General features: G+C 70.5%; 39 protein-coding genes, 1 pseudogene and 1 riboswitch (2 of these 41 cut by a window edge). Of the genes and pseudogenes, 19 read left to right on the plus strand and 21 right to left on the minus strand.

Annotated features, from left to right (window positions below):
• Together PFX91_RS18655 and PFX91_RS18660 are read right to left on the minus strand one after the other, a co-directional pair.
• A protein-coding gene (locus PFX91_RS18655) for a substrate-binding domain-containing protein (RefSeq protein ID WP_285733612.1) crosses the window boundary here: on the minus strand, nt 1–1,135 show its 5' portion. It extends 626 nt beyond the left edge of the window; the window shows 1,135 of its 1,761 coding nt (coding positions 1–1,135); it begins with the start codon at nt 1,133–1,135; the stop codon falls past the left edge of the window.
• A 430-nt stretch (nt 1,136–1,565) separates the two neighbouring features.
• On the minus strand, nt 1,566–3,302 hold the full coding sequence (locus PFX91_RS18660; RefSeq protein ID WP_285733687.1) for a substrate-binding domain-containing protein: 1,737 nt from the start codon (nt 3,300–3,302) through the stop codon (nt 1,566–1,568).
• A 392-nt stretch (nt 3,303–3,694) separates the two neighbouring features.
• On the opposite strand from PFX91_RS18660, the gene PFX91_RS18665 reads away from it, so the two are divergent.
• From PFX91_RS18665 to PFX91_RS18685, 5 genes are all read left to right on the plus strand, one after another.
• A complete protein-coding gene (locus PFX91_RS18665; protein ID WP_285733613.1) occupies nt 3,695–4,297 on the plus strand; it encodes a hypothetical protein in 603 nt (200 codons plus the stop codon).
• 21 nt (nt 4,298–4,318) lie between these two features.
• On the plus strand, nt 4,319–5,137 hold the full coding sequence (locus PFX91_RS18670; protein ID WP_285733615.1) for a TrmH family RNA methyltransferase: 819 nt from the start codon (nt 4,319–4,321) through the stop codon (nt 5,135–5,137).
• Between the two features lie 109 nt (nt 5,138–5,246).
• Nucleotides 5,247–6,173 (plus strand): 2-hydroxyacid dehydrogenase, encoded by a 927-nt coding sequence (locus tag PFX91_RS18675; protein WP_285733617.1) that lies wholly within the window; start codon nt 5,247–5,249, stop codon nt 6,171–6,173.
• Between the two features lie 108 nt (nt 6,174–6,281).
• Nucleotides 6,282–7,961, plus strand: a complete 1,680-nt coding sequence (locus tag PFX91_RS18680) for a bifunctional 3'-5' exonuclease/DNA polymerase (protein ID WP_285733619.1) — start codon at nt 6,282–6,284, stop codon at nt 7,959–7,961.
• A gap of 155 nt (nt 7,962–8,116) precedes the next feature.
• Nucleotides 8,117–9,301, plus strand: coding sequence for a C40 family peptidase (locus PFX91_RS18685; RefSeq protein ID WP_285733622.1), 1,185 nt, complete (start codon nt 8,117–8,119; stop codon nt 9,299–9,301).
• Between the two features lie 553 nt (nt 9,302–9,854).
• Here the strand turns inward: PFX91_RS18685 and PFX91_RS18690 are convergent.
• Nucleotides 9,855–11,651 (minus strand): gamma-glutamyltransferase family protein, encoded by a 1,797-nt coding sequence (locus tag PFX91_RS18690; protein ID WP_285733624.1) that lies wholly within the window; start codon nt 11,649–11,651, stop codon nt 9,855–9,857.
• A gap of 397 nt (nt 11,652–12,048) precedes the next feature.
• Entirely contained in the window at nt 12,049–13,512 is a 1,464-nt protein-coding gene (locus PFX91_RS18695) for a hypothetical protein (protein ID WP_285733626.1), read from the minus strand.
• Nucleotides 13,513–13,765: 253 nt separating this feature from the next.
• Between PFX91_RS18695 and PFX91_RS18700 the strand changes: the two genes are divergently transcribed.
• Both PFX91_RS18700 and PFX91_RS23280 read left to right on the plus strand, forming a co-directional pair.
• Complete coding sequence (locus tag PFX91_RS18700) at nt 13,766–14,731, plus strand: glycerophosphodiester phosphodiesterase (protein ID WP_285733628.1); 966 nt, start codon at nt 13,766–13,768, stop codon at nt 14,729–14,731.
• Nucleotides 14,732–14,943: 212 nt separating this feature from the next.
• Nucleotides 14,944–15,239 (plus strand): annotated as a pseudogene (locus tag PFX91_RS23280) (alanine racemase); the annotation flags it as partial.
• Nucleotides 15,240–15,274: 35 nt separating this feature from the next.
• Here the strand turns inward: PFX91_RS23280 and PFX91_RS18710 are convergent.
• Nucleotides 15,275–16,864, minus strand: coding sequence for a beta-N-acetylhexosaminidase (locus PFX91_RS18710; RefSeq protein ID WP_285733630.1), 1,590 nt, complete (start codon nt 16,862–16,864; stop codon nt 15,275–15,277).
• A 389-nt stretch (nt 16,865–17,253) separates the two neighbouring features.
• On the opposite strand from PFX91_RS18710, the gene PFX91_RS18715 reads away from it, so the two are divergent.
• The gene (locus PFX91_RS18715) at nt 17,254–17,583 is read left to right on the plus strand and encodes a hypothetical protein (RefSeq protein WP_285733633.1); all 330 of its coding nucleotides are present in this window, start codon (nt 17,254–17,256) and stop codon (nt 17,581–17,583) included.
• Nucleotides 17,584–17,784: 201 nt separating this feature from the next.
• On the opposite strand, the gene PFX91_RS18720 is transcribed toward PFX91_RS18715, so the two are convergent.
• The gene (locus tag PFX91_RS18720; protein WP_285733635.1) at nt 17,785–18,723 is read right to left on the minus strand and encodes a LysR family transcriptional regulator; all 939 of its coding nucleotides are present in this window, start codon (nt 18,721–18,723) and stop codon (nt 17,785–17,787) included.
• Nucleotides 18,724–18,849: 126 nt separating this feature from the next.
• Between PFX91_RS18720 and PFX91_RS18725 the strand changes: the two genes are divergently transcribed.
• A complete protein-coding gene (locus tag PFX91_RS18725) occupies nt 18,850–20,178 on the plus strand; it encodes a pyridoxal phosphate-dependent aminotransferase (protein WP_285733637.1) in 1,329 nt (442 codons plus the stop codon).
• A gap of 144 nt (nt 20,179–20,322) precedes the next feature.
• Here PFX91_RS18725 and PFX91_RS18730 read toward each other — a convergent pair whose 3' ends face one another.
• Complete coding sequence (locus tag PFX91_RS18730; protein WP_285733639.1) at nt 20,323–21,453, minus strand: glycosyltransferase family 4 protein; 1,131 nt, start codon at nt 21,451–21,453, stop codon at nt 20,323–20,325.
• Nucleotides 21,454–21,706: 253 nt separating this feature from the next.
• Here PFX91_RS18730 and PFX91_RS18735 point away from each other — a divergent pair, with 253 nt between their 5' ends.
• Together PFX91_RS18735 and PFX91_RS18740 are read left to right on the plus strand one after the other, a co-directional pair.
• Nucleotides 21,707–21,958 carry a DUF6457 domain-containing protein gene (locus PFX91_RS18735; protein ID WP_285733641.1) on the plus strand — a complete coding sequence of 84 codons (252 nt, stop codon included), beginning with the start codon at nt 21,707–21,709 and terminating at the stop codon, nt 21,956–21,958.
• Between the two features lie 209 nt (nt 21,959–22,167).
• Nucleotides 22,168–23,586: an alanine/glycine:cation symporter family protein gene (locus PFX91_RS18740; RefSeq protein ID WP_285733643.1), complete on the plus strand. Its 1,419-nt coding sequence runs from the start codon at nt 22,168–22,170 to the stop codon at nt 23,584–23,586.
• Between the two features lie 110 nt (nt 23,587–23,696).
• Here PFX91_RS18740 and thiD read toward each other — a convergent pair whose 3' ends face one another.
• From thiD to PFX91_RS18755, 3 genes are all read right to left on the minus strand, one after another.
• Nucleotides 23,697–24,500 carry a bifunctional hydroxymethylpyrimidine kinase/phosphomethylpyrimidine kinase gene (thiD, locus tag PFX91_RS18745; protein WP_285733645.1) on the minus strand — a complete coding sequence of 268 codons (804 nt, stop codon included), beginning with the start codon at nt 24,498–24,500 and terminating at the stop codon, nt 23,697–23,699.
• Nucleotides 24,489–24,587: riboswitch (TPP riboswitch) on the minus strand. It overlaps the preceding gene by 12 nt.
• Before the next feature lie 163 nt (nt 24,588–24,750).
• Entirely contained in the window at nt 24,751–25,680 is a 930-nt protein-coding gene (locus PFX91_RS18750) for a DUF368 domain-containing protein (RefSeq protein WP_285733647.1), read from the minus strand.
• Nucleotides 25,681–26,081: 401 nt separating this feature from the next.
• On the minus strand, nt 26,082–27,767 hold the full coding sequence (locus tag PFX91_RS18755) for an acyl-CoA synthetase (protein WP_285733649.1): 1,686 nt from the start codon (nt 27,765–27,767) through the stop codon (nt 26,082–26,084).
• A gap of 361 nt (nt 27,768–28,128) precedes the next feature.
• Here PFX91_RS18755 and rocD point away from each other — a divergent pair, with 361 nt between their 5' ends.
• Nucleotides 28,129–29,403 carry an ornithine--oxo-acid transaminase gene (gene rocD, locus PFX91_RS18760; protein WP_285733651.1) on the plus strand — a complete coding sequence of 425 codons (1,275 nt, stop codon included), beginning with the start codon at nt 28,129–28,131 and terminating at the stop codon, nt 29,401–29,403.
• Nucleotides 29,404–29,472: 69 nt separating this feature from the next.
• On the opposite strand, the gene PFX91_RS18765 is transcribed toward rocD, so the two are convergent.
• Both PFX91_RS18765 and PFX91_RS18770 read right to left on the minus strand, forming a co-directional pair.
• Nucleotides 29,473–30,858: an SGNH/GDSL hydrolase family protein gene (locus tag PFX91_RS18765; protein WP_285733653.1), complete on the minus strand. Its 1,386-nt coding sequence runs from the start codon at nt 30,856–30,858 to the stop codon at nt 29,473–29,475.
• A 352-nt stretch (nt 30,859–31,210) separates the two neighbouring features.
• On the minus strand, nt 31,211–31,825 hold the full coding sequence (locus PFX91_RS18770; RefSeq protein WP_285733655.1) for a superoxide dismutase: 615 nt from the start codon (nt 31,823–31,825) through the stop codon (nt 31,211–31,213).
• Between the two features lie 1,119 nt (nt 31,826–32,944).
• Between PFX91_RS18770 and PFX91_RS18775 the strand changes: the two genes are divergently transcribed.
• The 5 genes from PFX91_RS18775 (at nt 32,945) to PFX91_RS18795 (ending at nt 41,660) form a co-directional block, all read left to right on the plus strand.
• Nucleotides 32,945–33,991, plus strand: a complete 1,047-nt coding sequence (locus PFX91_RS18775) for a class I SAM-dependent methyltransferase (protein WP_285733657.1) — start codon at nt 32,945–32,947, stop codon at nt 33,989–33,991.
• A gap of 47 nt (nt 33,992–34,038) precedes the next feature.
• Nucleotides 34,039–36,057 (plus strand): glycosyltransferase family 2 protein, encoded by a 2,019-nt coding sequence (locus PFX91_RS18780; protein ID WP_285733658.1) that lies wholly within the window; start codon nt 34,039–34,041, stop codon nt 36,055–36,057.
• 11 nt (nt 36,058–36,068) lie between these two features.
• Nucleotides 36,069–37,709, plus strand: a complete 1,641-nt coding sequence (locus tag PFX91_RS18785; RefSeq protein WP_285733660.1) for a glycosyltransferase family 2 protein — start codon at nt 36,069–36,071, stop codon at nt 37,707–37,709.
• A 229-nt stretch (nt 37,710–37,938) separates the two neighbouring features.
• On the plus strand, nt 37,939–39,993 hold the full coding sequence (locus tag PFX91_RS18790) for a glycosyltransferase family 2 protein (RefSeq protein ID WP_285733662.1): 2,055 nt from the start codon (nt 37,939–37,941) through the stop codon (nt 39,991–39,993).
• Complete coding sequence (locus PFX91_RS18795) at nt 39,990–41,660, plus strand: glycosyltransferase (RefSeq protein ID WP_502888335.1); 1,671 nt, start codon at nt 39,990–39,992, stop codon at nt 41,658–41,660. Before PFX91_RS18790 ends, PFX91_RS18795 begins: the two co-directional genes overlap by 4 nt.
• 111 nt (nt 41,661–41,771) lie before the next feature.
• Here PFX91_RS18795 and PFX91_RS18800 read toward each other — a convergent pair whose 3' ends face one another.
• The 4 genes from PFX91_RS18800 to PFX91_RS18815 all read right to left on the minus strand — a co-directional run bounded on the left by PFX91_RS18800 (nt 41,772) and on the right by PFX91_RS18815 (nt 46,199).
• Nucleotides 41,772–42,230, minus strand: coding sequence for a MaoC family dehydratase (locus PFX91_RS18800; protein ID WP_285733663.1), 459 nt, complete (start codon nt 42,228–42,230; stop codon nt 41,772–41,774).
• Nucleotides 42,231–42,402: 172 nt separating this feature from the next.
• Nucleotides 42,403–43,557: an enolase C-terminal domain-like protein gene (locus PFX91_RS18805; protein WP_285733665.1), complete on the minus strand. Its 1,155-nt coding sequence runs from the start codon at nt 43,555–43,557 to the stop codon at nt 42,403–42,405.
• 144 nt (nt 43,558–43,701) lie between these two features.
• Entirely contained in the window at nt 43,702–44,823 is a 1,122-nt protein-coding gene (gene ald / locus PFX91_RS18810; protein WP_285733667.1) for an alanine dehydrogenase, read from the minus strand.
• Between the two features lie 158 nt (nt 44,824–44,981).
• The gene (locus tag PFX91_RS18815) at nt 44,982–46,199 is read right to left on the minus strand and encodes an amidohydrolase family protein (RefSeq protein WP_285733668.1); all 1,218 of its coding nucleotides are present in this window, start codon (nt 46,197–46,199) and stop codon (nt 44,982–44,984) included.
• Between the two features lie 509 nt (nt 46,200–46,708).
• Between PFX91_RS18815 and PFX91_RS18820 the strand changes: the two genes are divergently transcribed.
• Nucleotides 46,709–48,937, plus strand: coding sequence for a bifunctional copper resistance protein CopD/cytochrome c oxidase assembly protein (locus tag PFX91_RS18820; RefSeq protein WP_285733670.1), 2,229 nt, complete (start codon nt 46,709–46,711; stop codon nt 48,935–48,937).
• A gap of 549 nt (nt 48,938–49,486) precedes the next feature.
• Here PFX91_RS18820 and PFX91_RS18825 read toward each other — a convergent pair.
• The 5 genes from PFX91_RS18825 to PFX91_RS18845 all read right to left on the minus strand — a co-directional run bounded on the left by PFX91_RS18825 (nt 49,487) and on the right by PFX91_RS18845 (nt 55,817).
• Complete coding sequence (locus PFX91_RS18825; protein ID WP_285733672.1) at nt 49,487–49,915, minus strand: hypothetical protein; 429 nt, start codon at nt 49,913–49,915, stop codon at nt 49,487–49,489.
• 65 nt (nt 49,916–49,980) lie between these two features.
• Nucleotides 49,981–52,989: an AAA family ATPase gene (locus tag PFX91_RS18830; RefSeq protein ID WP_285733674.1), complete on the minus strand. Its 3,009-nt coding sequence runs from the start codon at nt 52,987–52,989 to the stop codon at nt 49,981–49,983.
• Entirely contained in the window at nt 52,989–54,134 is a 1,146-nt protein-coding gene (locus tag PFX91_RS18835; RefSeq protein WP_285733676.1) for an exonuclease SbcCD subunit D, read from the minus strand. The genes PFX91_RS18830 and PFX91_RS18835 overlap by 1 nt, the downstream gene beginning before the upstream one ends.
• Nucleotides 54,135–54,211: 77 nt before the next feature.
• Nucleotides 54,212–54,871 carry an O-methyltransferase gene (locus tag PFX91_RS18840; RefSeq protein ID WP_285733677.1) on the minus strand — a complete coding sequence of 220 codons (660 nt, stop codon included), beginning with the start codon at nt 54,869–54,871 and terminating at the stop codon, nt 54,212–54,214.
• Nucleotides 54,872–55,103: 232 nt separating this feature from the next.
• On the minus strand, nt 55,104–55,817 hold the full coding sequence (locus PFX91_RS18845; protein WP_285733679.1) for a metal-dependent hydrolase: 714 nt from the start codon (nt 55,815–55,817) through the stop codon (nt 55,104–55,106).
• Between the two features lie 203 nt (nt 55,818–56,020).
• On the opposite strand from PFX91_RS18845, the gene PFX91_RS18850 reads away from it, so the two are divergent.
• Nucleotides 56,021–57,671, plus strand: the 5' portion of a protein-coding gene (locus PFX91_RS18850) for an ABC transporter substrate-binding protein (RefSeq protein ID WP_285733681.1). The gene runs 185 nt beyond the window's last position; only the first 1,651 of its 1,836 coding nucleotides appear in the window; it begins with the start codon at nt 56,021–56,023; its stop codon lies off the right edge, out of view.

The following is a 57,671-nucleotide window of genomic DNA, read 5'->3' on the forward strand; positions in this document are numbered from 1 at the left end:
TCAGTACCCGGGAGTCCATCTTGAGCTGGTTCCAGGAACGGATCAGGTCACCGGCCATACCCTCGGACGGGTTGGGGAGTTCGGCCGGAGGTTCCTCGGAGAAGCCGGTCTCCTTGGTGAGCACGGAGGTGTCGATCTCCCCCTCGGGGCCGCGGAAGCCCTGTGCCAGGAGGTGCTCGCGGGCGTCGTCGCCGCGCACCGCCGCACGGAACTCCTCTGCGGCGCGGGTGATGTCGCTCTCCTCGCTGCGCACGATGTAGGGGTAGTCGAGGTAGTAGGTGCCGCCCTCCAGGTAGCCGGCCCGGGCGGTGGAGTCCCCGTGCGCGGCGTTGTAGCGCCACACGGCCTGCTCCGACATCACCATCGTCGGAGGGGCCTCGGCGGTGCCGCCGCTGAAGGCCAGGAAGGCCGACTCCTCGTCGGCGGACGCGCCCTGGTGCAGGGTCTGGAGGGCGGCGGTCATGTGCGCGTTGAAGGTGTCGGTGTCGGGGGTGGCCTCCTCCAGGGCCCCGTGCAGCAGGTAGAGCGTGCCCAGGCCGGTGGAGCTACGCGCGGGGTCGACCACGCGGACGGTGCGGTCCGTCTCGTCGGTCGGCGCGCCGGTGGGGATGACGTCCGTCCAGGTGGCGGGCTCCTCTCCGTCCTCGGCGAACTCGGCGAGTTCGGCCAGGACCAGGGGCGAACGGGCCACGGAGGTTCCGGTCTCGGTGATGACGGCGTCGCCGGCCTGGCTCTGCACCAGGCGCGGCCACACCGAGGAGTCGGGGATCCACACGTCGGAGTCGGTGTCGCCCATGGTGGCGCCCGCTCCGGTGATGCCGAACGCGACGTTGGCGGAGTCGACCTGGCGCACCTGTACGTGCACGCAGCGCCCGTCCACCTGGTGTTCCTCGGTGTTGAAGTCGGCGGCGACGTCGTCCAGGGCCGGGACCAGTTCCGGGCTGGCCGCGACGTCCAGTGTGATGGCCGAGCCTCGGCAGCCGTCGGACTGGCCGAACACGTACACGCCCGCCACGGCGAGGCCGAGCACGATCACCAGGGCCGCGGCCAGGGCGGCGAAGGCGCCGCCGCGGCCGCGCCGGCGCCGGGATCGGCGAGAGGGTTCTTCTGCGTATCTTCCGCGGTGACGTCCCACAGCTTTCCTCACGGGGTGGTGTACGGAACGAATGTCGTACGGGGGGATGTGTCGGTACGGGGCGAGCGGTACGGGAGGGTACGCGCCACCGGTGCGGTGAACGGGACCGCACGTGTCCTCGTGGTGGGAACGGTACTCAACGGTTCAGGTCGGGGGGATTTCCCCCGAAACGACCATGGGGTGGTGGAGCCGAAGAGGCCCCCGAGCAAACCTGAGTACAGTGCCGATTACCTCGGGAAATTCTCTTGATTCTACCCGTGCCTCCCGAGGGGAAGCGGTCGGGCCGAAACCTGATTCCGATATCCGATCGAGACCCTCTCCGTGGTGGCCCCTCCCCCGGTACGGACCAGCGGGGGAGCCGGTGGTCCGGTTCCGTCCCTTCTTCGGTGGGCGGCCTTTCCGGGAACACCGCTTCCGAGGAGAGAGGTGTTCAGTTGTCGCAGTCGGGCACGCACAGCCGCCGTGAGATGGAGCTGAGGAAGATGTCGCCGATCTCGTCCGGGTCCTCGGTGACGAACAACGACCCGCTGGTGGCCGCCGCGATCTGGCGCAGTTCCTCCGTCTCGGCCTGGGCTCCGAAGGCGATGATGAAGGTACTGACCGGACGTCGGGGGTCGAAGCGGTCCTGTAGCGCCGCGACCAGCTCCTCGTGGGAGATGTCGCTGGACCCCTCGTCCTGCCCGGCGGTCAGCAGGATGACGCTGTTGATCTTGTCCTCGTGGTAGTTGTCCTGCACCTGGTCGTAGGCGGCCAGGATGTTGTCGTACAGACGCGATTCGCCGCCCTGGACCGCGATCTCCTCGGCCACCTCGATGAGCTCCTGGCGGCGGGTGCCCTCACCGCTTCGGTCCGCCGTGCCCAACTGGTGCATGTCCGCGGCCTCGTCGCGACCGTTCCGTCCGTACTCATCCGACATCAGCCACAGGCCCATGTCGGTCTCGTCGGGGAACAGTGACAGGCCCAGGAGTGCCGCCTGCCGGGCGATCTCCAACCGGGTCGGCCCCCCGTCCAGGTCCTCGGCCATGCCGGCGGAGGTGTCGGCGAGCACCAGGGTGCGGCTGGGCATCGACAACCGGTTCCAGTCGGTGACCGACGCCAACAGGGCGTCCCCCGTCAGGTCCTCGTGGGTGGGCGGCTCCTCGGCGATCAGGCCGGGCTGCTGCGCCAGCTTCCGCGACGCGGTGCCGTCCGGCTCGCGAAAGCCCAGCTCGCGCAGGCGCGAACGATAGGTGTCCTGCCGCAGCACCTCGTACAGGTCGGCGGCGGCCGAGCGCAGCGCGGAGGACTCCGTGGTGGTGACGTAGGGGTAGTCCATACCGACGGTGCCCTCGATCGGGTAGTGGGCCTCCAACTGCGGCGCGGACGGGGCGCGGTCGGCGTTGTAGGACACCACCGCCTGCTCGGGCACCACGATCACCGGATCGACGCGCTCCTCGGCGGTCCGCGAACCGGTGTAGAAGGTGCCGAGGTCGATCTCCCCGAACGCGCTGTCGAGCTGCACGTCGCGTACGAAGTCGGTCATGGCGGTGTCGGCGTCGTCGCCGCTGCCGAGGTGACGGCGGACGGCGTGCATGACGGTCATGCCGTCCGCGCCGCGGTTGGGGTCGACCATGACCAGGGGGCGCTGGGGGTCGCGCTCGCCGGGCAGGACGAGGGTCCAGGGGGTGTCGTCGGGATCCGGCATGCCCTCGGTGCCCTCCGGTGCGGCCAGGACCACCGGGGAACTGGCCAACGAGGGCGGATCGGTCTCGATGACGTGCGTGCCGCCCTCCGACACGCGGGTCAGCTCGACCCAGGCCGAGGACTCGGGCACCCACACGTGCGGTGCGATGGTGGAGTCCCCGGCGCGGCCTCCGACCAGGGCCGTCATGATGCGGTGTGGAGCGATCTCGTCCACCTGCGCGTACACGCACTCGCCGCCGTAGACGGGGCGGTCGGAGTTGAACTCGTCGGCGGCCTCGCGCAACACCGGTGCGATGCTCTGGGTCGCCGACACGCGCAGGTAGCGCGTGTCATCGCATCCGAACATGTTCAGACCGAACGGGACCGCGATCGCGACGACGGCGATGAGAGCGACGACCATCGCGGTGACCCCCAGCGGCGACCTGAACACCCTGCGGGCGATCTCGGTCTTCGGCGAGGCGAGTCGGTGGCGTCCACTGGGCACGGGCACTCCGGGGATGTAGCTGTGGGCGGTCTCCGGCCGGTGGTCGTCCGGAAGCCGGTGGTGCGGGGCGGCCACGGGGCCGGGATCCCACACCGGAGGTGGGGAAGGCGAACCGTCACACGTCCTGGGGCGTCACATGGGTGTGCGGAGTGTGAGAGGCCGATGCGGACGAGGTTCCCTCCCAGGACCTTACTCGTTGGTAATGCGCGAGTGGAAGGGGCCGGCGGCGTCCCGGGACGACCGCGACGGCCACGACGAGGTGATCGCTTTGTTACGGTGCACACCGAGGAGCGGCCGAGGCTTCTCGCTAGGCTGTTGCTCCCCACGCCCACTCCTGTCTCACAGTCCCCTGTGGGCGTCCCCTGACACCGACCCCCGAGGGTTTTGCTGGCATGTCCCCATCACATAGAGAGCATCGGAGCCGAGGTACCGTCGGCACGGTCCTGCTGGCCGGCGCCTGCTGCGCCGGTGCGGTCGCCTACGGGGTGATCGTGGGCCCGTCGATGATGCCGCCGCAGGAGGTGCGTACCACCACGGCGATGATCACGCAGGTGGGTCCGGACGTGGAGGAGACCGAAGAGGAGGCGGTGGAGGCGGGACCGGTCGGTTCCCTACGGGTCCACGTGAGCGACCGTGACCGCGCCTGGGTGCAGACGATCACGTGCACCGGGGACCTGGAGGAGGACCACGAGGTCTGCGCCGAGGTGGCCAGGGCGTCCGAGGAGTTCCACGGCGACGCCGACGAACGGTCCGACGACGGGGTGACGGACGCCGAGAGCGTCGAACCGGAGGCCGCGGCCTCCCCTGGTGGGGAGCACCTCTTCACCGAGGTGCGTGAGGGGACCGTGTGCACCGACAAGCTGTACGGTCCCCAGGAGGCCGTCATCGTGGGCACCTGGGAGGGGCAGGAGATCGACACCACCGTCACCCGCAAGGGCTCCTGCGAGGAGGCGCGCTGGCAACGCCTGCGCCCCCTCACCGACAGGATCGGCTGAGGCGGGAGATAATCGTCCTCCATGGACGTCATCAAGGTCAGTGATCCCGGGGATCCCCGCCTGGCCGACTACACCCGCCTGCGCGACGTGAACCTGCGCCGCCACCTGGAGGTCGAGCACGGCCTGTTCATGGCCGAGGGCGACAAGGTGATCCGCAGGGCCGTCGCGGCGGGTTTCTCGCCCCGCAGTTTCCTGCTCACCGAGCGCCGGGCCGAAGCGCTCGACGACGTGGTCCGCGCCTGTGACGCGCCCCTGTACGTGGTCGGTGAGGACACCGCCCGCAGACTCGTCGGCTTCGACCTGCACCGTGGCGCGCTGGCCGCCTTCCACCGCCGCGCCCTGCCCCCGCTCGACGACGTCCTGGCTAAGGCGCGCACCATCGTCGTCCTGGAGGACCTGGTGGACCACACCAACGTGGGCGCCGTCTTCCGCAGCGCCGCCGGCCTGGGCGTGGACGCGATCGTGCTCGCGCCGCGCTGCGCCGACCCCCTCTATCGGCGGGCGGTCAAGGTGTCCATGGGGGCGGTCTTCACCCTGCCCCACACGCGTATGGACGACTGGTACGGAGGTCTGGACGTCCTGCGCGAGGCCGGGTTCCACCTCCTGGCGCTCACCCCCGGGGAGGGCTCCCTGCCTTTGGCCGAGGCCATGGCCGCCCTCGGCCCCCACGACCGGGTCGGTCTTCTTCTGGGCACCGAGGGCGAGGGGCTGTCCTCCCGTTGGTTGACCGGCGCCACCGCCCGGGTGCACATCCCCATGGCCGACCGTGACGTGGACTCCCTCAACGTCACCGCCGCCGCGGCCATCGCCTGCTACGAGTTGGCCCGTGCCGGGCGGTGAGACCGTTCGGCCACGGAACCGACCGTGGGACCGGCCGGGGACACCACGGGTGTGATGGGCTGGACGCACGACGGACCACGAGGGCGACGGAAGAAGAAGGAGGAGGCGGATGGGCGGCCGAATACTGCTGCAGTGGGAACAGAACAGGGACAACGCCCCGGACCCCCTGACGGTGGACCTCTACACCGGGGGACCGGCCCCCGACGAGGGGCTGGAGGAGGTGGTCTTCTACCAGGTGCCCTACACCCCCTCCACACAGGACGTCGACGCACGGCTCGACATGATCGCCCGCATGCCGTCGCTGCGGGTCGTCCAGTTGCTGTCCGCCGGATACGAGCACGTGCTGCCGCTGCTGCCCGACCACGTGACGCTGTGCAACGGGCGGGGACTGCACGACGCCGGCACCGCCGAGCACGCCCTGGCCCTCATCCTGGCCTCCCAGCGGGAGCTGCCCCGGTGGGCGCTGGCACAGAAGGAGGACCGTTGGGAACCGGTCGTACTGCGTTCTCTCGCCGACCGCCGGGTCATGATCATCGGCCACGGCAGCATCGGCCGGGCGATCGAACGCCGGCTGCTGCCCTTCGAGACCGAGATCGTGCGCGTGGCCAGTCGTGCCCGGCCCGGCGTGCACGGAATCGATGAACTGCACGGGCTGCTGCCCGGCACCGACGTCGTCGTACTGGTCACCCCGCTCACCGAGACCACGCGCGGACTGTTCGGCGCCGCGGAGCTGGCGTTGCTGCCCGACGACGCGCTCGTGGTGAACGTGGGACGTGGAGCGGTCCTGGACACCGAGGCCCTGCTGGCGGAGAGGGGCCGGGTCCGGGCGGCCCTCGACGTCACCGACCCCGAACCCCCGCCCGCGGGCCATCCCTTGTGGAGGGCGCCGGGGGTGTTCCTCACCCCGCACGTGGCGGGCGGATCGGCCTCCTTCTACCCGAGGGCCAAGGCCTTCATGGACGCCCAGCTCGCCCGGTGGGCCGCGGGGGAGGACCTGGCCAACGTGGTCCGACGAGGCGCCCACCGGGACCGATAGGCGTCCGCCCACCGCCCGGTCGCGGTGGAACCCCTGCCGTCCGAGACCGGCGCCGGTGAGGGAGGAGTCGGTGCGCGGATCGTCGGTGGCGAAGGACAGACTGGGAGCATGCGCATAGCGGTGGTCGCCGACGGAGAGGGCGGGGGCTGGCTCCAGGAACCGGCCGAGCTCACCGGATCGGTCCGTCGCGTCGGCGATCTCGCCGCGGCCGTCCGCGAGGCGGAGCGGAGCGCGGACGAGCCGCCCCGATGGGTCTGGTCGGCCTGTGAGGACGTCTACCCCGACCTCGTCCGCGCCGGAACCCGGGTCCGACGCTGCCACGACGTCGCCCTGACCGAGGCGCTCCTGCTCGGGTACGAGGCTCGGCACGGCGAGGCCACCTCCCTGGGAGCGGCCTGGGCCCGCCTGCACGGACGTCCCGTTCCCGACGATCCGGTCCGTCCCCTCGGCGGGGGCACCACCGTCCAGCCGGCCCTCTTCGAGGCCGACCGCTCCACCCTGCCCCCGGGCGCCGACCGTCTCGCCGCCCTGGTCGAGGTCCACGCCGACCAGATGCGCCGTATCGCCCGGCTTCCCGAGTCCGGGCGCATGCGACTGCTCACGGCGGTGGAGTCGGCGGGCGGACTCGCGGCGGTGGAGATGAGCCACGACGGTCTACCCTGGCGACCCGACGTCCACGACCGGATCCTCACCGGACTCCTGGGGGCCCGTCCTCCGTCCGGTCAGCGCCCGCCCGTGCTCGCCGACCTGGCCGCCCGCATCGGCGAGGCCGTCGGGCGTGAGGTCAACCCCGACTCCCCCGCGCAGGTCCTCAAGGCGATGGCCTGGATCGGGCACCCCGTGGAGTCCACCCGTTCCTGGGTCCTGGAGAAGGTCGATCACCCTGTCGTACCGCTGCTCCTGAGGTACAAGGAACTCGCGCGACTGCACTCGGCCAACGGGTGGGCCTGGTCGGACACCTGGGTGCGCACACGCCGGGGACCCGACGGCCGGGTCCTGGGCCGGTTCCACCCCGACTACGTGGTCGGCGGGGTCGTCTCCGGGCGTTGGGCCACCCGGGGCGGCGGCGCCCTACAGATCCCCAGGTCGGTGCGCGGGGCCGTGCGGTCCGATCCCGGATGGGTCCTGGTCCGGGCCGACGCCGGGCAGCTCGAACCCCGGGTGCTCGCCGCGGTCTCCGGGGACGACGCCCTGGCCGCGGCCGCGGCGGAGGAGGACCTGTACGCACGCCTGGCCGCGCACGTGGGCGGAGATCGCGAGCGTGCCAAGATCGGCATGCTCTCGGCCATGTACGGGCAGACCTCCGGTGACGCCGCGCCCCTGTTGGCCACCATGCGCCGTCTCTATCCGCGTGCGCTGGAGTACGTGGACTCGGCCGCGCGCACGGGGGAGAACGGCGGGATCGTGCGTTCCTGGCTGGGGCGGACCTCGCCCGTCCCCCGGGGGTGGCAGGCCTCGCTCCAGGGCCCCGAGGGGGAGCGCCGTCGCCGTGCCCAGGGGCGCTTCACCCGCAACTTCGTCGTCCAGGCCACGGCGGCCGAGTGGGCCCTGGTCCTGCTCGCCGCGCTGCGTCGGCGCCTGCCCGTGATGCCGGAGGGGGCCGGGATCGTCTTCTTCGTGCACGACGAGGTCGTCCTGCACGTGCCCGCCGACCTCGCGGAGGAGACCGTGAACGCGGTCATCGAGGCGGAGGCCCAGGCCCGCTCCACCCTTTTCGCGGGCACACCGGTCCGTTTCCCCCTGTCCCCGGTCGTCACCCAGAACTACGCTCTGCTCACCAACGGTTGAATGACCGCAAGGTGGACGTCTGGTATCGGACGGCGTGGACTTCTTGCAAACTCGTCCGGGTACGCCCATTCTTGGACGCGGACAAGTCATCGAAAAGCCGTGCGTCGCAGGGGTTCTCCGCCCCCAAGACGGCTCGCAGAAAGGTGCGACCCCCCGTGAGGAGCCGTTTGAGAACGTGTGCGGGCACCACGGCGGCCTTCGCGGTCGCCTTCACCGCCTTCGGAGCCGCCCCCGCCTGGGCCGAGCCGGTGGTGGACGACCGCCCCCCCATCAGCGAGCAGCTCGCCCAGGACTCTCCCAGCGGCATCGACCCCCGACAGGGGGAGCGGGCACAGGAGGAGGCGGGCGGGACCCCCGATGTCTCCGACACCTCCCGGCTGCGACGCGACGCCTACGTCGCCCCCTTCCGTGAGGCCCGCAGCATCGAGTACTTCGCCGTCGCGCCCGCCACGCTGCCGGCCGAGGCCGTCTCGGCCGTCCGTGCGATCGACGGGGTGCGGACCGTCCTGAGCGTCGACGCCGCCCGCGTGGAGATCGACGGAGAACCGGTCTCCGTACTCGGAGTGACCCCCTCCAGCTTCCGTAACCACGCCCCCGGGCCCTCCGCCGAGTCCGACGAGATCTGGCAGGGGGTGGCCGAGGGCCACATCGCCCTGTCCAACGACGTCGGCACCGAGCGGGGCCTGGAGGTGGGCGGTGAGGTGAGCGTGGCCGGAGGCCGCGGTGAGATCCCCCTGGAGGTGTGGACGCACGCCACCTCCGGCATCGCCGGGATCGACGCCCTGGTCTCGCGGGCGCGTGCCGCCGAGCTCGGTATGCCCAGGGGCAACGCCCTGGTGGTCTCGGCCCCCGACGCCGACCTGTGGGAACTGCACGAGGCCCTGGTCGAGGCGCTGGGGGAGGAGGTCTCCCTCCAACTCGTCGCGGACGCGCCCGAGCCCCTGGTCAGCGGGGAGGCCGTCCCCCCGTCCGTCATCGAACAGGTCATCGCCAACGCCGAGAGTCAGCTGGGGGTCCCCTACGTGTGGGGCGGCACCACGCCGGGGGTCGGGTTCGACTGCTCGGGGCTGCTCCAGTGGGCCTTCCGAGAGGCGGGCGTGTCCATCCCCCGGGTGACCCACGACCAGTGGAACGCGGGGGAGCGTGTGGACTTCGACGACATCGAACGCGGCGACCTGCTGTTCTGGCGTTCCGACCCCACCGCGCCCGACTACATCTCGCACGTGGCCATCTACCTGGGCGAGGGGATGATGCTGGAGGCGCCGCGCACCGGACTGAACGTGCACGTCACCCCCGTGCGGACCAGGAACTACGCGGGAGCCGTGCGGGTCAACACCTGAGTCCGTCTTCCGCGCGCCCATACCGTGTCACCCGTCCCCGGCACCGAACGGTGTCGGGGACGGTGCGCGTCAGAGGGTCACCCGCTCTGTATGGACACAAAAAGATTGTGCCCGTTCTTTTTGAGCGCGAGCCTTTTCGGGGTTGAGGAACAGTACGCGGACAAAGGGAACGAAGTCGCTGGAGTGGCTTTCGAGAAACGAGGGTGGGCCATGGTGTCACCGGCGTGGTGACACCATGGCCCACCCGTTTCTCCTTGTCCGAACAACCCAGCCGGGAGGGGAAGGCAGGCCTCGGTTAGGAGGGGGGAGCAGGGCCGCTACTGAGGGAGGGGGAGACAGTGCACACCCTGCTGTGATGGTATGAAGTTTGACGGAGAGCGCTCAAGGGCTTTCCCGCTGTGCCGTCGCACAGGGTCTACATAAGCAGTGCCAGGGCGATTTTGCAAGAGGAAGGGACGGGACGAACAACGCCCTCATTCCGTCCCTCCCTTTCTTCCTGACCAATACGGGACCGTGTTCCGTTCCGTTTCTTCTTCCCGCCGACCGGATGTGGTCAGCGTCCCGCCGCATATCCCTGGGAGCCCCGGGCGTCGGCGGCGGCGCGGAGCTCGCCCGAATCGGGGTCGCGGGCCACGGCGGCGAGACGCCCCAGGGTCCAGTCTCCGACCACCTCGACCTTGTGCCCACGGCGGCGCAGTTCCCCGATGACCGCCTCACCCAGGCGCGGTTCCACGACGAGGCCGCCGGGCACCGTCTCGCGGGGGTGGAAGGAGGAGGGGAAGGCGTTGGTGTGGAACATCGGGGTGTCCAGGGCCTCCTGGAGGTTCTCCACCCCGTTGAGGATCCGCAGGAGAGCGGTGAAGGTCCACTGGTCCTGCTGGTCTCCTCCCGGGGTACCGATGGCCAGGACCGCCTGACCGTCCTCGCGGGTGACCAGGGTGGGGGACAACGTGGTGCGGGGACGCTTGCGGGGCGCCAGTGCGTTGGGGGAGGACGGATCGAGCCAGAACATCTGGCCCCGGGTGCCCAGAGGGAAACCGAGCGCCGGGATGACCGGGGAACTGCTGAGCCAGCCGCCGCTGGGAGTGGCCGAGACCATGTTGCCGTGAGCGTCCACCACGTCCACGTGGCAGGTGTCCCCGCGCGGCTCGGCGGCCTCGGTGGTGGTGCGCACCGTGGGTTCGCCGGTGGTGCGGTCCTCGGGGGTCTGGCCGGGTACGTACAGCGGGGGTTCGAAGGGGAGGCGGGTGCCGATCCGTCCGGGCCTTTGTTCCAGGCAGGCACGGGTGTCGTCGACCAGGCCGGCCCGGTCGGCGGCGTAGTCGGAGCTGAGCAGCTCCTTGAGGGGGACGTCGACGAAGTCGGGGTCGCCGTACCAGGCCTCACGGTCGGCGAAGGCCAGCTTGGCCGCCTCGGTCACCCGGTGCACGAAGTCGGCGCTGACCCCCTCCCGGACGTCGTGACCGGTGCCCAACGCCTCGGCCAGACGCAACTGCTGGAGCATGACGGGGCCCTGACCCCACGGGCCGGTCTTGTGCACCGTGTGGGCGCCGTGGGAGACGCTGACCGGTTCCTCGTAGGAGGCGCTCCACTCGGCCATGTCCTGGGGGGTGAGCAGGGCTTGCTGGGGTTCTCCCGTGGCGCTGGGGACGGGGCGGGACAGGAACTCTCCGACGGCCTCGGCGACGAAACCCTGCGACCATGCCCGGCGCGCGGCCTCGATCTGTGCCTCGCGGTCGCCTCCGACGCTCTCGGCCTCGGCGACGATGCGTCGGTAGGCGGCGGCCAAGGCGGGATTGCGCAGCCGGGACCCCGGCGCGGGCGCGGCGCGGTGGGGGAGGTAGACGGCGGCGGATCCGGTCCAGTGCTGGGAGAAGACGGGGGCGAGGGACTCGACCGCGGCGGCGATGCGGTCCAGGACGGGGTAACCGCGCTCGGCCAACCCGATGGCGTGGTCGAGCACCTCGCGGACGGTCATGGTGCCGTGATCGCGCAGGAGCAGCATCCAGGCGTCGAAGGATCCGGGGACGGTGGCGGCGAGCACACCGCTGCCCGGGACACGGTCCATCCCCCCGTAGGCCTCGATGGTCGCGGCGGCGGGTGAGACGCCCTGACCGCACAGGACACGGGGTGCGCCCCCCGCGGCCTGGAAGATGACGGGCACCTCTCCACCGGGACCGTTGAGGTGGGGTTCGACCACCTGAAGGGTGAAGCCCGCGCCGACGGCGGCGTCGAAGGCGTTGCCACCGCGTTCGAGCAGGGACATGCCGGTGGCGCTGGCCAGCCAGTGGGTGGAGGCGACCATGCCGAAATCGCCGCTGAGTTGGGGACGGGTGGTGAAACCGGACATCAGGCGGGTCCTCCTCGGGGGTGGGGCGGCGGGGATCGCCAACGCGGTCGGGGCCCGTGCGTCCCGGGTGGGGGCGTGGCGACCGGGGTGGGTGGCGGTGCGCTCGGGGCCGTGGACCTGAGGCGACGGTACAACATGGGCTGTTCCGGGGGGCGGCCCGTGTTCGGTTCCATGAGGTGGGGGCTTCCACAGAGCAGACCCGGGGCCGGTGTTCGTGCCCGGCCCCGGGTCGCGGTGACGACGGGGAACGTCGGTCGTGTACGCGGTGTACCGCCTGCCCGCCCTCCCCGCCCTTCTCAGAGGGCTCGGCGTCGCGAACCTCGGATCACTCGTCGCCCGTCCTGGGGCGCTCCCCGAAGTCGGGATCCTCCGGCGCCCTCACGGGACTTGGGGACTCTCACGGGCTCTTCGCGCCCGTCTCGGTCCCGGCGTCCTGGCCGGTGTCGATTCCAGGCGTGGCCGGCAGACTCCACGGCAGGAACTCCATCAGCTGTTGCCACTCCTGGGCCCCGACCGGCTCCATGGCCGGGTCGGTGGTCTCACCCCTCAGCGTGCGCGCCACGTTCTCCTCGTGCTCGGCCCTGTGCTGGGCGTTGACCTCCCCCACGAGTTCGGCGATCAGCCAGGCCAGACCGGAGAGGATCCTCTCCACGTCGGCGCGCTCCAGGCCCAGGTCCTGGGCACAGCCGTCGACGGCGTTGGTCTTGTCGCGTTCGTCGCCGTGGTACCAGAGCGTGGCCAGCAGACGGTCGCGTTCGGTGGCGGTGAGCCGTTCCTTGGACAGGGCTCGTTCGACGAGCTCCTTCTCGGCGGGGGTCAGCGTGGTGTCGCCCAGGTTCGTCTCGTTCTTCCTGATGTTCACGGACCGGTCGATGAGGCATTCCTTGACCTGCTGGGTCGTGGGACTCTCCTGCTGCCGTCCGTCCACGTCCTCCCCGGTGCCGGAGGTCTCCGCCTCCGCCGGTTCCTGCGTCACCGCGCCCTCGTCCGTGGTCCCCTCCGGGGCGTTCCCCTCGCCCTCCGGCGCGGGTTCCCCGCCCTTGGGAGCGGGGGCCTCATCCTCGGTCGGGGCGGTCCCCTGCTCCTGCCCGGTGGTGGTCTCGGAGGAGACGGGGGTCTCCTGCGGTGCCTCGGGAACAGCGGGGCCGGGCGTCTCCGACCCCTCCTCCGCGGAGGGGCGCGGGTCCCCGGGCCGCCCGACGGGGACGAACTCCGCGGTCTCGGCGGACTCCTCCCCGCCGGCCTCGGCGGGGGCCTCCTGGCCTTGTCCGGTCTCAGGGACCTGTTCGGCCTCGGGGAGCTGCTCGGGTCCGGACTCCAGCGCGGTCAGGGACTCCGCCATCCTGACCAGCTCACCGCTGCTCCACCGGTCCGGCTGTAGGTGCATGGACACGGCCACACCCGGCTCCTCCACCCAGAAGAGATCACCGGTCTCGGGGGACAGGTAGGCCTCCTGTGGCAGGGCCTCTCCCTGGACCAACCGCTGCAACGTCGCCTCGGGCAGATGGCTGTAGCGGCTCGAGCGCAGGTCGTCGAGCTGCTGGAGGCGTGTGGAGCGCAGCACGGCGACCCGGCCGAACAGCTGGTCCGGGCCCTGGACCCAGGACAATTGTGACTGTCTGTTACCCATACGGTCCGTGATGGAGGAGGCGCTGACCCCGTAGTCCTCCAGTCCCTCGGGCAGGTACCCGATCTCGTAGCCGTCGAGGCTGTACGAGGAGGTGCCCTGGTCGATGACCGGCCAGGACGGAACCGGCGTGCCCTTCTCCTCGGCCGCCGCTGCGGGGAGCCCGACCAGTCCCGAGGACACGATTGCGGCGGCACCGAACAGCGCGACCCACCTCTTGTGGTGCTTGCGCATGAGACTTCCTTCCCATCGACTACTCATAGTGATGGTTCCAGGCTCTGCGTAATTATCCAGAGGCCACGGGGTCAAAAACAGTACATGAAGTAGCCAAATGGATGCATTAAGTGAGAATTCTGTCGAACTCGTGGAACCACCACCAGATGATGGGCGCCGGTCCACCGGCGGCTCCGCGCTTAGTAACCACATGGACACCAAGCGCACTCAATCTGGAGGAAGTTGCCCAGTTCACGCGCACTTGGGAGGTCCGGTGCCACGCTTTGGGATCGTCGTCGCAGCCGTATCGTTCGTCGTCGCCGTCAGTACGAGTACCGCTTCCGCAGCACAGGTTCCCGAGCAGTCGGAGCCCAAGAGGGGTGTGTCCGTATCCGTCGAGTACGCCTTCTCCGAACGACCCCTGATCGCGGTCGCCCACCGGGGGGCCTCCGGACACGCACCTGAGAACACCCTGGCCTCCCTGGACGCCGCGGGCAGGCTCGGGGCCGAGACCGTCGAGTTCGACGTCCAGCGCACGTCGGACGACGTCCTCGTCCTCATGCACGACACCACGCTGGAGCGCACCACCGATGTGGTGAAGGTCTTCCCCGACCGCGGTTCCTACCGCGTGGCGGACTTCACCATGGCCGAGATCCGACGACTGGACGCGGGTTCGTGGTTCGACCCCGCCTTCGAGGGTGAGACCGTCCCCACCTTCGAGGAAGCGCTCGACCGGCTGGAGGAGTTGGACCTCAACCTGTTCCTGGAGATCAAGGAACCCAAGCTCTACCCGGGGATCGAGGAGGAGATCGCCGCGGAACTGAGCGGACGCGACAGGTGGCTGGAGACCGCCTCCCCCCACCGGCCCGACCGCCTCGTCGTGCAGAGCTTCGACTGGGAGGTGGTGCGCCGGTCCAAGGAGCTGCTGCCGTCCGTGCCCCACGCACTGCTCGGAAGGGTCCCCGAGAGCCAGATCTCCAACCACGCCTGGGCGCAGATGATCAACCCCAACCACACCACGATCGACAAGGCCTACGTCAAGCGCGTCCAGGACGCGGGGCTGACGATCATGCCCTACACCATCAACGACCGCTCCCGCATGGACACCGTCCTCGGCTGGGGGGTCGACGGGTTCATCACCGACTTCCCCGACGTCGGCCAGCAGGCCATCGCCGCCCGCCGGGTGGAGTCACGGCCCTCGGTCCGGATCGTCAAGCCTCCCCTGTCCCTGTTCGGCTGACCGGCCGGCCCGCATCGCCGAGGACCACCGAGTGGCGGCGTGGCCCCGCCCCGGGCGGGCCTGGCCGCCGGGCCGTGCCGGTGGAACGATCGGACCGACCCACACCGAGGTCCCGCTCCGGTCGGACGGCGCCGCCGTCCGACCGGAGCGGCGGCAGACCGCCGCGGGTGATGGTCGAACGGGGCGTGCCCGGAGGGCGCACCGGCTGCCGTACCCGCGAGGAGGTGCTCGCGGTGGCCCGCGCCGCCGCCGACCACGACCAGGGTTCACCGATCCCGCGCCCGCTGCGCCGCGTGGACGGCGGCACGGTGCCGGCGTACGGCCTGGAGGTGACCGGCCTCAACGACCACCACGCCTACCTGAGCGTCCCGCCGGGGCCGGAGGTCCGCCCCGGCGATCTGGTCTCCTTCGGGATCTCCCACCCCTGCACGGCCTTCGCCGCCGGCGGATCATCCCGGTGGCGGACGACGGGGACACCGGGGTCGACGTGGTGGCCACCTACATCTGAAGCCCGGTCGGGGACGGGGAGGGAGGCGACGGACCTCAGCCCCAGCCCACCACGCCGGGTCGGGTCTGCCAGGGACGCGGGCCGTCCAGGGGCCGGTACTCCACCCCGGCCGCGTCGAGGCGTTCCAGGTGCCTTCTCAGACGCGGTTCGAACTCGGCGTAGTCGCGCTCGCCCGTGGACCACACCTGCTCGGCGAAGGCCGACAGTCGCGGGAACACCATGTAGTCCAGTCGGCGTGGGGTGTCGATGTGCTCGGTCCACACGTTCACCTGGGCGCCCAGGACGTGTGCGGCCTCCTCCTCGGTCAGGGCGGCGGGCACCGGCTCGGCGAGGTAGACGTCCTCGGTCCGCAGCAGCGTGCCCACCTTGACCGGCTCGTGCTCGGAATCGGACTGCTTGTAGTCCAGGTAGGAGGTACGGGTGGGGCTCATGACCACGTCGTGTCCGGCGCGTGCGGCGGCGATACCGCCCTCCTCTCCCCGCCACGACATCACGGTGACCCCGGGGGCCGGTCCTCCCTCCAGGATCTCGTCCCAACCCACCAGACGGCGTCCTCGCGCGGTCAGGTGGTCGTTGAGTCGACGGACGAACCAGCTTTGCAGCTCGTCCTCGTCGGCCAGCCCCTCCTCCTCGATCCGCCTCTGGGCGGACTCGCTCTTCTTCCACTGGGCCGTGGGACACTCGTCTCCGCCCACGTGGATGTAGGCGCTGGGGAACAGTTCCATCAGCTCGTCGAAGACGTTGCGGTAGAACTCCAGGACCTCGTCGGTCACCGCGAGCACGTCCTCGAAGATGCCCCACCGTGTGCCCACCGGGATCCGGCCGCTCTCGCCCAGTTCGGGGTAGGCGTGGATGGCCGCCTGGGAGTGTCCGGGCACGTCGATCTCGGGGACGACCGTCACGTGTCGTGCCTTGGCGTAGGAGACGATCTCGCGGATGTCGTCCTGGGTGTAGAAGCCGCCGTGCGGACGGCCGTCGAACACCGGCGGCCTGCTGGACCCCAGTTGGCTCTCGGTCCTCCAGGAGGCGTCCTCGGTCAGCCTGGGATAGCGGCGGATCTCCACGCGCCATCCCTGGTCGTCGGTCAGGTGCAGGTGGAGCACGTTGAGTTTGTGCATGGCCAGCAGGTCGATGAACCGCAGGATCTCGCGTTTGGGCTGGAAGTGACGGGCCACGTCCAGCATCACCCCGCGCCAGGCGAAGCGCGGAGCGTCGGTGACGCTCACCGAGGGGAGGGTCCATGCGCCGTTCCCCAGCGGCGCGTCGCGATAGGCGTCGGCGGGCAGGAGTTGACGCAGGGTCTGGGCCCCGTAGAACACCCCCGCCGGATCGTTGCCGACGATGATGGCGCCCTCGTCGTCCACGATCAGCCTGTAGCCCTCGTCGCCCAGACCGGCCCCGGCGTCGACGCTCAGGCGGATCCGGGCGTCGGCCTCGTCCCCGGTGGCCAGGGGGAGTCCGGTCGCCGCCCCGAGTTCACGTTGGAGCCACATGAGGGTGCCCCGGGCTGCGGGATCGGAGGAGACCCTGGTCGCGGCGGTGAGGGTCAGCCCGCCGGTGGAGCCTCCGTCCGCCGTGACGGGGCGGGGGACGAGGGAGTGGGAGGAGGGGGAGTCATGAGGCACGAGGAAGCGCTCCTATCCGGTCTAGACCAGTCCTGTCCATAGTGTCATGAGCCGCTCTTGAGTCACACCCCCGGGGAGGAAGATCCCTGCTCGCGGCCTCGGTGACCGTTCGCGCCCCCGCTCCGGAGAGGGGCCGATCCGCTGCCGTGGTCTTCACGGAACGAGGTGGAGGCCCTGCCGGAAGGAGACGCGCCGGACCGGCGGGGCGCGGGAGCGGCGGTCGTCCGGGCGCCCGCGGAGGGCGTGTTCGGGACCGAGGCGACACGGAGACATGGTGTTCGTTATGTCTGGAATGAGATGCCTGTGGGCATCTCCTACTCGTTGCCACTTTCCGTATTTTTTGCGTAGCGTCCTGTGATCTTGTCCTTATGCGGGAAACACAAGATGTTGTGTGGTTCGAAGGAATAAGTGCACAGTCCGGCCGAGGCCGGATCGCCCGGGGTGGCAACGCGCCCGAGGACCTCACCGATCGGCTGGTCAGCGCCGAACGCGAGGCGGGGTTCCATGAGCGCGACATGTCGGTGTTCGAACGCGAACGCATCGACCTGGAGTATCGGGTGAACCGGATGGAAGCCGAACTGGAGGCACTGCGCAAAAGAAGACTGGAAGCCTACGCGCGATGGTGGAACGCCCGCGACGACCGGGACCGGGCACTCCACGTCTGTCGCAGACTGCGCCGCCGGATCGACCGGACACGTCGCAAGACGGGTCGGGAGTGAGCAGTGTACGACGGACCGCCACGACCGAACTCCCCGTTCCATGTTCGGCCCGGACCTCGGTCCGGGCCGAACGTGTTCCGCCCCGGCCGTGGCGTGGGACGCCGCGACGGCCCCGATCCTCCTGGTGAAGGCCACCCGGATCACCGGATCTCGGGCGAAGGTCCCGCACGTGACGGCGCCCCCGAGGACCTTCCTCCACGCTCAGGACCCGATGCTCTGGGCGATCTCCTCACTCACCTGCTGTGACGCGTCGCGCAGGGCGGCCAGGGTCACCTTGATCGCCGGACGGCGCACGGAACTCGGGCGCACCACCGCGTACACGTGCCGCTTGGGCGCGGAGGAGGGAAGCCTGCGGTACACCAGCCCGGCCGGCCCGCCCACCATCGCCAACGCCGGAACGGCGGCGATACCGATTCCGCGCGAGACCAGGCTCAGGATCGTCCCCAGCCCCTCGAACTCCCATGCGGCCGAGGGCAGTCCGCCCACCTCGGCCAGGAGCCGGTCCGTGGCGTAGCGCGAGCGTTCGCTCTCAGGGGCCACGATCCACGATTCGTTCAGCAGGTCCTCCAGCACCACCGAGACCGCGGGGTCGGCCAGCGGGTGCTCCTGAGGCACCGCCAACACCATCGGATCGTGCATCAGGTGGATGTGTCGCAGGGCGCTGTCGGCCCCGCGCCCCGGATGCTGTCCCGACCAGTCGTCCACCAGCGCGATGTCCACCTCCCGGGAGCGCACCTTCTGGGTTCCCGTGGACAGCAGGGTCTGACGCAGCAGCAGTTGCATCCCGTCGTGGCGGCGCAGCGGGGGGACGAGCAGCGGGGCGAACGCCACCGCGGCGGTCGGAAAGGCCGTGACGGTGACCACTCCCAGGGCCCGGTCGGACTGCTCGGCGAGGACCGACTCGGTGGCCTCCACCAGTGCCAGGAGTTCCTCGGCGTGGATCACCAACAACCGTCCGGTGTCGGTCAGTTCGGCGCCCCGGGCGGAACGGTCCAGGAGCGCGACGCCCGTCTCCTTCTCCAACGTGGTCAGCTGTTGCGAGATCGCCGAGGGGGTGTAACCCAGGGCGTGGGCGGTGGCCGCGATCGTGCCCCGGACACTGAACTCGCGGAGGATCTGGAGACGTCGAAGGTCAATCATAAGAACATCTTAAGCTCAGCATCGAAAAGAGTCGCTTGTACTGATGCCTGCCTGTGGGCAGTGTTGTGGATGACAAGCCGTGACCAGCGGCCACGCTTTCCACGACAAACCGGAGATGAGTCATCCATGACCGTCACTGTGTCCGCGACCCTCGCCGTCAACGAAGCGCTCGCCGAGAAACGACGCCAGGGAGTCCGCGTGCTCCCCCTGGGTTTCGGTGAGGCCGGACTTCCGGTCCACCCGGTCATGCGTGACCGCCTCACCGCCGGAAACGGTGCCAACGCCTACGGCCCCGTCGCCGGGTCCGTGGCACTCCGCGAAGCCGCGGCCGGGTACTGGGAACGCCGCGGGCTACCGACCGACCCCGACACGGTCATAGCCGGCCCCGGCAGCAAGCCGTTGTTGTACAGCCTTCTGCTGGAGATCGGCGGCGACACCGCGATCGCCGCGCCCAGTTGGGTCAGCTACGCCGCGCAGAGCCGCCTGGTGGGTCAGAACCCGGTCATGGTGCCCACAGCCACCGGGCAGGGCGGAGTACCCCAACCGGACCTGCTGCACGCGGCGGTCGTGGCGGCCCGTGAACAGGGGCGCACGGTCAACGCCGTCATCGTCACCCTGCCCGACAACCCCACGGGCACCGTGGCCGGAGCGGAGACCGTCCGCCGCCTGTGCGAGGTGGCCCGGGAACTCGACCTGGTGATCATCTCCGACGAGATCTACCGCGACCTCGTCCACCCCGTGGGGCCCGAGGGAGAGCCCACGCGGGTGCACAGCCCGGCCGAGTACGCGCCCGAGCGCACCATCATCTCCACCGGTCTGAGCAAGAACCTGGCCCTGGGCGGATGGCGCATCGGCGTGATGCGCCTGCCGGACTCCGAGATCGGCAGGCGTCTGCGCGGCGGGCTGCTCGGTGTGGCCAGTGAGATCTGGTCGAGTCCGGCCGCGCCCGTCCAGGAGGCCGCCGCGCACGCCTTCACCGAACCCGACGAGCTCCTGGACCACATCGACCGCAGTCGGCGCCTGCACGGCATCGTCGCCGGTGCGGTCGCCGAGGTCTTCCTCCGCGCCGGCGCGACCGTCGCTCCGCCCGGCGCGGCGTTCTACCTCTACCCCGACTTCGAGCCGGCCCGCGAACGGCTGGCCGCCCGGTACGGGGTGACCACCGGTCCGGAACTGACCGGGCTGCTGCTGGAACGCTTCGGCATGGGCGTGCTTCCCGCCGCCGAGTTCGGGGAGAGCGTCGACACCCTGCGCATGCGGGTCGCCACCAGCCTGCTCTACGGAGACACCGAGGAGCGTCGCTACGCCGCGTTGGCCGCCACCGACCCACTGAAGTTGCCGTGGATCCGCGCCCACCTGGACCGCCTCGACGAGGTCCTGGGCGAACTGCTCGCCGAGTCGCCCAAGACCGTGCTCACGCAGCCCCGGGTCTCGGCCCCACAGACGGTGGGTTAGGTCGTTTCCCGGGTGCACGGGCATCCGGGAACACTTCCTGATCCCCCTGGCGTCCATCCCGCTTAAGGGGGCGGGGCGGACGCGCCTTCGGCCTCCCCCGGCCGCTCCTTCCGGGGGAGGCCGAACCCTTCGCGCCGACCGGCCTCAGAGCAGGCGTGCGGCGCGGTCCGCCTCGCGGGCGGCCAGGTCCCGACTCGGGGTGATCACCGCTCGGTAGTGCTCCAGCAGCTGTTCACCCACCGCCTCCCACGTGCGGTGCTCCACCGACGGACGCGCCCGCTCCGCCATCCGTCGACGAACGTCGCCGTTGTGGGCGAGCCGACCCACCGCCACCCGCAGTTCACGGACGGACTCCGGTGCGTACAGTAGACCGTTGTCTTCGGGCATCACCAGGTCCAGGGGACCGCCCGAGGCCGGAGCCACCACCGGCACCCCCGAGGCCAGCGCCTCCTGGACGGTCTGACAGAACGTCTCGTCGGCGCCGGTGTGCACGAACACGTCCATGGACGCGTACACGCGGGACAGGTCCCGACCGCCGAGCTCGCCGGTGAACACCGCGTCGGGCAGCCGCCGTCGCAGTCGGGCCCGCTCGGGCCCATCGCCCACCACCACCAGTCTGATGCCGCGCAGCCTCGCCACGTGGGCGAGCAGCTCCACCCGTTTGTCCCGGGAGAGCCTGCCGACGTAACCCACGATCCTCTCCCCGTGCGGCGCCAGTCTGCGGCGTAGCCCCTCGTCACGGTGGTCGGGGTGGAAACGGAGGGTGTCCACCCCGCGTCGCCACAGGTACAACCGGGGGAAGTCCCGCGAGGACAACGTCTCCATGGTGGCCGAGGAGGGCACCAACGTGCGGTCCACCGCGGAGTGGACACGGCGCAGCAACGACCAGAGGGCCTCCCCACCGGGGAGCCGGTAGCGTCCGGCGAATCCCGGCAGATCGGTCTGGAAGACGGCCACGGTCGGCAGCGCCCACCTACGGGCGACCTCCACGGCCGCCGAACCGAGCAGCGCGGGCGAGGCCAGGTGCACCACGTCGGGGGAGAAGGCGCGGATCGCCGCGGTCATCGTGCGCAGGGCGGGCAGCCCCACGGCGAAGTCACGGTAGAAGGGCAGGGGCAGGGACGGTAGACGGACCACGGGGAAACCGGAATGGGAAGGGGTACCGGTGCCGGGGGCCAGGACCAGGGCCTGGTGCCCCTGGGAGGCCAACAGGTCGGCGGTCCGGCACACGGAGTTGGTCACTCCGTTGACCTGCGGAAGGAAGGATTCAGTCACGATGGCCACGCGAAGTGGCCCGCCTGTGTTCTTCGGGGACATGCGAGTGGCTCCAAAGCCGGGGGATGACCGTCTCCGACGTTAGGCTCCTGGAGTGAACCGCGGTGTGGGCGTGGGGAAACCGTGCGGAAAGAGCGGGTACGAGCCCGCCGAGCGGGCGGTGACGGAGCCCGTGCGCCCGTGCGTCCGCCGAGCGACCTTCCGGTGGACGCGAGCGCCGCGTCATCGTTCTGTCATGACAAGGAGTCCTGCGGTGACCCTCACGGAATGGGCCGAAATGGTCCAGGGAGAACTGGAACTGACCGGCATGGAGCCGCTCCGGAAAGAGGACGTCGACCGGGTCCTGGACCTGGCCAGGGACGCGGCCCATTCGGTGGCCCGGCCCGCGGCCCCTTTGACCACCTACCTCCTGGGCATCGCGGTGGGGAAGGGGACGGATCCCTCCGAGGCGGCCGAACTCCTGAGCAGGCTCGCCCTGGCCCAACGAGACGAGGAAGGCGTCTGAGGCCGCGCCCGCGTCAAAGAATTCGCACGAGTTCCTGAAGAAACCGGCATGTGGAATATGTGTGACGTGTTCGTTATGCGACGGTGCGATTCTTTGCCGATACCGCGAGGGTCTCGGCAACGCCGACACGACAGCGGGGACACCGGACCTCCCCGTACCGAACCGCCGGCGGACCCGCCCCCACACACTCACCGATAGGGAGATCCTCCATGGACCAACTCCTCGACATGGCGGACATCGTCAGCGGCATCATCTGGGGGCCCTTCGTCCTCATCCCGCTGCTGTTCGGTGTCGGCGTGTTCCTCACGATCCGCCTGCGCCTGCTCCAACTCGTCCGCCTGCCCCACGGGCTGTGGCTCGCGTTCGTCCGACGCAAGGAGGACGCCTCCGTCCAGGGCGACATCTCCCACTACCAGGCACTGAGCACGGCCTTGGCCGCCACCGTCGGTGTCGGCAACATCGCCGGCGCCGCCTTGGCGATCGGTATCGGAGGCCCCGGCGCGCTGTTCTGGATGTGGGTCATCGCCCTCTTCGGCATGGCCACCAAGTACAGCGAGGCCCTCCTGGGCGTGAAGTTCCGTCGCACCGACGCCAAGGGCGAGCAGAGCGGCGGGCCCATGTACTACCTCAAGTACGGCATCAAGGGCGGCCTGGGCACCACCCTGGGTGTGGCCTTCGCGGTCTTCGGTGCCATCGCGGCCTTCGGAATCGGCAACGGTACCCAGGCCAACACGGTCTCCCAACAGGTCACCAGCATCACGCCGCTGGAGCCGTGGATGGTGGGTCTGGTCCTGATGATCGTCGCCGGGGCCGTCATCCTCGGTGGCATCAAGAGCATCGGCCGTGTCGCCTCCGGCCTGGTGCCCATCATGATCATCGGCTACGTCGGCATCTCCCTCATCATCCTCGCGGCCAACTGGGCCTCGCTCCTGCCCGCCTTCCAGCTCGTCTTCACCGACGCCTTCACCGGCACCTCCGCGGCGGGCGGCTTCGCGGGCGCGGGCATCCTGCTCGCCATCCAGATGGGCTTCGCCCGCGGCATCTTCTCCAACGAGTCCGGCCTGGGCACGGGCGGTATCGCCGCCGCGGCCGCCAAGACCAAGCAGCCGGTGCGTCAGGCCATGGTGTCGATGACCCAGACCTTCATCGACACCATCATCGTGGTCACCATGACCTGCATGGTCATCATCACCACCGGTGTCTGGCAGGCGGAGGACAACGAGGACGGGTCGCTGTTGACCAGCCAGGCGATGAGCGAGGGCCTGTCGGGGATCAGCCCGGCCCTGGCTCCGGTCGGCGTCTACGTGGTGGCCCTCTCGGTCTCGGTGTTCGCCTTCACCACCCTGCTCGGCTGGGCCTACTACGGAGAGCGCTGCGTGGAGTTCCTGGGCGGACGTGGACTGGTCCTGCCCTACCGGCTGGTGTTCATCGTCGTCATCTTCATCGGCTCGGTGGCCAGCCTGGACTCGGTGTGGCTGTTCAGCGACATCGCCAACGGTCTGATGGCCCTGCCCAACCTCCTGGGACTGCTCCTGCTGTCCCCGGTGGTGGTGGCCGAGACCAAGAAGTTCTTCGGGTACGCGAACTGGAAGGACCCGGACGCGGTCATGGAGGACGTCCGGCGGTGACCGCGGGGAGCTCCCCGCACGCGTTCGGCCACGCACCGGACATCCGAAGAGGGGGCCGGTCCGATACGGACCGGTCCCCTTCCCCATGTCCGTGGAGACGGAGCACGCGCCTACCACCACGCGTGGAAGTGGTGGACCGGTCCCTGACCGCTTCCCGCGTCGATGTCGCCGGCTCGTCGGATGGCCTTGGTCAGATACTCCTTGGCGTCCGCGACGGCCGTGGCCATGTCCGGGCGCTGCGGCAGCAGGGCCGCGATGGCAGAAGACAGGGTGCATCCGGTGCCGTGCGTGTTGAGGGTGTGCACCCGCGGGGCGCCGAACTCGACCGGATCGGCGTTCCGGGAGACCAGGACGTCGACGCTCTCCTCGCCGTCCAGGTGGCCGCCCTTGAGCAGGACGTGCCGTGGGCCCAACTCCAGCAGGCGCACGGCCTGGGCGCGCATCTCCTCCAGACTGGTGGCCTCGGGCTCCTCCAGGAGATCGGCGGCCTCGGGCAGGTTCGGGGTGACCAGGTCCGCGCGCGGCAGAAGCTTGCCGCGCAGTGCCTCCACGGCGGAGGAGGCCAGGAGACGGTCACCGCTCTTGGCCACCATCACCGGATCGACCACCACGTTCGGCAGGCGATGGTGGTCGATCGCCTCGGTCACCGCCGCGGTGACCTCCGGGGTGCCGAGCATGCCGATCTTGACCGCGTGGACGGTGGCGTCGGTGAAGAGGGTGTCCATCTGGTGGGTGACGAACTCCGCCGGGATCGTGTGGACCCCGGTGACACCGCGTGTGGACTGGGCGGTCAGGGCGGTGACCACGGTCATCCCGAAGGTCCCGTGTGCGGAGAAGGCCTTGAGGTCGGCCTGGATCCCCGCGCCTCCGCTGGGATCGCTGCCCGCGATGGACACGATGTTGTACGCGCTCACTGGCGTCCCTTCGCTAGCGCTAACTAGAGCAGGTTCGACGGGTGTGCTCTCAGCCGGGAACGGTGTCCGGCACCCCGCGCCGCGGGGCCGCGGTGGCGGCCCCGCCTCTTATACGGTCGTGGTCCTCGCCGATGAGGGTACCTTGCGACTCGGGCCCACCCGCGAGGCGGATGGGCCCTGAGAAGGACTGGTGGAGCGAGAGGGATCCCGAGGGTCCGGGGGCACGCACCCTCCACGACATCCTCGGGTCTCACACGTGCGTGGGCACCTGGGGGCGTTCGTTCTCCTCCATCCGGGCCTTCTTGCGGTGCTCCCACACCATGGCCGCCACCACGACGACGAAGCCGAACACCGCGAACCCGACGGTCAGGGGGACGTCGGTGGGGGCCAGGACGACGCGGTCCTCGGTCTGCCATGGCCACAGGGCGCGCAGCGAACCGGCCATGAGGCCGGTGAGCACGACCAGGGTGATGTGGTGGAAGTTCTCCAGCAGGTACTGCAAGACCTTCACGAACAGGGCCAGGCCCGTGATCATGCCCAGGGCGAACACCGACAGGTAGGCGATGTCCATGTCTCCCACAGCGCCGATCGTGGGCTCGTACAGGCCCAGGACCAGCAGGATGAACGATCCCGAAAGGCCGGGCAGGACCAAGGCACAGATCGCCACGGCCGCGGCGAAGAAGACGACCACGGGATGCGCGGGCAGGTTGGCGCCCGGCAGGCCGGTGAGGAGGAAGGCGCCCACGGCGAACACCAGGGCGAGCAGGTAGTGCCAGGCCCGCCACTTCCGGCCCGAGCCGCTGTAGGGGATCCACAGGCACGCCAGGACCAGGCCGAAGAACAGCGCGTAGGCGTACTGGACGTAGGTCTCCACCAAGGGCGCGAGCAGGACGGCGGCCAACCCCAGGCACACCACCATGCCGATCAACGCGGGGATCAGCACGCTCCAGTCCACCTGACGGAACTGTTCCTGTGCCCGGGCCTTGCCACGTCCGCGCGGGACGTCGGTGACGTAGCGCTTGATGCCGCTGACCATGTGGCCCGCACCACCGATGAGCTTGTCGTAGAGGCCGACGATCAGGGCGACCGTGCCACCGCTGATACCGGGCAGGGCCTCGGTCGCGCCCACGGCGCCACCGCGTACCGCGTTGAAGATGTAGCTGCCTACTGATTTGGGCATCTGGGTTGCTGGGCGCCCTCCGGGGGCCGGCCCCGGAGTGGGGCGCCTTCCTCCGTCCTAGTGGTGCCACCGCACGCGCACCGTGTGCACGGGTGGGAGGTGGGTCAAGGGGTTGCGCAAGCGCTCCAAGGTTCCGACCGGAGACGCGACAGGTGCCTTCGGCGCGGACCGGGGCAGGGCCGTCCAGAGAGGAGAGGAGACCGGGGGCTTGGAACCAGGCGACGCCATTCTAGCCTTGACGCGATGGACGAAGGTATGTCTCGAAGGTGATGGACCCGATTTTCGGTTGATCATGCTTGAACGGAATTCCTGCCCGAAACAAGGGGGCGCCCACGTCGGGAGGGGCGCCGCGAAATCGTAGGCCCATCGCCGGTGGCGAAGACACCGCACGCTCGCGTTCCTCAGAGCGCGAGCGGGTCCGGCAGGCCCTCTTCGGACCTGTCCACCTTCCGGCTCGCGACCGACTTCGCCCACCGGTAGTCCTGCTTGCCCACCGCGGTGCGCCGCACCCGGTCCACGAAGTGCACGGTCCGCGGCACCTTGAACCCCGCCAGTCTCACGCGGCAGTACGCACGCAACTCCGGAGCCTCCAAGCGGGCGTTCGGGGCCAGGGAGACCAGCGCGGTCACCCGCTGTCCCAGTCGCTCGTCGGGAGCGGGCACCACGATGGCGTCCTCCACCGCGGGGTGCGCCTTGATCACGGCCTCCACCTCCTCGGGGTAGACCTTCTCCCCGGCGGTGTTGATGACCGCGTTGCCCCGGCCCAGCAGAACGGTCGAGCCGTCCGCGGCCCGGAGGCCGAAGTCGCCCGACAACGCCCACCGGCGTCCCTCGCCGTCGGTGGGGAAGGTGCGGGTGGTCGCGATGGGGTCGTTGTAGTAGCCCAGCGGAATACGTCCGGTACGCGCGATCCGCCCCACCTCGGGAGAGCCCGGAGGCAGCCGGCGCAGGGAGTCGTCGAGCACCGCGATGCTGCCGCCCATGGTGAAGCTGCGGTTCTCGGCGGACCCCGCCAGAGTCTCCTCTGGAGGGGCGGAGCCCTGTTCACCGCCGGTCGCCGAGCCGCACACGCCCGTCTCCGAGCCTCCGTAGGAGTCGGCCAGCGACACGTCCTCGCGCCAGGCGCGCCAGAGCGCGCGCACCGCCGGGGTGAGCGGCGTGCCGCCGGAGAACACCGACGTCAGCCGAGGACACGACCCCGGTTCGGTGAGCAGGTGACGGGCCAGCGGACGGGCCATGGCGTCGCCCACCAGCTGTAGCACGTGCACCTCCTCCCGGTGCGCGAGTTCCAGCACCCGGTCGGGGCGGAAACTACGGTCGGTGTACAGCACCAGCTGCCTGCCGCACAGCAGCATGCTCAGGGCGTTCCACTGCCCGGCGGCGTGCATCAGCGGCCCCAGGACGAGCATGCGCTGGGGGGAGAGGCGCGTGGCGCGTTCGGCCACCTCGTCGAGGGTGCGGGCACGGGGAGCACCGGGGGAGCGGCGCTCCAGGGCGGCACGGAAGACGTCGGCCTGTCGCCACAGCACGCCCTTGGGGTAGCCCGTGGTACCGCCGGTGTAGAGCAGGTAGTGGTCGTCGCCGTCGGTCGACGGCAACGGCGTGTCCCCGGAGGCCGAGGCCAGTGCGCGCTCGTAGTCGACCCCCACGGCCTCGCGAGCGGAACCGTCCTCCACGAGGATCACGTGCCGCAGCCTCGGCAGATCGGGGCGGATCGCGGTGACCTTCCCGGCCAGGGAGTCCTCCGCGATGAGTGCGACGGCGTGGGAGTCGGCGAGGACGTGCCGCAGCTCGCCGGCGACGTAGCGATAGTTGACGTTGACCGGAACCGCCCCCGCGAACAGGATGCCCAGGAAGGACTCCAGCCACTCGGCGCGGTTGAAGGACAGGATCGCGACGTGCTCACCGTGCCGCACGCCCGCCTCTCGCAGGTGGCGGGCCAGGCGCAGGGAGCGCTCGCGCAGTGCGCGGTAGGTGAGACGGCGGGGCCCCGCGACCAGGGCGGCCCGGTCCGGTACGGCGTCGGTGACGGCTGCGAACAACCGGGAAAGGGAGAAGGGGGCGTCCTGAGACGCGGAGATGGACACGCCTGACCTCCCTGGCACGATCGATGGACCGTCCACGGCTTCGTCGCTCGCGGCGGCCGGGTGGCTGTTGGTGTGACGCTACCTCTCGGGTGGAGGCCAGGCCGCAACCAGGGCTGTGGAGCGCATCACCAGGTGTGTTATTCCAGGTCACGCCAGGCGTTCCGGTCCCGTTCAGGGGGTGTGCGGGGTGCTCGTCGCACGGGGGTTTCGGGCCTGTGCCAAGAGCTGTGATTCCTCTCACCCCTTGTGGGCTGACCGGATCATCTGCTCAACTCTTGGGACTTCCCGCCGGAGGGCGCTACCCGGTCCGCCGGTGGGTATCACTTGTCTGACATCGGTCAATGGTGATCGGAGCGGCTAGATGGGCAACACCCAGAACCTGGAACAGCGGGACCCGGCCGGAGACCCCGGCGCGGGGGAACTCTCCAGCACGGACCACATCGCGCTCGCGCAGGCGCGTTCGGCGCACAACTACTCCCCCCTTCCCGTCGTGATCGCCGAGGGCCGTGGCGCCTGGGTGACCGACGTCGAGGGCAAACGGTACCTGGACTGTCTGGCCGGATACTCGGCCATGAACTTCGGCCACCACAACCCCGAACTGCTCGCGGCGGCGCATCGGCAGATCGACCGGGTGACGCTGACCAGCCGCGCCTTCTACAACGACCAGTTCGGTCCGTGGGTGAGCGCCCTGGCCGACATGGTCGGCAAGGAGAAGGTACTGCCGATGAACACCGGCGCCGAGGCGGTGGAGACCGGCATCAAGGTGGCGCGCAAGTGGGCCTACGAGGTCAAGGGGGTGCCCGAGGACAGGGCGACCATCGTGGTGGCCGGGAGCAACTTCCACGGACGTACCACCACCATCATCTCCTTCTCCTCCGACCCTGAGGCGAGGACGGGTTTCGGGCCCTACACACCGGGCTTCCGATCGGTGCCCTACGGGGACGCGGAGGCCCTTGAGGCGGCCATCGACGAGACCACCGCGGCGGTCCTCATCGAACCGGTGCAGGGCGAGGCGGGCGTGATCGTGCCGCCGCAGGACTACCTGCCGCGTGTCAGGGAGATCTGCGACCGCGAGAGGGTGCTGTTCATCGCCGACGAGGTGCAGGCCGGTCTGGGCCGCACCGGTACCATCCGAGCCTGTGAGCACAGTGGGGTGACCCCCGACGCCTACCTGTTCGGCAAGGCACTGGGCGGCGGCATCCTGCCGGTGTCGGCCATGGTCGCGGACGAGGACGTGCTCGGCGTGATCCGACCCGGCCAGCACGGCAGTACCTTCGGTGGCAACCCGCTGGCGGGCGCGGTGGGGAGGACGGTCGTCCGGATGTTGACGGAGGGACCGTACCTGGAGAACGCACGCCGCCTGGGGGAGGTGCTCAAACGCCGACTGAAGGAGTTCGTCGGCGACGGGGTGGTCTCCGCACGCAGCATCGGACTGTGGGCGGGCGTGGACGTCGACCCGTCCCTGGCCTCCGGCGCGGAACTGTGCAGAAGGCTGGCCGAGCACGGTGTCCTGGTCAAGGACACCCACGGTTCCACGGTACGGATGTCGCCGCCGCTCGTGATCAGCGAGGAGGACCTCAACTGGGGTCTGGACCGCTTCGCCGAGGTGATCGAGGAGCTCAAGGCGGGCCGGTAGACGGAAAGTGGTGTGAGGACGGGGCGTTCCGCCGGGCGAGGCACGGTGGGGCGCCCCGAGGGTCGGCGCCTATGTGTCACCGGCTCCGTCGGACGGGGAGGCGGGGACCTCGGGCGCGTCGGGATCGAACATCGGGTCGAGCGGGCCGCCCAGCTCGGATCTCAGCTGGTCCGGGTCGACGTCGTCCAGCGTCTCCCGTGACACGTGGATCTGCCGTTCGGGGCCTTCGATGATCTGTAGGCGCACCCGCTCGGCGATGGACATCTGCCCTTGGGCGGTGGGGTGGAAGGTGGCCCGGTCCACGCGCAGCCCCTCGCCCAGCCGACCGAGCATGATCCCGTTCAACCAGGCCTCCTCGGCGCTCACCTCGTAGCCGTTCAGCGCGGAGAGGATGTTCACGTACTCGACGCTGCCGGTGGAGCGCGAGCCGTAGACGTCCCCGTCCACCCGGTAGGCCACGTCACGGATGAGTTCGTTGAACCGCAGGGCGAGGTCGTTCAACCACAGCTGGTCGCTCCGGTTCAGCGTGTAGTACATGCCCGGAGGATCCTCGGGGAACAGGCGGGGATAGCCCAGGACGAGGACGCGCGCGTCGGGCGCACGGTCACGGATCTCCGCGAGGATCTCCTCCAGGGTCTCCTCGAAGGTCTCCATGCGCTCGTCGATGTCCTCCTCCTGTTCGACGCAGACGCTGCTGTCCAACACGGGCATCCGCACCATGCAGGTGCGCAGGACCGGGATGAAGCCGAGGTCGTTGCCGCCGATGCCCAGGGTCACCAGGGAGGTGTTCTCGGTGACCCGCTCGATCTGGGACTCGGGGGTGCCGATCTGCTTGATCATGTCCGAGCCCTTGTGGCTGCTGCACGCGTAGAAGGCCAGTGAACCGGAGAAGTCGAACTCCTCCGCGATCACCCGGGGGTAGGCGTTCTCGGAACGCCAGCAGCCGCCCGGCTCGGCCGTTCCGGGAAGGTAGTCGCCCGCGCCGTCGCCGGAGGAATAGGAGTCGCCCAGGGCCACGTAGTTGCCCCACAGGGCGGCCTCCTCGGGCTCCATGCGGACCCGCCAGTCGGTCTCCTCCTCCTCGGTGAGGGGTGGGAGCTCCTCGACCGGGCACACGCCGTCGGTGACCTCGCACCACAGGTCCACCAGGCCCTCGCGGGTGAAGGGCAGCGCCAGTGTGGCCACCAGGAGCAGGACCAGAGTGAGGGAGGTGGCGATGACGATCCGGCGCCGCCTCGGGGGGCGTCGCCCGCCCCCGTCCTCCGGTCCACCGGTGTCACCGGGACCTTCGTGGCCACCGGAGCCGTGGCCCGCGCCGCCACCGGTGGAGCCTTCATCGCCCCCTTGGGCCGGGTCGGGCACGGCCGGATCGGTGTTCGGTGAAGGGCCGGAGGCCGCCGGGGAAGCGTCGTGGACCGACTTCGGCGCGTCGGGGTCCTCACCGCGTGCTGGCACGTCCGCTACCGCCTCCCACATCCCGGACGGCTTCTGTCCACAGGTAAGACTACCCGTGGAGATTTGCCCGGATGACGTCTCGAAGGCCAGGTGCCGCACGGCCGCACGGCGGACGCGGACGCGAGGAAGAGCCGACCCGGCGATGGCCGATCCCGCTGGGGCGACCCGGCCCTTCGCACCAGGAGACTCCTTCGCCTCCGCCGTTCGAGGCGGGGGTCACCGGTGAAAGGTCACGGCACCCGGGGGCGGGCCCCTGAGGGGAGCACACGGACCGGCTCGCGCCCTCCCCCTGGCCCGAAAGCGCGAGGGCGGCACCCCCGGGGTGCCGCCCTCCGCCGTGCTCCGACCGGACTCAGCCGATCCGAACCTCACGGGCCTTGGCGAAGCGCTCCTGGACGTCGGCCCAGTTGACCACGTTCCAGAAGGCCTTGGCGTACTCGGCCTTCACGTTCTTGTACTGGAGGTAGAAGGCGTGCTCCCACATGTCCAGCATCAGCAGCGGAATGGAGCTCAGGGCGATGTTGCCCTGCTGGTCGTAGAGCTGCTCGATGACCAGACGCTGACCCAGGGTGTCCCAGGCCAGGATCGCCCAGCCCGAGCCCTGGATGGTGGTGGCCACGGCGGTGAAGTGCGCGCGGAAGGCGTCGAAGGAGCCGAACTGGTCGTCGATGGCCGCACCCAGTTCGCCCTCGGGCTTGTCACCGCCCTCCGGGGAGAGGTTCTTCCAGAAGACGGAGTGGTTGACGTGGCCGCCCAGGTTGAACGCCAGGTTCTTCTCCAGCATGGGGATGGTTCCGAAGTCGCCGCTCTCGCGAGCCTCGGCCATCTTCTCCAGGGCCGTGTTGGCACCGGAGACGTAGGTCGCGTGGTGCTTGTCGTGGTGCAGCTCCATGATCTGACCCGAGATCCACGGCTCCAGGGCCGCGTAGTCGTAGGGCAGTTCGGGGAGCGAATACGGCGCAGACATCTCTGACGCACCTTTCCAATGACGCGATTCGTCGTGTTCACCAGCGATGGGATCGCTAGGCAGCAAGCTATCAGTCGGACGGCCGTGTGCCCGGTGTCAGGCCGTTTACACTCCGGCTCGGGAATAAACCGAGGCGACGGGACGGAGGGGACCGGAGCCCGTGTGACCCTGGGTGTGCGCGCTGTCGCCGGAGAGGGCCGTCCGTGGTCCCACCGTCCCCCCTCAGCACTTCCCCGCGCGTCCTTCCCTAATCATGGCTTTTATGGGAGAGCCTCTCAGAACGTGGGTCGTGGAGGAGGATAATGCGCTTTTCCGATAAAAATCCTTCTCCGAAGGATCGTCGGCCGTTCGTTCTTCCGGCATTCCTCCGAGGAACATCGAGGGCGGGGGTGACGCAACGCTCGATTCGAGGGCCCGAGCCGCTTTCCCGTGCGGCACCGGACCCTGTCCTTGTGAGGACGTCACCGTTCACGCCCACCCCTCGTTCCGGGCCGCACGTCGTCACCGTCGTGCCGATGGCCCTCCCTCACCTCCGGTGCGATCGGCCCTCCACGGCGCGTACGTGGCGCTGCCGTTCACCGGGGCGTGCGTCACCGGCTCCCCGCTCCGACCCCTGGAGCGCGAGAGCGGGCTCGGTCTCCTGGTCTTCCGGGGTCGGTCCCGTACGCAGGCTCACTCCGGCCGCCGATCGCCTCCCGGCCGAGGGCGGCCCCTGGTACGGACGTTGCCGTTCGCTCCGGTCGCTCTGGCCGTCGAGCGCGGCCGGGCATCGACGTGACCGGTGTCCGCGCTCTGCCCGGGAGCTCCCGTCGAAGGGCCGCGTGAGGGTGGTGGGGCCCTCGGCGAAAGCGTCGGATACGCGTACATGAGTAATTCATGAGACTCCGGTGAACAACAGGAGAATTGTGTGTGCTCCGGGTTTTGTTCTCCTCTGGGAAGCGTCCGTTATTTCGTTGAAGCGTTAAGGTCGAAAGTGTCTGAGCGGTTCGGTCCCGCTCCTCCTGGAAGAGTGGTGGAATCAACGGCTCCATCCGGGGGAGGCGGACCTTTCCCCTCCTGTCCCCTCACGGCCCGTCTTCGGCGGAGCCGTGGCAGAAACTCCTGTGGAGGTGTCCGCCCATGCGGCCGCTGCGCAACCGTCTCGGTCCGCTCCTCGTCGTCGGGACGGTGTTCGGTGCCCTCGTGCTCTGTCTCCCCTCCGTGCTGGGGCTGTGGGGGCTGCTCGACGGGGTGGACGTGCTCACCCTCACGTTCCTGGGCCTGCTCGGCGCCGCGGTGGCGCTCCTGGCGCTGGGGACCCTCCTGTTGCAGCGCAGGGTCGGCCACCTGTCCAAAAGCGTGGGAACGGCGATGGAGACCCACAGCCGCAGGGTCACCGAGGTCCTCGGTGGCGACCGGCTGGAGACGGCCCGCGCCCTGGAGGGCGTTCAGGAGCGCCTGAGCGACCTGCGGGAGCGCGCTCTGCCCAGGATGAGCGGAGAGATCCGGCACGCGATCGCCGCACAGGGACGAGACGACTACGAACAGCAGGTCGCCTGGACCGAACTGCGCGAGTACCTGGACACCGCCGCCTTCATGCCCCCGCTCCGAGGTTGGGCGGCCTCCCCCGACGTGCTCAGGGTCCTGGTGCGCCACATCGACCGGCTGCGTCCCACGCTGGTCGTGGAGTGCGGCAGCGGCGCCTCCAGCGTCTGGCTCGGCTACGCGCTGCGCCGCGCGGGCGGCGGCAGGCTCGTGGCCGTGGAGCACGACGCCCGTTACGCCGATCTGAGTCGGGAACTGGTCACCGCGCACGGACTCGACGACATCGTCGAGATCCGCCACGCGCCGCTGACGGAGATCCCCGCCACCACGGTCACCGTCGACGGACGGGAACGGTCCACCGCGGACCTGTGGTACGACACCGCGGTCTTCGCCGACCTGGAGGGCATCGGTCTGGTGTTCGTGGACGGCCCGCCCAAGGCCACCGGACTCCAGGCGCGCTACCCGGCCGTGCCCGTCCTGCTGCCGCGCTGCACGGAGGACGTGGTCATCGTCCTGGACGACGCCGCGCGTCCCGACGAACGGGCCGTGGGCGAACGCTGGATGGCCGAGCACCCCGAACTCCACCGCACCGAGGAGACCGCGGAGAAAGGCGCTCACGTCTTCAGCCGCAAGGGCTCCTGAACCCCCACCCCCATGCCGGTACCGTTCCGCACACCCGAGGACGTCCGATGATCATCACCGCCCTGCGGCACGCTCTGCGTGCCCGCGGCAGCGAGACCGCCGTGCTCTGCCACACGGGCGCCGACACCCGTCCCCTCCTGTCCGGGCTGCCCTTGCGTCCCGACGATCCGATCCTGGATCTGGGCTCCCACCCCCTCGGCCGGCCCGTGGAGGTCCCCGGCGCCCGCCCCGGGGACGAGGGGGCGGAGGTCGGACTGGTCGCGGTCCTGGCGGCCACTACCACCGACCTGCACCGCGCCCTCACCGCGTCCGCGCACCTGCCCCGGGCCGCGCACGTCCTGGTCGCCCTGATCGCCACCCCCGGACATCAGGAGCCTCCCCTTCCGGCCTCCCCGGGCCTGGGCCAGTGGCGCGACCTACAGGAGATGCGTGTGCGTCGGGTGGACCGGCGCGGCTGGCTGTGCGAGCTGTTCTTCCCCAACGGCGTGGACACGGCCGAGGTCCTCGACGCGGTCCTCCATGGCACCCGGGGGCGTCGACGGGGCCCGGCCGTCGCGCCGTCGGCCGTCCTGCACGGATCCGAGGCCTCCCTGTGGCGTCCAGGAGATCCCCGAGCCCACGGCGTGGAGGCCGGCGGGCCGGTTCCGCTGCGCCGTGTCACCCCCGTGGGCGACCTGGCGCTGAGGGTGGGAGAGGGAGCCGACCGGCCCCGGTGGGCCGATCCCGTCGTACCCGTGGTGGATCGCGTCACCACCGACACCGATTCCTGGGAACGCCTCGCCGGAGCGGAGGGGCGTACACGGGCCCGGATCGTCTCGCGGACGGTCGGCCCGGTCGAGGCGATCGCCCCCGTGGACGAGCTCACCGTCAACCCCGTCGGATTCACCAAGGCGGAGAGGGGGCCCCTGGGGGACCTCACCGTCCACGGTGACCGCGCCGTCGTCCGCGAGGGCGACAAGGACCTGGTGGCCGTCGCGCCCGACGGCACCGTCACCGACGTGGACCTGTCCCGGGTCCGCCACCTGCGCGGCGTGCGGGTGGACTGGTCGGGGCACACCGGCCCCGCCGCGGCCGTACGCGCCGTCGCCTCCCTGGCGGCCGGGGGCGTGCCCCTGGTCAGCGGATCGGTCCCGACCTGGGCGGCCGGGCTCGGACGTCCCCTCGCGGACCTGCTCACCGGGGTCGATGAGGCGGACCTCGCCGACCGGTTGAAGAGGGAGGAGCACAGCGTCCGGCTGCGCCGGGCGGCCCTGCGACACCACGGGCGGCGCTCGCGGTGGCGTGCTCTGGCCGCCGAGGCGGGCGTTCCCGTCCCACCCGAGCCCCTGATCTCCGTGGTCCTGTGCACCCGACGCCCGGAGATGGTGGGGTTCGCGCTCGCCCAGATCGCCCGGCAGCGTGGGGTGGACCTGGAGGTGGTGCTCACCCTGCACGGTTTTTCCGCCTCCCTTCCCGAGGTGGCCGCGGCCATCGCCTCCTTCACCGCTCTGGGCCTTCCCCTGGTCGTGCACGAGGCCGACGCGGACCAGGTGTTCGGATCGGTGCTCAACGATTCCGTCGCCCGGACCTCGGGGAGTCTGGTCGCCAAGTGGGACGACGACGACTGGTACGGCCCCGACCATCTCGCCGACCTGGTACTGGCCCGCACCTACTCCGGCGCCGAACTCGTCGGCACCGGACAGGACTTCGTCCACCTCCAGGAGGTGGACGTCACCGTCTGGCGCGGTAGAGGGTCGGAGATCGCCACCCGGTTCGTCGCCGGGGGCACCCTCCTCACCGACCGGGTGGTGTTGGAGGAGACCGGTGGTTTCCGGCCTTTGCCCCGTGCCGTCGACACCCAGCTGCTCATCGCCGTCGCCCGAAGCGGCGGCCGGATCCACCGCACCCACGGCCTGGGTTACGTCCTGCGTCGCACCGGCGGAGGCCACACCTGGTCCGAGGACATGGCCTACTTCCTGCACGATCACGCCCGACAGTGGTTCGGCTGGCGTCCCAGTTCCCTCCTGGAGGGAGAACCTCCGCCTCTGGGCCGGCCCACCACCGAGTACACAGGGGAACACCGTTGACCACTTTGGACATGAGCCCGGAACCGGGCTCCCTCGCCCGCACGCCCGAGTCCGGTACCGCCCTGCCCTGGGGGGAGGTCGACTACCGGGACCAGCCCCACGCCAGGCGCAACGACTACTCGGTCCTGTGTCCGCCGCCGTTGGGCGCATGGGAGCCGACGTTGTCGGTGTCGGTGGTCGTTCCCGCGCACGGTCACCCGGACAAGCTGGCGATGGTGCTGGCCTCCCTGTCGGCGCAGAGCTACCCCTCGCACCTGATGGAGGTGATCGTGGTCGACGACGGTTCCCCCGAACCGCTCACCCTGCCTCCGGTACGACCCGACAACACGCGCCTGATCACCTCCGGCCCCGGCGGCTGGGGTTCGGCGCACGCGGTCGACAGCGGTGTGGCCGTCTCCTCCGGACAGGTGATCCTGCGCCTGGACGCCGACATGCTGGTCTACCGCGAACACGTCGAGTCGCAGATGCGCTGGCACCACCTGCTCGACTACGGGGTCGCCCTGGGCCACAAGATGTTCGTGGACTTCGACCCGGGGGCCATGACGCCGGAGTACGTGGCGGAGCGGGTGCGCGCGGGCCGGGCCGCCGACCTGTTCGACCGCGAGTCCGCCGACCCGCACTGGGTGGAGCGGCTGATCGACAAGCACGACCGGTTGCGCACCGCCGACCGCCTCGCCTACAAGGTGTTCGTGGGCGCCACCGGATCCCTGCACCGCACGCTCTTCGACGCAGCGGGCGGCCTGGACCCGGAGATGGTCCTGGGCGGCGACACCGAGTTCGCCTACCGGGTCTTCCAACAGGGCGCCCTGTTCATTCCCGACCTTGACACCAGCGCCTGGCACCTGGGCCGTTCCCAGATGCAGACCCGAAGGGACGCGGGCACCCGCTATCGCTCCCCGTTCGTGTCCAACCGGGTGCCCGACTTCCACCTGCGCCGCCAACGACCGGAACGGCAGTGGGAGGTACCGATCGTCGACGCGGTCGTGGACGTGGAGGGCGCCACCCTGGAGGAGGTGGACGTCACCGCCTCGGCGCTGCTGGCCGGAACGACACCCGACATCCGGTTGTGGTTGGTCGGTCCCTGGAGCGGGTTGGGGGAGGGGCGACGTTCCCCTCTGGACGAGGAACGGCTCGACCTGCGCCTGGTCCGGGAGACCTTCCGAGGAGATCCGCGGGTGCGCCTGGTGGAGTCCGCGCCCGCCCCCGACCCCCGCGTGCCCTTCCGGCTGCGCGTGCCCGTGGACACGGCGCTGCGGGAACATGCCGTCGCGGACCTGCTGGAGGCGGTGGACGAGAACAGGGCGGGACTGTTGTGCGCGCCGTTGCCCGGGGCCACCCGCAGCGGAGGCGTCCTGCGGTTGGAACGGGCCGCCGCCTACGCGCGGGCCCGCCACCTGTGGCCGGACGCCGACGACGAGGAACTGGACCGTGGGGTGGAGGAGGTCTACGGCACGCACTGGACACCGGGGGAGGATTACGTGGTCGTGGAGGAACGGGGTGAGCCGGAGAGCCCTGAGACGTTGCGTCGCAGACTCGCCCACGCGCTCGCCGAGGCCGAGCGGATGCGCGCCCGGGCCAGACGCGCCGAACGCAAGCTGCGCTGGTTCACCCCCGGTCTGGGTCGCAGGGTGCTGCGGAAGCTGGCCCGCTGAGCCGAGGGGGTGTCCGGCCGGCGCGCGAGGGCCGGGGCCGGGGCCGAGCGGAGCCCGGAGGAGGGCTCCGCCATGGGCGGAGCACGGAGGCGGGCGGTGCGCCGGTTGTGCCGACACACCGCCGCACGCCAAGTCTGAATGTGATCATTTGACTACTCTGGGTTTTTAGATCTGGTGCGTGCCCTGTTGGGGTGCGACGCCGCTTTCCCACACCCACCGAGGTCGCCCGATGATCACCTCCGTACTCCGCCAGGGCCTGCGTACACGCGGAAGAGAACCCGCGGTGCTGTGCCACACCGGATTCCGGGGACAGGGCTGCGCCCCCCTCGCCCGACTCCGGCTCAGGGCCCGTGACAGTCTCGTCGACCTGGACACCTGCCCCATGGGCCTGCCCATCGGGGGAGAGGGCGAAGGAGAGGGGAGCGCGACCGTCGGGTTGGTGGCGGTCGTCGCGGCCAGCCTCACCGATCTGCGACGCTGCCTCACCACCGCGCTCCACCTGCCGCCCGCCGTGCACCTGGTCGCGGCCGTGCTCGACACCCCCGGACACCAGGGCCCTCTGGTGCCCACACCGCCGGGCCTGGACGAGTGGCGCGGTCTCCAGGAGCTACGGGTACGCAGGACGGGCAGACGCGGTTGGGTCTGCGAGCTGTACTTCCCCGGGGGGACCGAGACCGCCGCGGCCCTGGACAGGATCCTGCACGGGGCGGGCGGAGGTCGCAGAGCCCCCCGACCCGTCCCCTTGGGAGGACTGCACGGTTCCCAGGGAGCCCTGTGGCGCTCCGGTGACGTCTCGGCCGCGGGACTGGACGCCACGGGGCCGGTCCCGCTGCGCCGGGTCACCCCGGTCGTCGACCTCGTCGTGCGCACGGACGACGGCGGTCCGCTGCCCGCCTGGCGGGACGAGGCCGTCGCCTGCCTGGACGTGCGGACCACCTCGGCCGGTGCGTGGGAGAACCTGGCCCACATCGAGACCGTCCCCGACCTGGCGGAGGACGGCGCCACCAGGGCCGACGGCGCCCTGGACGTGCTGACCGCGGACCCGACCCTGCTGGTCGCCCCGGTGGACGAGCGCGTGGTCAACCCCGTCGGCTTCACCAGGAAGTCCGAAGGTCCCATGGGCGATCTCACCGTCCACGGCTCGCACGCCGTGGTCCGCGACGGTGACAGGATCCTGGCCACCCTCCCCGACGACGGCACGGTCACCGACCTGGACGTCGGCCGTTGCCGGTACCTGCGCGGTGTCCGCGTCGACTGGTTCGGCCACAGCGGCCCCGTCGCCGCCGTCCGCGCCGTGGCCTCCCTGGCGGCGGCGGGCGTGCCCCTGGTCAGCGGCACCCTCCCCGCATGGACGGCGGCTCTCGGACGACCCCTGGCCGACCTGCTGACCACGGTGGGGGAGGAGGCGTTGCGCGACCCGTTGGTCCGTGAGGAGCACAGCATCCGACTGCGCCGTGCCGCTCTGCGCGCCCACGGCCAACTCGCTCGCTGGCGCTGTCTGGGAAGGCGGGCCGGAATCCCCCTGCCGCCCGAGCCCCTGGTCTCCGTGGTCCTGTGCACCCGACGTCCGGAGATGGTCGGGTTCGCGCTGGCCCAGATCGCCCGCCAGCGCGACGTGCGCCTGGAGGTGGTGCTCACCCTGCACGGCTTTTCCGCCTCCCTTCCCGAGGTGAACTCGGCGGTGACCGCCTTCGCCGCCACGGGGGCCCCGATCACGGTGCACGAGGCCGACGCGGACCAGGTGTTCGGCTCGGTGCTCAACGACTCCGTGGACAGGGCGTCGGGGCAGACCATCGCCAAGTGGGACGACGACGACTGGTACGGCCCCGACCACCTGGCCGACCTGATGCTGGCACGGACCTATTCCGGCGCCGACCTGGTCGGATGCAGCCCGGACTACGTGTACCTGGAGGAACTCGACCTGACCGTGTGGCGGAGCTACCGGTCGGAGATCCCCTCGCCCAACGTGGCGGGCGGGACCATCGTGACCGACCGCTCCGTGCTGGAGGAGGTCGGAGGCTTTCGCCCCCTGCCCAGAGCGATCGACAGCCAACTCCTCCTGGCCGTACGGCGCCTCGGTGGACGTGTCTACCGGGCCCACGGACTGGGTTACATGCTGCGTCGGGCGGGTCAGGGCCACACCTGGAACGAGGACGTCGGCTATTTCCTCCGCAAGAGCTCCGGACAGTGGTCCGGCTGGCGTCCCAGCGCCCTGATGGAGGGGGCGCCGGAGCCGTTGGACAGCCCCGATGGAGCGAGCGAGTACACGGGAGGACACCGTTGAGCACCTCGAAGAGCACGCCCGGCCCGGAACTGGTACCTCGCCGGCCGCCGACCCGCACCGACCCGATGGTCGAGACCGTACGGACCCAGGACGCCGAGGGCTCACCGAGGGTGTGGCGCAACGACTACTCGGTCCTGTGTCCGCCGCCGTTGGGCGCATGGGAGCCGACGTTGTCGGTGTCGGTGGTCGTTCCCGCGCACGGTCACCCGGACAAGCTGGCGATGGTGCTGGCCTCCCTGTCGGCGCAGAGCTACCCCTCGCACCTGATGGAGGTGATCGTGGTCGACGACGGTTCCCCCGAACCGCTCACCCTGCCTCCGGTACGACCCGACAACACGCGCCTGATCACCTCCGCGCCGGGCGACTGGGGTTCGGGTCACGCGGTGAACACGGGCGTGGCGGCCTCGTCGGGAACGGTCGTCCTGCGCCTGGACGCCGACATGCTGGTCTACCGCGAACACGTCGAGTCGCAGATGCGCTGGCACCACCTGCTCGACTACGCGGTGGTGATGGGGCACAAGATGTTCGTGGACTTCGACCCCGAGACGATGGACCCCGGATACGTGGCGGAGCAGGTGCGCGCGGGCCGGGCCGCCGACCTGTTCGACCGCGAGTCCGCCGACCCGCACTGGGTGGAGAAGTCCATCGCGAGGTACGACCGGTTGCGCACCGCCCACCACAGGGCGCACAAGGTGTTCGTGGGCGCCACCGGATCCCTGCACCGCGCGCTGTTCGACCGGGCCGGAGGGATGGACACCCGGCTCGTCCTGGGCGGCGACAGTGAGTTGGGGCACCGGCTGGGCCAGCAGGGCGCGGTCTTCGTCCCCGACCTGGACAGCAGCAGTTGGCACCTGGGGCGTTCCCAGATGCAGTCCCAGCGGGAGGCGGGTACGCGCTTCCGGATGCCGTACATGGCCAACCGGGTGCCCGACTTCCACCTGCGCCGCCAACGTCCGGAGCGGCAGTGGGAGGTGCCCCTGGCCGAAGTGGTGGTGGACGTGGAGGGCGCCACCCTGGAGGAGGCGGAGAGCACCGTCACGGCGCTGCTGTCGGGCACCACCCCCGACATCCGCCTGTGGCTGCTCGGACCGTGGGACGCGCTCGGCGAGGGGCGCAGGCCGCTGCTGGAGGAGGAGCGTCTGGACCTGCGTCTGATCCGGGAGATCTTCCGTGCGGACCCTCGGGTGCGTTTCGCCGTCGCGGAGCCCGAGCACGACCCTCGGACCCCGTTCCTGATGAGGCTCCCCCTCGGGGCACGCCTGGCCCCCGAGGCCCTGGCCACACTGGTGCGCACGGCCGACCGCACCGGAGTGGGCCTGCTGTGCGCGCTCCCGCCCGGGGAGACGGGCGGGGAGGGGGCGCTGCGCCTGGAACGGGTCGGCGCCTACGCCAGGGCACGCCACCTGTCCCCGGAGTCGACCGCTGAGGAGCTCGACCGCCTGGTGGAGCTGGTCTGCGGTGTCCAGTGGACGGGAGGGGACGGGATCTTCGACGTTCCCGGAGAGGAGATCGGAGCCGCCGAGGGGAGCGAACGCCTGCTTCGACGTCTCAGGCGAGCGGAGGGGGAGGCCAGAAGGCTACGGCGCCGCGCCGAGCTGGCCGAGCGCAAGCTGCGCTGGTTCACGCCGGACCTGGTACGCCGTGTACTGCGCAAGGTCGCCCGCTGAGCGGGGCACCTCTTGCGGGTGAGGACCATGCTCCCAGCGTCATCGTGGATCGTCGAGGGCGACGCTGGGAGCAGGATCGTCGCAGGATCGAACCCGCACGCGCAGTGCCCTCTACGGGACCCAGAGACCGAGCGCCTCGGCGACCAACGCGGGACGCTCCTGGCCCTCGATCTCCACGGTGTGGGTCGTGGTCACCAGATAGCCCTTGGGGGACTCCTGTACGGAGCTGAGTTCGACGCCGTCACGAATGCGCGAGCCGGACAGGACCGGCTGGAGGAAACGCACCTTGTTGAGTCCGTAGTTGATGGACATGGTGGGCTTCTCGGTGAGGGAGATGAGCGACTGGGAGAAGTGGGCCAGCATCGACAGGGTCAGGTATCCGTGTGCGATGGTGCCGCCGAAGGGGCCCTCGGCCGCCCTCTCCTGGTCGATGTGGATCCACTGGTGGTCCTTCGTCGCGTCGGCGAAGAGGGAGATCTGTTCCTGGTCGATGGTCACCCAGTCGGTGTAGCCCAGGTGTTCTCCCTGGGAGGCGATGACCTCGTGGATGTCGGCGAATACGCGCACCATGTCTCCTGATCGTCGGGTCCGGAGGATCGGGGAGCCGGACGGTGCCGCAACTCTACCTAACGCTGTTCGGTTATGGGAGAAGGGGGAGGACGAAGGAGCCGACGGGACGCCCCCGACGTGGGGAACGCGGGAACGAGGCACGCCTCGCGCCGGGGACGGGCTCGGATCCGTCTCACCGGCGATCGTGGTGGGCACGGGCGTCCCGGCCGCGCCGGGTCTCGCGCACACCGTCGGCGTCCATCAGCAGGGCCAGCTCGACGCGCTCGGCCAAAGCCGTGAAGTCCACGCCGTGCCCCGACCCGCTCTCGGCCAGCGGCACCGGGACCACCCCGTCGTGCGCGCGCACCGGGGGGACCGTCAGATCGCGTCCACGGGACCCCGCCCCGGGCATCTCCACCGGCAGGGACGCACCCGCCAGCGACGCCAGCGCGACCGTGGCGGCCCGACCGACCCCCGTCACCGCGGACGAACCGCACCAGACCTGCCATCCGGCGTCCACGGCACGGTCCACCGCACGGCGGGCGGGCGTCAGGCCGCCCAGTCGGGTCAGGTCGACGTTGGCCACACCACCGGCCTCGGCGCGGATCGCCGTACTCAGGTCCTCCACCGACCGCAACGAACGACCCAACGCCACCGGAGTGCGCAACTCGGCGCTCAACCGGGTGTGCGCGGCGAGGTCCTCCGGGGCGAAGGGATCCTCGATCGCCAACAGGCCGAGACCGTCCAGGACGCGCAGCGCGTCGAGGTCGGCGGGGGACTCGGTGTACCGACCCCCCGCGTCCACTTGCAGGACCAGGAACGGAAAGCTCGTCTGCACCGCGCGCACCACGTCGGCGTCCCAACCGGGCTGGATCTCCAGGCGAACGCGCCGGAAACCCGCGCCCACCTGACGGTTCACCTCGGTGACCACCGACTCCACCGACACCTGCCGGGGCAGGGTCACCCCCGCGGTGAGGGCGGTCCGCTCCCCACCCAGGGCCTGGGAGAGCGGAGAGCCGCGCCGACGGCTCCACAGGTCCCAGCAAGCGGTGTCCAGGGCGCTGACCACCGCCGGTTCCCAGGGCAGGTCCGCCCAGACCTCACCGGCCTCCGTGGGCCGTTGCCAGGAATGGTGGAGCAGAGCGGGGGCGAAGGCGGAGGTGAGCGCCTCCCACTGGGCCGCGGTGGCGTGCGGGAGTTCGCCCCAGCCGCTGACACCCTCGCCGTCGGACACCCTGACCAGAACGGGCCCCTCGGTGAGGGTGCTCCGGCCGCCGGCCTGCCGCCGGAGCCGCATCAGTTCGAGTTCGACAATCCGGGTCACGGTCGCCGAGCCGGTCTGTGCCACGCTGTTCCACCTCGGTGCTCGTCCTCCCGCAGGTCACTCGGCCGTCGGGACCGGAAAGCGGGCGTTCCCTTCGACGGTACCCCCGGCCGACCAGCGCGACCACCCCGAACGGTGCGGCGCGTACCACCTGGCCGGCCAGGCGGTTCAGGCGTCGGCCGGTACCTCCTCCAGCGGCCGGTGCTCGAACCCGTGGGCCTCGGCGACCGGAGCCGAGACCACGTCGCCGTCGAAGGTGTTCAGACCCCTGGCCAAGGACGCGTCCTCGCGCATGGCCCGCCGCCAGCCCTTCTCCGCCAGAGCCACCACGTAGCGCAGGGTGTCCTTGGTCAGCGCGTGGGTGGAGGTGTTGGGCACCGCGCCGGGCATGTTCCCCACGCAGTAGAACACCGTGTCGTGCACCTGGAACGTGGGGTCGGCGTGCGTGGTGGGACGGGAGTCCTCGAAACAACCGCCCTGGTCGACGGCGATGTCCACCAACACGGACCCCGGACGCATCCGCGACACCACCTCGTTCGACACCAACGTGGGCGTCCTGGCACCCGGCACCAGCACCGCGCCGATCACCATGTCCGACTCCAACACCGACCGCTCCAGCTCGAAGGCGTTGGAGACCACCGTCTTGACACGACCCTGACACAGGGCGTCGACCTGCCGCAGCCTGTGCACGTCCAGGTCCAGCACGGTCACGTCCGCGCCCATGCCCACCGCGGTCTGCGTCGCGTTCAGGCCGGACACCCCCGCGCCGATCACGGTCACCCGTGCCGGGCGCACGCCCGGCACCCCGCCCATCAGCACGCCACGGCCGCCGTGGGGCCTTTGCAGGGCCGTCGCCCCCACCTGCGGAGCCAGACGGCCGGCGACCTCCGACATCGGGGCCAGCAGAGGCAGGGAGCCGTCCGGCAACTGCACGGTCTCGTAGGCGATACCGGTCACCCGTCGTTCCAACAGCGCTTCGGTGCACTCGCGCGTGGCGGCCAGGTGCAGGTAGGCGAAGAGGGTCTGCCCCTCACGCAGGAGGTGGTACTCGTCGGGGGTCGGTTCCTTGACCTTCAGGATGAGTTCGCCCTCGGCCCACACCTGGTCGGCGGTGTCCAGGACGCGGGCGCCCGCGGACACGTACTCGGCGTCGGAGATGGAGGATCCGAGCCCCGCCTCGCGTTCGATGAGCACCTCGTGACCTCGACCGACCAGCTCGTGCACTCCAGCGGGGGTGATCGCCACCCGGTACTCGTGGTTCTTGATCTCGCGGGGCACGCCGATGCGCACGGTTCCTCCTGCTGTCGTCTTCGTCTACACCTCCACTGCCGTTCGCGGAGGCACGCTCGTACTGCCGTCAACACGTGTGGCTGTCAGCGGCCTTGTCGACAGTATGTAAGGCGGGCTCCGAAGAGTGTGAGGCGGGTGCGTGCCTGTGCCCGAGGACCTCATCGCGCACCGCCCCGACCGTGACCCAGGACCCAGACCCGCCGCACCCGCCCCGTCAGTTCCCTGCCCGCGTACGGGCTCGGATCCGTCGCGGGGACCGCCACCCGCGCACGGGGGTCGAAGGCGACGAGGTCGGCGTCGAAGCCGGGCGCGATCCGACCCTTGGTCCCCAGCCCCAGCAGCTCGGCCGGAGCGCCGGACGTCCAGCGCGCCAGATCACGTAAGTCCCTCCCGCGTCGGTGGGACGCCGTCCACAGCGCGGACAGGCTCCACTCCAGCGTGTACAGCCCGCGGGCCGGGAGGTGGCCCGACCCGACCGAGGTGATCGACGATCCCCGCGCGAGCAGCGCGCTCCACAACGCCTTGCGGTTGGCGTCCGAACGCACCGGCGGACGACAGGCGTGCGCGGGCGAATCCGGTGCCAGGGACTCCGCCGGCAGACACAGGTAGTGGGGGCAGGTCTGGGCCGACAACGACACCCCCACCGCACCGGCGGCCTCCAACAGCGCCGCGCACTCGGCCGCGGTGAAAGGGCACACGTGCGTGCGCGTCCCCGCCATGCGGGCCGCGGCGATCACCCGTTCCAACCCGCGCCGCTCCGCTCGGGGAAGGCGCTGATCGGCCGGACCCTGGGCCGACCCCAGCTCCGCGGCGTCCTCCGCGTGCACCAACAGCACGCTGTCCAACGCCGTCAGTTCGGCCATCACCTTGCGCAACAACGTTTCCCCGAGCGCGGCCGTGTCCGGTGCCCCTCCGTCCGACAACGAGCAGGAGAACCCCACCGCGCCCGCCGCCTGGAGGTCGGCCAGGTCGAGCGGGGTGGTGCCCCAGGTCACCCCGCCCAGGAAGAGCACGGGCACCGCGGCCCCGGCCGCCGCCCGTCGGTGTTCTCGCAGGGAATCCGCGCAGGTGATGGCGGGACGGGCCGGTGAGGGGGAGACCACCACACAGGTCACCCCGCCGCGCAGGGCCGCCTCGCCGGCCAGGAGGTAGGCTCTGGACAGCTCCTGCCCCGGCACGTACACCCCGGTGCCCAGGTCCACGGCCCCCGGCATCAGGGCCACGTCGCCGAGGTCGGTCACCTCGTGCGCCGCCATGTCGGCACGGTAGGGGCCCACGACCTCGATCCGACCGTCGCGCACCCCCACGGAGGCGGGGCCGACCCCCTCGGCGGTGACCACATGCCTGGACCTGACCACACTGTCGAACACGGTCAACGCCGTCCCCTTCGATAGGCTCGCGACGAGAGGGTGTGCTGTCAAAAGCCACGGTGGGGGCCGTGACGGGGGCGGCGCACGGAGAGAGGGCGGGGAACCGTCGTCTCGACCGGGGCCCGGCCCCGTTCACCGACGCGGGCGCGACCTTCCAGGTCACACCCCTCGGTGCTCCGGTCATCCCCCGGGCACCGAGCGTATCGCGGGGTGCCCTTCGCAGGGGTGAAAACGCGATATCCGCCCGGATCCGTGGACATTGCGGCCTGGGCCGCCGCGCTGGGACGTGAGCGCGAGATCACATCATCGGACCCGGTCCGCCAAGGCGTGAGCCGAGCGCGCAGGGGTGGTGGTGCACGCCCGAATCCGACACCGTGTAGTGACGGTCTAACCTTGATCGAGGTGTTCCTCAGTGCACGGCCCCTGCCGGAAAAAGGACCGAACAGGCACGAGACCGACACACGACCAAGGGCCCTGACCAGCCATAACCAACGAGATCGACGACGGAGTGGCACGTGGCTCCTCCCGCACAGAATCCGACATCCCCCCTCAACGAACACCATGACGACGCTCCGGGCCTGGAGCGGTTCCCCCTCTTCGCCGTGGCGGCCGGAGCACTGTGCCTCCTCGGGCTGGCTCTGACCCTCGTGCTCGGTGGAGCCGCCTTCCCCGAGGTCATCCCGGGCCTGCCCGACGCCGGCGAGGCGGTCCGCTGGGGCATGCCCTTGGCCAAGGTCACCATGGACGCCGCCGCGGTCGTGACGGTCGGTCTGCTACTGCTCACGGTGGTACTGCTGCCGTCCGAGAAGGGCAGGCTCTCCCCGCAGGCGGTCGGTTACGTGCACGGCGCCACCTGGGCGGCCCTGGTGTGGGCCCTGGCCGCGGTGATGACCCTGTACTTCCAGGCCTCGGAGTTCCTCGCCAGACCCGCGGGTCAGGTCAGCGTGGACGAGGTCACCGCCTACGCCGGGTCGGTCTCCGGCGGCATCGCGCTGATGTTCGTCATCCTCGTCACGACGGGCATCGCCCTGTTCGGGCGCACGGCCACCACGGCCACCAGCGGCCTGTGGCTGCTCGGGCTCTCCCTGGTCGCGCTCACACCACCGGCCCTGACCGGCCACTCGGCCTCCTCGGGCTCGCACGAACTGGCGGTGACCGGGCTGGCCCTGCACGTCATCGCCATCAGTGTGTGGGTGGGCGGCGTGCTCGCCCTCACCTACCACGCGATGCGGCCGAAGGCGCAGGACCCCTCGGTCGCCGCCCACCGGTTCAGCCGCCTGGCCCTGTGGGCCTATGTGGGTGTGGCCGTCAGTGGCGTCGCCAGCGCGCTGGCGCGCCTGGCCTCTCCCATGGAGCTGGTCCTCACCGAGTACGGGTTGATCATCCTGGTGAAGATCATCCTGTTCGCGGTTCTGGGCGTCTTCGGTTACATGCACCGGGAGTTCGCCCTCACACGGCTGGACGGCGCCGAGCCCGGCTCGGGGGGAGAGGCCTTCCAACGCCCCCTGTTCCTCCGTGTGGCCCTGGTGGAAGTGCTCATCATGGCCGTGGTGATCGGTGTGTCCGTCGGCCTGGGCCGCACCGCGCCGCCCCCTCCGCCGGCGGGCGCCGTGGACCCGGCCGCCGCCATCCTCGGCTTCCCCGTCCCACCGCCCATGAGCGTGCAGACCCTGCTCACCCTGTGGCGCCCCGACCTGTTCTTCATCATGTTCGTGGTGGTCGCGGGCGGACTGTACGCGGCCGCCGTGACACGACTGCTGCGCCGGGGCGACAGCTGGCCGGTCGGACGCACGGTGGCCTTCGCGGCGGGGATGTTGACCATCGTCCTCGTACAGCTGACCGGCTTCGCGACCTACGCGAAGGTGCTGTTCTCGACGCACATGATCCAGCACATGGTGCTGGCGATGGTCACGCCCATCCTGCTGGTGCTGGGAGCACCGGCCACCCTGGCCCTGCGCGCGCTGAAGCCGGCCGTACGGCGCGGTGACCGTGGCCCGCGCGAGTGGTTGACCCTGTTCCTGAACAGCCGCTTCTCCAAGGTGGTGACCCATCCGGGATTCGCCACCCCGATGTTCGTGCTCAGCCTCTACGTGCTGTACTTCACCCCGCTGTTCCCCGTGCTCATGAACGACCACGTCGGTCACATGATCATGAACGTGCACTTCCTGCTGGCCGGTTTCCTCTTCTACTGGATCATCGTGGGAGTGGATCCGGCGCCGCGGAAGGTGCCCTACCTGCTGAGGATCCTGTTGCTGCTGTTGGCGATGGGGTTCCACGCCTTCTTCGGCATCGCGATCATGATGCAGTCGGTGCCCATGGCGATGGAGTTCTACGGCCGGTTCGAGGTGCCGTGGATCGAAAGCCGCCTCGACGACCAGTACGCGGGCGGTGGCGTCGCCTGGGCGCTGGGCGAGATCCCGACCGCGTTGGTCATGGTCGCGTTGGTCTGGCAGTGGGCACGCGACGACGAAAGGCAGGAGCGGCGCCGCGAACGGCACAGTCGTAGGGGCGGCTCCGAGGACGCCGACCTCGACGCCTACAACGCATACCTGGCCGAACTCGACCGGCGTTCGCGCGGAGAGGGTACGGCCCAGGCGACCGCGGAGCGGACCCTGACCACTGAGACGCCCCGGGACGCCGACGGGGACGAGGTGGAACCGAAGGCCGGGCGCGAGGAGCGCACCGGGTCGGGTGAGGACTCCCCGGACGATTCCCCGGACCTTCGCTCCAGCAGCGGAACCTGAACCGGTCCATGGCGGGGGCGTACCGTTCGGTGCGCCCCCGCCGCCGTACCAGGGGCGTTCGCCCGGACGGCGGAGACCGCGCGACGTGCGGGGCTCCCCGACCTGGAGCGAACGGCCATGTCGGAGGGCGGCACGAGGAGGTCCCGCTCGGGGGTCGACACGGCCTCACGGCGGGAGAAGGACCGCAACGGCGCCCGCCGCACCGTCGAGGAACGGGGTTCGACGTTCCGCTCGTCCCCGGCCGTCTCGGAGCGGACCCGCCGTGCGCGCCACTGTTCGCGGCGGTCGACGACCTGGAGCGGACCGTCGCGGAGACCTCGCCGAAGGCGGGCCCCGGGTGGCCGGAGGACCGCTGTGGGAGAGGCCGTACCCGCTGTTCGACGCCCCACGGGAGAGGGCGCGCACGCCTTCGGACCCTTGAGCGAGGTACGGCTCAGGTCAGGGGTGGCCCCGGTCCCCGCCGGGACGCGCCGACCGAGACGGCCCCACCGGTCCGCGCGGCGGAGGAGGAAACAAAAGGGCGACGGCGGCGAATCGGCACCGGAACGATCAGACCAGCAGGGCGGCCACGGACGTCCCCACCAACCCGAGCACCAGGCAGATCAACAGACCGGCGGCCGACACCGGCAGGGACGGTCGCAGCGAGGCGAGGGCGGACCGGTCTCCGGTCGAGGCCTGACGGCGTGCCACCATCGGCAACATCACCACGTTCACCGCGCACACGATGGCCGCCACACAGACGGCCGCGGCGAACGCCGGCCAGAATCCGGAGCCGGAGGACAGGAAGTCGACGGCGGTCGACGTCGGAAGCGCCACCAACACCACGACCGAGGCGACCCCGAACGCCACACGCACTCCGGGCGCGGCCCCGCGCGAGCTTCCCGAGAGCACGAGGAGCAGACCAAGGAGGGCCGCCATCAGGATGGCGCCCACGATTCCGAACACGGCGATGCCGACCAGCGAATTCACGTTGGACATTGTCGCACCGCTCCCGGGTCGGCCGGTTCCGGGGTCGTCATGGGACCCCCTCCCCGGCGAGGGGGTCAACCCACGTGCCTCACATGGGAACCCGCCGCGCCCTTGACCACCTTCAACTGCGTCGGCACGCGTTGCCTGAGGTCGGCGACGTGGCTCACCACACCCACGGCCCGTCCGCCGTCACGCAGCCTGTCCAGCACCTCCAACACCTCCTCCAAGGTGTCCTCGTCCAGGGTGCCGAACCCCTCGTCCACGAACAGGGTGTCGATGTCGGCTCCGCCGGCCTCCGCGCCGGCCACATCGCCCAGCCCCAGGGCCAGGGCCAGGGAGCTGAAGAACGTCTCCCCGCCCGAGAGCGTGGCCGGGTCGCGTTCCACCCCCGTCCAGGCGTCGACCACCCGCATGCCCAGACCGCCGGCCGAACGCGCCCGCCCGTCCCCGGCGGCCTTGTCCACCGTGTACCGCAACTCGTACCGGCCGTCCGACATCGTCACCAGCCGGTCGTTGGCCGCGGCCACCACCTGTTCCAGCCGGGAGGCCAGCACGTACGCGGACAGGCGTACGTTGTCGGTGTTGTCGGAAGAAAGACCCGTGGTCAGATCCCTCAGTCCCCGGGCCACGGCGTAGCGGCGCAGGACCGGTTCACGGCCCGCCAGACACTCACCGAGTTCCGCCCGCAGCGCGGTGAGGCGGCGCGCCCTCTCCAGCAGCATGCTCTGCCGGCTCACGGCCTGGTCGGCGGCCTCCGCGGCCCGCCTCGCCGTGGAGGCCGCCCCCTCCAGGTCGGGCGCCGGCAGCTCCGCCGCCGCGACCAGGGCGGGGTCGCTCATCGCGGCCTCGGCGGCGGCCAGCTCGGCGTCGAAGGAACGGGCGCGTTCGCGCAGCGAGCGCCGCCGCCGCTCGTCCAAAGCGACCTCCCACACGGCGGCTTCGTCGACGAACCCCGCCTCCTCACGGGACCTCTGTGCCTCTCCGGTGGCGGTCCCAAGCTCCTCCAACGCACGGTCGCGATCGTCGACGGCGTCGGCGGCGGCGCGCAACAGGTCGGCCTCACCGTGGAGTCTGGTGATCCGCTCGTTCAGCCCGGCGTCGTCTCCACGCGCCTGGTCCAACAGCGCGGTCAGCCGCCCGTGTTCGCGTACGGAGTTGTCCAGGTCGGCCCTCACCTGGATCTCCTGGCGGGACAACTCCTCCTCGCGTGAGCGGGCCCGTTCCAGCTCCTCGGCGGCCTGTGTCAGGGCCTCCTCCAGCCGCAGGGCCTCCTCGGCGGCGGCACGGGCGCGCGCCAGCGCGTCGCCGCGGGTCTCCACCTCCTCGCGGGCGGTGTCGGCGGTGTGGCCCTCGGCGCGCTCGTGGGCCGCGGAGAGCTTCTCCCGTAGCGCCGCCACGGCGCTCTCCGCCTCGGTGCGGCGGGCCGTCGCGGCTTCGGCCGCCTCCCGGGCCCCTTCCTCCTCCTCGGCGGAGACCAGACCCTGGCCGGAGGGACGGGCGGGAAGGGGGTGTTCCATCGACCCGCACACCGCGCACGCCTCGCCCGGGACGAGACCGGCCGCCAGTTCGGCCGCCATGTGCGTGTTCCGACGTTCACGCAGTCGGAGCGCGCGCTCGCGCGCGGCCTGGGCCTCGTCCACGGCCGTGCGCCACAGCCCTTCCGCCGTCTCCAGCTCCCGGCTCAGACGCTCGTGCTCCGTGACCGCGTCCCGACGTCGCAGGGCGGCGGCCAGAGCGGCCTCGGCCGACTCCGTCCGCGCGGCCCGCTCCCGCACCTCGCGCAGCTCTTCGGTCAGTCGCTCCAGGCGGAGGGGGAGTTCGGCGGCCAGCGCACGCCGGCGCTCCAGTTGCCCGCGAAGGTCGGCCAGACGTGCCGTCAGGGCGGTGACGGAGCGCCCCAGGGTCCGGCAGCGTTCGGCCTCCCCCCGCAGGAGGTCCAACCGCGCCAGTTCGTCGCGACGCTCCCGTTCGGCCTCGCGCAGTACCTCCTGCGGTGCCCGGTCGGTGGTGCCGGTCGGCGAGAGCGCGGCGGTGTCGATACCGGTGATATCGCCGACCAGGGACAGACGTTCGGCGACGGCCAGTTCGCACTTGTCCGCCTCGGTGCGTCGACTGTCACGGGCCCGCAGGAACGGCAGGACCGTCTCGGCCCGCTCGGCGGCCTCCAACTTGACGTCGATCTCCGCACGCCACGCGGTGTGCTCGGCGAGCCGGGCACGGTGGCGGCGGGCGGAGGCCAGTCGTTCCTGGCGGTCGCGCAGATCCCGAGCCTCGGCCAGGGCCCGCTGCGCGCTCTCCCTGGCCTCGGTGAAACCGGCGGTCACCGACTCCGCGTCCCGCGCGGTCGCGGAGGTGACCAAGGCCAGTTCCGCGGCCCAGGCGGACAACAGCTCCTCGGGTGGTTCGGGGGCGGTGGAGCGGCCGACCTCGGCGATCCGCGCGGCGATCGCGCGCACCTCCTCGTCGGAGGCCTCCACCTCGTGGCGCAGTCGGTTGGTGTGTTCCTTGAACCACTCCTCCACGTCGCGGAACACCCGGGTGTTGAAGATCCGCTCCAGGGAGTCGCGACGTTCGTCGGACCTGGCACGCAGGAAACGGGCGAAGTCCCCCTGGGGGAGCATGGCGGTCTGGCAGAACTGTTCGAGGGTCAGCCCGACCAGGTCGCCGACGAACTGTCCCGCCTCGTCGGGACGGTTGGTCACCCCCTCCCAGCGGCCGTCGACCCGTTCCTGGACGAGCACCTTGGCGTTCTCGACCCTCGTGCCGGCCCCGCGCTTCTTGGGCCGCTCCCAGCGAGGGCTGCGTTCGATACGGACGCGACGGCCCCTGACGGTGAACTCCAGGGTGATCCTGGGAAGACGGTCCAGGGGGGCGTGGTCGCTCTTGGGGGAGCGGTCCTTGCCGCGGGCGCCCGGAACGTTGCCGTACAGGGCGAAGCACACCGCGTCCAACACGGAGGTCTTTCCCGCGCCGGTGGGGCCGTGGATGAGGAAGAGGCCACCGGCGCTGAGGCGGTCGAAATCCACCTTCTCGGTGCCGGCGAAGGGGCCGAAGGCCTCGATGGTGAGGGTGTGCAGTCGCATCAGCGCGTCCTCTCCTGAAGCCGTACCTGCTCGACGGCGGTGTTCACCAGGGCCTCCTCCTCGGAGGTGGCGGGGGTGCCACGGGCCCAGGCGATGAAGTCGCCGACCACCTGACGCTCACTGCGGTCGGCGACGGGGGTGGTGACCGGACGTGTGGAGGGGGGACCCCCCTCGGGGGCGAACTCCAGGACCAGGGTGTGGGGAAAGCGTTCGCGCAGCCGGTCCATGGGGTGGGCGGGACGGCGTGCGTCGGTGAGGGTCACCTGTAGCCAGTGGTCGGTGTAGGCCTCCCACTCGGGGCGGGTGAGCAGATCCTCGATCCGGCCGCGGACACGGGCCAGTGGGCGGGGCACCGGGGCCTGGACGAACTCGGTCCCGGCCAGACCGTCGCCGTCCAGATCCACCACCCAGTAGCCCTTGGTGTGGTGTTCCTCGGAGAAGGAGTAGGCCAGTGGACTGCCCGAGTAACGCACGGACGGGGTGATGGTCTGGCGCCCGTGCAGGTGGCCAAGGGCGACGTAGTCGACCCCGTCGTAGACCGAGACCGGCACGTGCGAGGCACCGCCCACGGAGATGTCGCGTTCGCTGTCGGAGGGTTCGCCGCCCGTGACGAAGGCGTGGGACAGCACCACCGAGCGGGTTCGGGGGCGCCGGGAGAGGTCGGCGCGGACCAGGTCCATGGCGTACCCGATCGCCGCGGGGTGTCCGCGCTGGGGAAGCTCCCAGTGGTGGCGGGCGATCTCCGGTTCGAGGTAGGGGAGGCAGTAGAAGGCGACGGGCCCGTGTTCGTCGTCGATGACGACGGGGGTGTCGATCCCGTCCAGAGAGCTGCGCAGATGGACGCCGGAGGCGTCGATCAGGCCCGAGGCGAAGGACATCCGGGCCATGGAGTCGTGGTTGCCGCTGATCAGGACGGCGCGGGCCCCGGTGGCGCGGATACGGCCGAGCGCGCGGTCGAACAGGCGCACGGCGTCCACCGGGGGCAGCGCGCGGTCGTAGAGGTCACCGGCCACGACCACGACGTCGATCCGGTGCTCGCGGATGGTGTCGACGAGATGGTCGAGGAAGGCGGCCTGGGCGTCGAGGAGGTTCTCCCGATGGAAGGAGCGACCCAGGTGCCAGTCCGAGGTGTGCAGCAGACGCATGGCACCGGACACTACCGAACACGGGGCCGCCCCGTCCGGGAGAATCTCCTCCTGTGGAGATCCTCTCCCCGAGGGGATCAGTCCTTGCGGGCGAGGGTGAGGCCGTCGCCGAGGGGCAGCAGCACCTGGGTGACGCGGTCGTCCTCCACCAGACGGCGGTTGAAGTCACGGATGCCCTGTACCGCCGGTGAGGTGTTGGTCGTGTCCACCACCCGTCCGTGGGAGAGGGTGTTGTCGGCCAGGATCAGGCCGCCCGGACGGACGCGGGGGACCAGCTCCTCCCAGTAGTCGACGTAGCCCTCCTTGTCGGCGTCCAGGAAGGCGAGGTCGAACCGGGGCTCCTCGGGAAGCTCACGCAGGGACTCCAGGGCGGGGCCGATCCGGAGGGTGATCTTGTCGGCCACCCCGGCGCGTTCCCAGTAGCGGCGGGCGACGGAGGTCCACTCCTCGCTGATGTCCAGGGCCAACAGCCGGCCGTCGTCGGGCAGCCCGCGGGCGAAGCAGAGGGAGGAGTACCCGGTGAAGGTACCGACCTCCACGATCTCGCGGGCGCCGCAGATACGGGTGAGCAGTGTGGTGAAGACACCCTGCTCCGGGCCGATCTGCATTCCCTTGTGGTCGGGGAAGAGCCTCGCCGTCTCCTCCACGAGGTCGGTCAGGACGGAGTCGACCGGCGTGCTGTGGTCGACGATGTAGGCGTGCAGCTGGGGGCTCAGGCCCTCTGAGGATCGAGTCACGTGGCCACCCTAGAGCAGCCTCTGCGGGGCTTCCAGCACCACCGTGGAGGAAGGGGAGGGGGAAGGTCGGGGACGTTCTCCCGGGCCTTGCGGGAGACGAGGCGTCACGAAGGGCCTTCTGCCCGGATCCGGGTACGGTGACGCTCCACGCTCCCCGGGCACCGACGACGTCCCGGGGAGCGGCTCGCCGGGACGGACCCTCGGCGTCGACGGCCAGATGCCGGTCGGCCCCTCAGTACTCGGGCAGGAGGGCGGGCCAGTCGAACAGATAGAGCGCTCCCACGATTACACCCGTGGTCAGCAGGGGGGTGACCAGTTTCTTCTCCACGGGACCGTCCGTGGCGAAACCCTTTCCCTGGCCGAAACGCTTCTTGTAGAAGGGCCAGAAAAGGGGGACGCCCATCCTGGTGATCATGTCGCCGAAGAAGTGCAGTATCACGCCGAACGCCACGGCCAGACCCAGCCAGCTGTAGTTCACGCCCGCCGTGTACAGGGCGAGCGTGATCCCGGCCGTGGCCATCGCGTTGATGACCCCCGAGGCGACACGGTTCTTGTCCAGGCCGAACCCCAGGCCCTGGAGCGCGATGCCGATGAGCAGGAACACGAAGACCTGGACGGCCATCTCCGACCACAGCGCCAGCAGTTGGACGAGCACGCCCATGAGCACGGCGAAGAAGAACGAGTGGGTCCCCATCCGGTGCCCGCCGAAGAGGAAGCCGAGCATGCCGCTCAGCGTTTCGGTGACCTTGCCGTAGGTCTTGGTCACCGTCGCGCTCTTGTGGTCCAGGTCGGGCAGCAGTGCCGCGCCGGCGCAGACCAAAGAACCGGCGACGATCTCACCGGGGCCCAGGTGAAAGCTGAGTCCGAGAAATTCCCTGCCCTGGACCAGCGGAACGACCGCCATCCAGCCGACCACGCCACTCAAGGCGTGCGAGTGCCCCATCATGGGCGGAACCGTAGCGGAGTGCGGCATTCACTGCCAACGCGGGGTCTCCGCCGTCACCCAAGGCACTTCCGTGCCATTTCGAGGACCGATATCACGGCGCTCCACGTAGGTCGTTGACGGTCGTCTCCGGAGATTGGTAAACAACCACCAACCCCAGGGTGGCGCGCCACCGAACCCCACGATCCTGATGACAGGGGCCGCACATGAACTCCCACCACCCTCCCTCCGGCACCCTCATCCGACGGCTCGGCGCCACGGGGGCGGCGTTGGTCCTGGTCGGCACGTCCGCCGGCCCCGCCGTCGCGGACGGCGGCACCGACGACACGCTCACGATCGCCATCGCCCAGCAGGTCGACTCGTTCAACCCCTTCACCGCACAGCTCGCGGTGACCACCAACATCCTGCGCCATGTCTACGACTCCCTGGTCACCGTCGATCCCGACACGGGCAAGCCCGCGCCCTCGCTGGCCGAGTCGTGGGACTCCAGCGACGACGGTCTCACCTGGACCTTCCGGCTGCGCGACGACGCGGTCTTCACCGACGGCGAGCCCCTCACCGCGGACGACGTGGCGTGGACCTTCACCACGATGATGGAGAACGAGGCCGCGGCCATCGCCAACGGCAACTACGTCTCTGGCTTCGACGCGGTCACCGCCGAGGACGACCACACCGTCGTCGTCGAGTTGGACGAGCCCCAGGCCACCATGACCGCCCTCAACATCCCCATCGTTCCCAGGCACGTCTGGGAGCCGATCCTGGAGGAGGAGGGAGAGGCCTTCTCCGACTACGGCAACGAGGACTTCCCGACCGTGGGCAGCGGCCCCTTCGTCCTCGCCGGCCACGACCGGGGCAGGTCCATCACCCTGGAGGCCAACCCCGACCACTGGCGTGGCGCCCCCGGCTTCGACGAGATCGTCCTGCGCTACTACTCGGAGAAGGACGCCGCCGTCGAGGCCCTGCGCAGCGGCGAGGTCTCCTTCGTCTACGAACTCACCCAGGCCCAGGCCTCCGCGCTGGAGTCCACGGGCGACATCGAAGTCAACACCGCCGATGGCAAGCGCTTCCAGGCCTTCACCATCAACCCCGGGGCGGTGACCCAGGACGGGGAGGAGTTCGGTGACGGCCATCCCGCCCTGGCCGACCGCACCCTACGGCAGGCCATCGTCATGGCGATCGACAACGAGGAGGTCGTGGAGAAGGGGCACGGAGGCCAGGCCGTGGCGGCGGGAGGGTACGTCCCACCCCGCTACGCCGACTTCCACTGGGCTCCCCGGGGCGAGGAGGCCATCCTCGACTTCGATCCCGACGCGGCCAACGCCATGCTCGACGAGGCCGGGTACGAAAGGGGCGACGACGGCGTGCGCGTCTCGCCCGACGGCGATCGTCTCGCACTGCGCATGCACGTCCACCAGGACCGTCCCGACAACGTCAACACCGGCCTGATCCTGGTCGAGCGTCTCGCCGACATCGGCATCGAGGTCGAGAACCTCACCGTCGACCCGGGCGTGCTCAGCGACGCCCTCTACGCGGGCGAGTACGACCTCATCTTCACCGGATGGACGGTCAACCCCGACCCCGACTACGTCTTCAGCATCCACACCTGCGGGGCGCTGCCCACCGAACCCGGCACCATGCAGGGCGACGCCTACTTCTGCGACGAGGAGTACGACGAGCTCTACCAGGCCCAGCTCGCCGAGTACGACCGGGACGCCCGTGCCGAGATCGTCCACCGGCTCCAGGAGGTCCTCTACCGCGAGGCCGTCGTGAACGTCCTGGCCTACCCCAACATCATGGAGGCCTACCGCACCGACCAGATCGCCTCCATCCAGTACGAGCCCACCGAGGGCGGCAACA

The organism is Nocardiopsis sp. ATB16-24, assembly GCF_030271535.1.
GTDB lineage: Bacteria > Actinomycetota > Actinomycetes > Streptosporangiales > Streptosporangiaceae > Nocardiopsis.

Excerpts from the sequence above, each read along its gene's own strand:
- PFX91_RS18830 (WP_285733674.1), bottom strand. The coding sequence starts at position 52,989 with ATGCGACTGCACACCCTCACCATCGAGGCCTTCGGCCCCTTCGCCGGC.
- PFX91_RS18790 (WP_285733662.1), top strand. The coding sequence starts at position 37,939 with ATGATCACCTCCGTACTCCGCCAGGGCCTGCGTACACGCGGAAGAGAA.
- PFX91_RS18675 (WP_285733617.1), top strand. The coding sequence starts at position 5,247 with ATGGGCGGCCGAATACTGCTGCAGTGGGAACAGAACAGGGACAACGCC.
- PFX91_RS18835 (WP_285733676.1), bottom strand. The coding sequence starts at position 54,134 with ATGCGTCTGCTGCACACCTCGGACTGGCACCTGGGTCGCTCCTTCCAT.
- PFX91_RS18800 (WP_285733663.1), bottom strand. The coding sequence starts at position 42,230 with ATGGTGCGCGTATTCGCCGACATCCACGAGGTCATCGCCTCCCAGGGA.
- PFX91_RS18725 (WP_285733637.1), top strand. The coding sequence starts at position 18,850 with ATGACCGTCACTGTGTCCGCGACCCTCGCCGTCAACGAAGCGCTCGCC.
- PFX91_RS18695 (WP_285733626.1), bottom strand. The coding sequence starts at position 13,512 with ATGCGCAAGCACCACAAGAGGTGGGTCGCGCTGTTCGGTGCCGCCGCA.
- PFX91_RS18720 (WP_285733635.1), bottom strand. The coding sequence starts at position 18,723 with ATGATTGACCTTCGACGTCTCCAGATCCTCCGCGAGTTCAGTGTCCGG.
- PFX91_RS18775 (WP_285733657.1), top strand. The coding sequence starts at position 32,945 with ATGCGGCCGCTGCGCAACCGTCTCGGTCCGCTCCTCGTCGTCGGGACG.
- PFX91_RS18740 (WP_285733643.1), top strand. The coding sequence starts at position 22,168 with ATGGACCAACTCCTCGACATGGCGGACATCGTCAGCGGCATCATCTGG.
- PFX91_RS18680 (WP_285733619.1), top strand. The coding sequence starts at position 6,282 with ATGCGCATAGCGGTGGTCGCCGACGGAGAGGGCGGGGGCTGGCTCCAG.
- PFX91_RS18780 (WP_285733658.1), top strand. The coding sequence starts at position 34,039 with ATGATCATCACCGCCCTGCGGCACGCTCTGCGTGCCCGCGGCAGCGAG.
- PFX91_RS18785 (WP_285733660.1), top strand. The coding sequence starts at position 36,069 with ATGAGCCCGGAACCGGGCTCCCTCGCCCGCACGCCCGAGTCCGGTACC.
- PFX91_RS18665 (WP_285733613.1), top strand. The coding sequence starts at position 3,695 with ATGTCCCCATCACATAGAGAGCATCGGAGCCGAGGTACCGTCGGCACG.
- PFX91_RS18750 (WP_285733647.1), bottom strand. The coding sequence starts at position 25,680 with ATGCCCAAATCAGTAGGCAGCTACATCTTCAACGCGGTACGCGGTGGC.
- PFX91_RS18845 (WP_285733679.1), bottom strand. The coding sequence starts at position 55,817 with ATGATGGGGCACTCGCACGCCTTGAGTGGCGTGGTCGGCTGGATGGCG.
- PFX91_RS18690 (WP_285733624.1), bottom strand. The coding sequence starts at position 11,651 with ATGTCCGGTTTCACCACCCGTCCCCAACTCAGCGGCGATTTCGGCATG.
- PFX91_RS18825 (WP_285733672.1), bottom strand. The coding sequence starts at position 49,915 with ATGTCCAACGTGAATTCGCTGGTCGGCATCGCCGTGTTCGGAATCGTG.
- rocD (WP_285733651.1), top strand. The coding sequence starts at position 28,129 with ATGGGCAACACCCAGAACCTGGAACAGCGGGACCCGGCCGGAGACCCC.
- PFX91_RS18770 (WP_285733655.1), bottom strand. The coding sequence starts at position 31,825 with ATGTCTGCGCCGTATTCGCTCCCCGAACTGCCCTACGACTACGCGGCC.
- PFX91_RS18670 (WP_285733615.1), top strand. The coding sequence starts at position 4,319 with ATGGACGTCATCAAGGTCAGTGATCCCGGGGATCCCCGCCTGGCCGAC.